Raw genomic sequence first — 57,671 nt, forward strand, 5'->3', positions numbered from 1 at the left:
GTTCGAGCACGCCGTGCACCAGCCGCGACGTCCCCAACAACACGAGGGCCAGGCCGACCAGCCGGACGTCCGGGAACGCCAGTTCGCCCACTCCCGCCGTCGGCGAGCCGAGGTGTGCGGCGCCGAGGACGGCGATTCCCAGTCCGATCCACCAGGACGGCCGATCGCCGCGGCGTGCCGCGAGCACGGCGATCAGCAGCCCGAGTCCGGCCCAGAGGCCGTCGAGGACGCGCACCAGCGGGTCGTTCGCTATAACGGAACTCAGCGCCGCGGGGAACGACGCTCCCCACACCGCGACACCGACGACAAGTACCGAGGCGCCGAGGACGGCGCTCCCCACCTGCCAGCCCCCGGTCGGTGGGCGCGGGGCCACCATCGCGATGCTCAACAGGACCACGACCAGCGTGTGGACCAGCAGTCGGACTGCACTCAGCGCCGGCACGGGCTCGACCAGTCCGAGGGTCGCCGCCGGCATGGCGAAGAGGCTGTAGCAGCCGAGCACCATGCTGAGCCAGCCGGTCCGACGATCGTTCTTAAGCCGAGCGGCCAGCACCGCGAGCATCCCCGCGATCGCGCATCCGGCCGCGGTGACCACAGCCGTCACCAAGTCAAAGCCGGTCGGCCAGCGGCCCCCCCACGGGGGGTACACGAGGACCGCGACGGCCAGCACCGTCCCGATAATCGTCACATCCCGCACCACATGCGTCCAGCGCGTCTTGAACAGTCGCGCGCGTACACGCTGTGATGGCATGCCACCTCACCCCGCTGTGGGTCCGGCCATGCCATAGAGGCGCCGCCGCGAGATCCTCTGGCGCGGCTACTAAAGGGACGATTCTCCGCCGCATGCGCCCTCTGGCTCACACGATGGGTGATTCAGTTCCCGCCTCGGCCACCGCGGCATGGTCCGGGCCGCTCCGAAAGTCTATTGTCCGCCCCTGCGGGCGGCATCGTCATTTTTGATGACGGCCGGCGAGTGAGGTGTCGGGCGATCAGAACGCGTACCGCACGAGCAGGCACGGCGCGTGCGCGGCGATGAGGTCCCGGATGGCCGGCATACCTGCTCGCTTAAGGTGTTCGGTGACGGTTGCCAGACCCGCGATTACGTCTTCGTTGAGGACGTGGCGAAGGCCAACCTAGCCGCTGGCGCCCGCAGATCCATCACCCACCACGAGTACAACATCGGCTCCGGCACGGAGGTCAGCGTGCTCGATCTGTTGGCGACCGTCACCGAAATGCTGGAGATCGATCCGATCGCCGCGGCGCCCGACTTCCTGCCGCCGCGCCCGGGTGAGGTGCGGCGGAGCTGCCTGGACGTGAGCCGAGCGCGCGATGACCTCGGCCTGCCGGCTCCGACTCCGCTACACATCGGGCTTGCTACAACAGCGGCGTGGATTCGAAGTGAGCGGCACCACCTGGACGAACGAGAAAACCTGCTCCGGGTCGATCGGGGGATCGACCGCGGTCAGCATGGCACCGCGATCGGCCAGCCGGCGAGCGAGCCGTAGACCACGCTCGACCCGCCGCAGCCTTCATACGGTCCGGTGGAGGTGATCCGGAGCGTCCGCGAACCGTCCGCTGCGAGATCGACCTCTGCGCATCACCGACCCGCAAGCACGAGTCGATCGGTCTGGAGCTGACGAAGTCGAAGTCGCGCTCCTCATCGGCACCGCCGCGGCTCGCGCCCAACGGTTGCATCCGTAGATTTTCGACGCCCGCCCGCAACGGTCGCGGCGGCCGCAGCTCCCAACTTTGCAAGGGGCCGGCGCCCAGCAGATTTGCATCCGCATGACCGCCCGCACCCGCCACCGCGAGTCCCGCCTCTCCGAGCTACTCGGCGAGCACGCCTGGCGCGGGTCGGGGCCCGCTGCCCGCGAGGCACTCTCCGCTGGAATCGTCCATCATTCGTGACGATGCTGCGACCCAACGCGCCGCCCGCTCCGGTCCACCGTCTCGGCCTGCTGCCGGAACAGCGCGACTGCCTCGAGCTGGGAACCGACCGCCAGCTTCGCGAGGATGGATCGAATCTGTGTCCGGACTGTCGGCATGCTCACGACGAAGTGCTCGGCGATCGCAGCCGCGCGCATGCCCTCGGTGAGCAGCTCCAGCACCTCCAGCTCACGCGGGCTCAGCCGCGAAAGCCGACGGGAGAGGTCCTGCTCCTGAGCCAGGTACCGACGATGCCGTTCGAGCCAGCCCTGATGCTCCGCGTCCGTCATCACGGGATCCCCGGACGCCGCGGTCTTCACTGTGCCGACCAGCACGTCGAGGGATCGTGACTTCGGTACGGAGCCAATGGCACCCGAGGCGATCGCCGCAGCGACACCGCGCCGATCAGTACCTCCGCTGACGACGAGGACCTTCCATCCGAGGGTCCTGAGGCGACTCACGAGGTCCGCACCGTTCACGTAATGGCCTTCGGCGTCCTGGCCGAGGTCCAGGTCGAGCAGAACGAGACCGGTTGGACCAACGGCCTCGCGCCCGAGGAAGTCGTGCACATCAGCGACCGGCAGCGTGTGTGCGTCGAAACCCTCGCGACGCAGTGCCATGGTCAGCGACGTGCTGAACAGCTCGTGGTCGTCGATGACAAGGACCGGGTAGCCGGACGCGGCGGGCCGCCTCCGCTCGAGCTGTGGCCCTAGTCCGGTCGCGTCGCTCACGACGCCGCCGAGGACAGTCTCGAGAGGAGCCGATCCGTCACGCCAGACGTCACCGGGCTTGGGAGTCGGATGACGACGGTGCACCCCGGACAGTCGGGAGTCGAGCGCCTGATCGAGATAGTTCCGCCGTCAGCGGCCAGCAGGTCGCGGCAGATGTGCAGGCCCAAACCGGAGCCCCTCGACCACCGATCACGGACACCGCGGTCGAACACCGCTGCCTCCTGACCGGCCGGAACGCCGGGACCGAAGTCACGGACACGGACGACGACGTGCCCTGACTCCTGAAGAGCGCTGATCCGCAGCGGACTGCCGGGAGCATGCTGTGCTGCGTTGTCGAGGAGGTTCGTGATCACTTCTGCCAGCATTTCGGACGACCCTTGGGTCCGTAAACCAGGCTCGATGTCCAATCGGACATCCATCCCCGAAGATCTGCGGAGGGCCACCAGCCCGGCGAACACCGGAGCCAGGGCATAACTCGACGTCGTCGATCCGTTTCGGCAGAAGTTCGTCGATGTCTGCAGAAGGTCGTCGAGCCGGCTGAGCTCGGAGGCCAGGGCCGAGCCAAGCGTCGTCGTTTCGGTGTCCGGCGCCTCCGCGCCCATGATCCTCGTCGCGCCAATGAGCCCGGCGAGGCCAGTGCGCAGCTCATGGTCGCGCTCGGCCGTGCGATCGAGTCGGATCTGCGCGAGCCGGAGCTCTTCCTCCTGCTGCTCGAAGTCCACGTCGCGACGCGCCAGCGCATCGTGGGCCAAGCGAGCCACGCCCCCGAGCACGAGAACCGTCGCCGCGAGCCGGACGGTGGAGAACGCGAGGCCAAGGTCGGTGACCGCTGACGATGCCAGGGCAACCAGGGCGCTGTGTGCCGCTCCGATGATCGCGATGCCGCCGAGGACGTACCACAACGCCCAGGCATGTCGCCGGGCCAACAGGGCGGACAGCATGATCGCGGCACCCACCCAGACCACGCCGACGGCAAGCCGCAGAGGCGGCCAGCCCGTCACTGTCACCAAGACGTTCGGGACGGCGAGCCCGATGAAGGCGGTTGCGGCGGTCACAGCGGTTGTACCGACGAGCAAGCCCGCCCCTCTCCAGCCCTCCACGGTCTGCGGAGCGACGGTCGCCACGATCAGCAGGGCTGCCACGGCGCAATGGGCGAGGAACTGGATGGCGCGGACCCATCCCGGCCAGGCGACTGCCAGGATGTTGATCGTGGCGGCCGGGACGGCCACCAGGCTGTAGATGCCGAGCACACCGCTCAGCCAGCCGCTGCGGGCATCGCCGGTCAACCGCGCGCAGATTCCCGCAAGTATCGCCGCCATCGCTGCCGCCGCCGCGGTGAAGATGGCCATGACGAGCATCACGACCTTCAACGCGACGGCGTCCCGCGCGTAGAAGCATCCTGCGACCAGGACGCCCAGCGCGAGAGTGCCGACGGCCACGTCGCGGACGACACGTCCTCCCGCCACGCTGGGTGCGACAAGCCTCGACCACTGTGGTGTGCGGCGCAACGTTCGCATGGTGACGCTCCCTTGATCTTCCGAGCGGCCGCGTCACGCCATCAGTCGTTCGAGTGGCCCGGCTGCGTTAGCCGGCTAGCCGCCTCTGTGTCAGTTTGACGTCAATTAGAACTCTTAGTGCGCGTGCAACTACAGAAGGTGCGTGGGCGGTGCTTTCCGACGTGAACGAGAACTTGACGCGGGTTCTGCTCTGCAGGCCTGGTAGTGCAGCTGTCTCGAATGCGCCAGCGGGTGCCGGCGACGGTCGCCGGACTCGTCCACGATCAGCACCGCGTCGGGCTCGCCCAGGTGGGTCGCGATGAACCCGCGTAGACCCGCGGCCACCCCGTCGGTGTCCCAGACCGCCCGGCCGAGCAGGTGCTGCATCGCGTTCGGGGGTGGCCTCACCCTCGTGCTCGGCGATGCTCCAGCACGACTTACGCGGCAGTTCCGCGAGCATCCCGCGCACGAACCCGGGGACGTGCCGCCGGGTCTCCTCCACCCGCGGGAACCGACCGGCGACCCGATCGAAAAGTTGACCTTCCAACGCCGGCCGCAGGCCGGCCTCTACGCTGTGGCCCGCGGCCACCGCGCGATCTTCTGATGTCCACACAACTGATGATCATCATGCGGTGGCCGTCCAACGTTCCCCACCCACCTCCACCAGCAAGATCACGAAGTCGGGCTCTAGTACCAGACCGAGTAGCCGACGTCGATCAGCTTCGTCGCGGAGCTGGCCTCGGACCTGGGCCGGTCGCGGAACGTCGCGATGAGGTCGGCGACGTTGCCGCCGATCAGCTCGTTGGTGGAGCGCATCGCTCTTGACCTGGCCCCGACCCGGCTTGGCACCTCGTGGTCGGCGATCTCGCAGGTCGGCGACCATCACGGCGTCGCGCTGGCCGAGCGACCGAGCGGTCCGCGGCGGCGTCGGATGGACCAGCACGCCGTGGTAGCGGGCGGCCCGATCGCCGTGCGCGCCTCGAGGTCGCGGCAGCGCCAGGCGTCCCGCCCGGCCGCGACGACTACCCCCGACCTCGGCATTGAGCACCGCAACGGGGTCATCGGCGCGCAGGCACAGAGCAGGGGCGTCGGCGGAGGCGCCGAGCGGACCACGTTCTGAGCGCGCCGATCGCCGCCATGACGACCGCGCCAGCCGCGGCGCGATCACCTCGCGAGCGGTGACGCCGGCCGCTGCCCCGGGACAGGTACAGGCCGATCAGGCCTACGGTGAGCGCAGAGGTCGAGATCACCCGACCGACGCCGAGCAGACCACCGACGCCCATAGCGCGGATCTCCAGCCACCCAGCCACGTGCGCCGGGGCTCCCTGATCAATTCGCAGCCGCGCTCATAATGGGCGCGGCGACCGTCGGCAGATCGGTGCGCCATGGCATCCAGGGCGTGCTCCCGGCCTGGTACATGGCCTCGAGCGCGATCCGCTCCTTCAGCGTGTCCGCAGGCTGCCAGAACCCGCTGTACGGGTACGCAGCCAGCCGGCCCTCCTTGGCCAGCACCGCGCAGGCGTCGGCCACGAGGTCGCAGTTCTCCGGCAGGTAGTCGAAGACCTCCGGACGCAGCACGAGGTACCCGCCGTTCTCCTGCAGCCGCATGTCCCGCAGCGCGGTGATCGCCCCGATGCGGTTGCCCTCGTCCACCTCCACCACGTGGAACGCGGCCTGCGGAGGCACCGCGAGCAGCTGCCCCACCGCGTCGGTGGCGGCGAACTGGTCGACCATCGCGTCGATGGGGGCGTCGGTGAGCACGTCGGCGTAGTTCGCGAGGAACATCTCCTCGCCCTCGAGCAGGCTCCTGACCCGGCGCAGCCGCTCGCCGATGGGGGACTCGAGGCCGGTGTCGACGAACGTGATCGACCAGTCGGCGATGTCGCTGGTGAGCAGCCGCACCTCGCCACCGTGGAGGACGAAATCGTTGGAGCCCGTCTCCTGGTAGTCGAGGAAGTACTGCTTGATGTGGTGCCCGCCGTACCCCAGGCACAGGATGAAGTCCTTGTGCCCGTAGTGGGCGTAGTAGCGCATGACGTGCCAGAGCAACGGCCGCGGCCCGACCTGCACCATCGGCTTCGGCGTGTCCGAGATGCCGTCACGCATCCGCATTCCGTAGCCGCCGCAGAAGAGCACGACCTTCACCGCTGTACCTCCCTGCTGCGCCCACCCGTTCCGAGCTTCTAGTCGGGCCGCCCACCAGGGCTGTTAACACTCGCCACTGCCGTAACGGCGTGCGGCGGAGGGCCGAGTCAGCCGCCGACCGCGTCGGTCCCGCCCCCAACGAGGAGACATCCGGTGAACCCTGCGTGCCGCCTGTGCGCCGCGCCGCTCACGCGCACCTTCGTCGACCTCGGGGCGTCCCCGCCGTGCGAGAGCTACCTGCGGCCCGACCAGCTCGACGCCCCGGAGACCTTCTACCCGCTCCACGTGCGGATCTGCGAACGTTGCCTACTCGTGCAGCTGCCGGCACTGGTCGCGGCGGAGGAGATCTTCACTGCCGACTACGCCTACTTCTCCTCGTACTCCGACAGCTGGGTGGCCCACGCCGGCCGCTTCGTCGAGGACATGGCGGCACGGCTGGAGCTCGGTGCGGGCAGCTTCGTCGTCGAGGCGGCGAGCAACGACGGCTACCTCCTCCAGCACGCCGTGGCCCGCGGGATCCGGGTTCTCGGCGTCGAGCCGTGCGGCGGTGTCGCGGACGCCGCACGGGCGCGTGGCGTGCCGACGGAGTCGGTGTTCCTCGGCGAGCGCACCGGCACGGACATCGCCGAGCGGCACGGCCCGGCCGATCTCGTGGTGGCCAACAACGTGCTCGCGCACGTGCCCGACCTGCTCGACTTCGTCCGCGGGCTGCGCGCGCTCGTCGCCGACGGCGGGACCGTGTCGCTGGAGTTCCCGCACCTGCTGCGCCTGATCGAGGGCCGGCAGTACGACACGATCTACCACGAGCACTACTCGTACTTCACCCTGCGCACGGCCTCCGCGGCCCTCGCCACGGCCGGGCTCACCGTCGTCGACGTCGAGGAGCTGTCCACCCATGGCGGCTCGCTGCGCGTGTTGGCGCGGCTCGGCGAGCACCGGCCGTCGGAGATGGTGGAGAAGGTGCTCGCCGATGAGCGGGCAGCGGGCCTGCACACCGTCGAGGGCCACGCCGGGTTCGCCCGCGACGTGTTCGAGGTCAGGACGAGCCTGCTGGAGTTCCTCCAGAGAGCGGCGCGCGAGGGCCGGTCGGTGGCCGGGTACGGCGCTCCGGGGAAGGGCAACACCCTGCTGAACCACTGCGGGGTCCGCGAGGACCTGCTGCCGTTCACCGTGGACCGCAACCCGCACAAGCACGGGATGCACCTGCCCGGCACGCACATCCCGGTGCGCCCGCCGGAGCGGCTCGCCGAGGTTCGGCCGGACTACATCCTGATCCTGCCCTGGAACCTGCGCGCCGAGATCGCGCAACAGCTCGCCTACACCCGCGAGTGGGGTGCTCGCCTCGTCGTCCCGATCCCCCGTCTGGAGTTCGTGTGATGAGACTCCCCCGGTCCGCCGCACTCAACGAGCGGCTGCACGCCGCGGTGCCCGGCGGCGCCCACACCTACGCCAAGGGCGACGACCAATACCCCGAAAACCTCGCACCCATCATCACCCACGGCCACGGCGCCCACGTCTGGGACGCCGACGGCAACGAATACATCGAATACGGCTCCGGCCTACGCGCCGTCACCCTCGGCCACGCCCACCCACGGGTGGTCAATGCCGTGCGGCGCGAACTCGACAAAGGCAGCAACTTCGTCCGCCCGTCGATCATCGAGGTCGAGGCCGCCGAACGCTTCCTCGACACGGTGCCCACCGCCGAGATGGTCAAGTTCACGAAGAACGGCTCCGACGCAACGACCGCCGCCGTCCGCCTCGCCCGCGCGGCCACCGGCCGCACCCCCATCGCCCTCTGCCGCGACCACCCCTTCTTCTCCACCGACGACTGGTTCATCGGCGGCACACCCATGTCCGCCGGCATTCCGCAGCAGGACGTCGTGTCGTTCCCCTACGGCGACCTGGCGGCCCTCGAAACCGTGCTCGACCAGCACGAGCCCGCGTGCGTGATCCTCGAGCCCGCCACGCAGACCGAACCCCCGCAGGGCTACCTCCAAGGCGTCCGCGAGCTCGCCACCCGCCACGGCGCCGTCCTCGTCTTCGACGAGATGATCACCGGGTTCCGCTGGAGCGAACACGGCGCCCAAGGCCTCTACGGCATCACCCCCGACCTCTCCACCTTCGGCAAAGCCATGGGCAACGGCTTCGCCGTCTCCGCCCTCGCCGGCACACGCGACATCATGGAACGCGGCGGCCTACACACCCACCACGAACGCGTCTTCCTCCTCTCCACCACCCACGGCGCCGAAACCCACTCCCTCGCCGCCGCCATCGCCGTCATCGACACCTACACCGAAGAAGGCACCACCGACCGGCTCCACGCACTCGGCGACCGCCTCGCCGCCGGCATCCGCGACGTCACCACCACCATGAACGTCGCCGACCACGTACAGGTCCGCGGCCGCGCCTCCAACCTCGTCTTCGCCACCCTCGACACCGACGGCAAACCCTCCCAGCCCTACCGCACCCTCTTCCTGCGCCAGCTGCTCGGCGGCGGAATCATCGGACCGTCCTTCGTCGTCAGCGCCGCCCTCACCGACGACGACATCGACCGCACCATCGAGGTCGTCGCCGACGCCTGTGGGGTGTACCGCAAGGCGCTCGACGCCGACGACCCCACGCCCTGGATGGGCGGGCGGCCCGTCAAACCAGTGTTCCGCCGCTATGTCTGACCCCTTGCCGCCAGCGTCCGGCCGCGTGTCGCCGGCCGCGTCCCGCGATGCGCGCCCCCGCCCCACTCGTAACAGTCGCACCACAGACGGCGAGTTGGTCGCCATGGATCCCGACGCGACAACTCCAACGGTCAGCGTCCTCACCGCAGCCCACGGCACCGCTTCCTACCTGGCGGAAATGATCGACTCGGTGCGAGCGCAGACCGACCCCGACTGGGAGCTCATCATCGTCGACGACGGCGATTCCGATGAGGTGGCCCGGATCGTCGATCACCGTTCCGACCCGCGGGTCCGCCTCGTCCGTGCCGAGTACCGCGGCCTGGGTCCTGCGGTCGACGTCGCCGCTGGGAGGGCCCGCGGGCGGTACTACGCGGTCGTACACGGCGACGATCGGCTCGAGCCGACGTTCTGTGAACGCACCCGAGCAGTGCTCGACGCCCATCCCGGGATCGACGTCGTCTGCATCGACGGCTATCCGTTCCTGGACGACGGCACCCGGCAGGAGCCGGGGTTTCGCGCACGCAGCGGAGGGACCATCGAACCGGGCTTCGACCACCGGGTCGACATCGTCGAGCTCGCCCGTGGCAGTGCGCTCTACTACACCGCACTGATCCGGGCCGAGGCCTGGAAGATCGGTGGCGGGTTCACGTGCGACACCCCGAAGGTCGAGGACCTCGCCATGTTCCTGCGCATGCTGGCCGCCGGATGCGACATCCGGGTGCTGCCCGAGCAGCTCGCAGGCTACCGGCTCCACGCGGACACCGCGGTCGGTGTGCGGTTCGACGAAGAGGAGTACGAGGACAGCGAGCTGCGTGCATACGCCGAGGTTCCCCGGCTGACCCAGGACCCCCGCGTGCTGCGCGAGGTGGACGCCCGCCTGCGCCGGCTCCGGTACCAACGGGCGATGCGCAAGGCTCGGACGGCACTCGGCGACAGCGACACAACCGCCGCCCGCCGGCACGTCCGGGACGCCCTGCAGCAGCGCCGAACCAGGAAGGCGTCGCTGATCTTCCTCGTACTGCGAACCGCTCCCGGCACGCTGCGCGCCACGCAGTCCGTCCGCAGCAGGGCCCGCGGGGTCGCGAAGCTCGTCAAGCAGCGCGCCGCTACGCCTGAAGGTTGAGCAGCAGCAGCCAGTCCTCTCCCCCCGCCGAATTCCGGCCGGGAGTGGCGAGCGTTCCGGATGGGTCGACGGCGACCTGCACCGGAGGCGCCGGCGCATCCGCCGCATCGACCCAGCGCGCCATCGGCGGCGTCGCGAGCTTCGACACGTCCACGGTCACCGTGCGCGCGGTCGGGACGTAGGCAACCAGCAGGCCACCGGCCCGGGCCGCGGTGACGTAGTCGCTGCCCATGATCCCGACCTCGACGTCGGCGCCGACCGGCTCACCGCGGCCGCCGACGAGGACCTCGGCCGACTCGTCCGGCGTGAGCGTCCACCAGTCGAACGACTCGAAGAACTCCCGCAGCCGGCCCAGCTGGGCCACAGCCGGGGTGTCCAGCCGCCCTTCCCAGCCGGGGAGGAGCTCCCAGTCGTCGGAGCCGTAGAAGTAGCCCGGCGAGCCCGACGTGAGCGCCCACGCCATCTGGCGGCGCAGCACGACGTCCCCGGTCACCGGCGTGCCGGGCAGGTTGTTCTCGCCCTCGTAGTTCGCCTCCGCCAGCAGGGCCGGCAGCCGGTCACGCCGGTAGGCGTCCAGCACGCCCCGGTACGTCGGTAGGTAGCTGTAGACGAAGTCGAAGTCGACGCGCGGCGCCCACTGCGGGCTGTCCGTGGAGATCGACGCCGGGTACCCGAGCTGGATGGAGAACGGTCGGACGTCGCCGGTCGACCGGATGCCCGAGAGCACCTGCTCGAACAGCTCGTCGTGCACGCGAGGCGAGTCGTTCCGGCCGGAGAGATCGCTCGGGAAGTGGTCGCCGCCGGTCATCCAGACGATGTTCGGGAAGCTCGCGTACCGGGTGGCAACCATCTCCCCGTAGCGGTAGGCCTCCTCACGCGTCGCGTTCCGGAAGACAGTGCTCACCGTCCAGCCGTCGATCGGATACAGGAACAGGGTGTTCCCGTGGGCGCACGCCGATCGGACGTACTCGTCGACCCGCTCCCAGTACGCCTCGTTCCACCGCGTGACCTCGCCGCCGTCGAAGGGCAGGAGTCCGTCGTAGGTGCGGCCGTCGTCGTCCGGCCCACCGTTCGCGCTCGCGCCGATCATCGAGATGATCGACGCGTTGAAGCCCCGCGCCTCGCGGTCGGCGAAGTACACCTCCGCCTGCTGCGGCGACCAGCGCACCATGCCCGCCCACGGGGAGTCGCCGAACACGAGGAGGGGGGCGCCGTGCTGGTCGGTGAAGTGCCGGCCGCTCGGATCGACCGCGCTGACGTACCTGTGCTCCTGCATCGTCGCCTCGTCGCATGCCGCCTGCGGTTGCGTGACGGTGGGTCCCTGCGCCGACGTGCACGCGGTGATCAGCGACAGACTGATGAGCACGAGCCCGCGACGCACCCGGATCAGCGTATCGACGGCTCGTCGACGAGGGAGAAGACCCGCTCGAACCCCACCTTGCCGAGCTGGATCTGTGCGCTCGCCCGCTCGCGCAACGGTGCCCGCACCTCCGGGGCCCGCTCCCACGCCGTTCGCGCCGCCGACGCAACCCGCTCCTCGAGAGCGGGATCGTCCAGCCGGACGACGTGCAGGCCGTGCCCGCCGAACATCGCGTCGAGGCCGTGGAGTTTCTCGTCGTAGTAGCGGGACGACGACAGCCCGACCACGGGGATGCCCTGGGACAGCGCGAATACCGCCAGGTGGTACGCGCCCGTCACGACAAGCCGGCATCGCCCGACCCGGCGCGCGACCTCCTGCGGGGTCACGAAGCGCCCCTGCACGGGCGCCACGTCGGGGTACGCGGCCACGAGCGGCAGGGTGGAGCGCCGGTCCTCCGAGCCCTGCTCCGAGACGACGAGCGGGACCAACCTCGCCGCGAACTCACCGGCCACCGCGCGCACGGCCCGGCCGACGGCCTCCTGGGACCGCACCGCGACCGGTGAGTAGCCGGCCACGCGCAGGCAGACACCGAGACCAGCGCCCAGCGCGTCCCGCCGCACCGTGTGCGCGAGCTCGATCGCGTCGTCGCCGGTGACGAGAACGCGCTCGGCGCGCACGCCGAGGCCGGCCAGCAGGCTGGGCCCCACCCGGTCCTCCCGCAGCGCGATGAGGTGCACGGCGGGCAGTACCTCGGCGGCCCTGGCCACCAGCGCGGGCTCGGTCAACGGGCCGAAGCCCTGCCCGACCATCGCCGTGGGAATGCCTCGATCGATGCCGTGCTGCAGGAGGTCGAGCGTGCGGTGGAACTGCCACGGATCGACGTCGTTCATGTAACCGCCGCCGATCGCGAGGACGAGCGAGGCGTCCCGCAACGCGGCCGCGACAGCCGGGCGGGTCGAGATGTCAGGCCCGCCGTCATCCGGCCCGGCCTCCTCCGCGGGCACGCCCTCCGGAGCCACCGACCGCTTCCGCAGCCGCTCGACGACGCGCCGCAGCTCCTCGCGCGCCCGCAACGATCCCAGGGAAGCGAACCCGGCGACACTCGGCCCGAGTCGCGACGCCGCGGCGGAGAGGGGCTCCGCGAGGAACCCGGGCAGCCGGCCGTCAGAGATCGGGTGCACGTCGGGGTGGTAGGCGCGCAGCAGAGCCGGCACGCTGGTCATGACGTGCAACGACGCGCCGGGCCAGCGGCTCCGGAGACGACGCAGCGTGACGGAGAGCATCGCCAGGTCGCCGATGTTGCGCATCCAGTGCTCACCGTTCTGGACGACGATCCGGAGGGGCTGCTCGTCCCGTCCGTCGCGCGCTCTTCTCGTCATCAGGCTCCTGCTCAGGCGCTGGAAGTACCGCGTGTGACTCGTTCGGCGACCCTGTCCGGTTACGTGCTAACGCGGTGGTCGTTCGCGGCGACCACTCCCCAGCACGACGATCGACGAAACCCCCGAGGGAGCAGGTGGACACACCGCAGCCCGGCAGCATGCAGCTGCGGAGGAAGCTCACCCGCGTCGCGACGGCCTCCGCGGGTTCACAGGCCATCACGCAAGGTGTGTCCCTGCTGCAGACCGTCGTTCTCGCGCGCCTGCTGACCCCGGCCGAGGTCGGCATCTTCGCGGCGGGGACCGTGCTCACCGCGCTTCTCGTCGAGTTCTCCGAGGGCGGCCTGCGCGCGGCGCTGGTGAACCGGCAGCGCGACGTCGAGGCCGCGGCCGAGACGGTGTTCTGGGCCACGCTCGTCAGCGGGGTGCTCATCAGCCTGGGAGCGGTCGCGGCCGCACCGGTCATCGGCCTCGTCTTCGACGACCCGACGGTGGGACTCGTCGCCGCCGCCTCCGCGGGAGGCCTGCTCCTCTACTCCCTGACGAACGTGCCGGAGGCCATCCTCCAGCGCGAGTTCAGCGTGTCACGCAACATCGTCCTCGCCCCGGCCGTCTCGCTCGCCTTCGCCGTCGTGTCGGTGGGCTGCGCCGTGCTGGGATTCGGCGTGTGGAGCCTCGTGATCGGCACCTATGCGTCCTCGGTGACGTTGCTGGTCGGGGTGTGGATGCTGGTCGGGTGGCGTCCTGGGCGAGCGAAGGCGTCGGTGCGGCTGTGGCGGCAGCTCGCTCGCTACGGATACCCGCTGTTGATCGACCGGATCTCCTCGCAGGTCCGGACCGCCACCGAGCCGGTTGTGATCGGCCGGCTCCTCGACACCGCGGCACTCGGCTTCTACCGCTATGGGCTGCGCATCGCCCGGCTGCCGGTCAACGTCATGATCGGCGTGGTGGCCTACGCCCTCTTCCCGGCCTTCTCCCACATCGCGGCGGATCCGGAACGGCTGCGCCAGACCTACCTGAAGGCCCTGCGCTGGGTCACCTTCTGCGCCGCGCCGGTGTCCGGCCTTATGCTCGCGATCGGCGAGCCGGCTGCCGTCGTGGTGTTGGGCGAGCCGTGGCGACAGGCCGGGGTCGTCCTCGTGGCCATGGCGGGGCTCGGGATCGGAAAGGCGTTCGCGTCGGTCAGCGAGGAGGCGATCAAGGGTCACGGCCGGACCGGGCTGATCAACTATGCGACCGCCGTGGAGTTCGCGCTCGGGCTGTTCCTGCTGGTCCTCATCGTACCGTTCGGCCTGCCCGGCGTCGGCCTGGCGATCTCCGCGACGGCACTCGTCGTCGGCGTCCTGTGCCTCGCGCTGGCGCGCTCGGCACTCGGCGTGCGGGCCGTGCAGATCGTCCGAGCCACGTTGCCCTCGGTGCTGTCCAGCCTCGCGGCCACTGCGTCGACGGCCGCACTCGAACGGCTCGTCCTCCACACCGACACCCGCCCGACGATCGTCGCCGTCGCCTTCCTCGCGCTCGACGGTCTCGCCTTCCTGCTGGTGTACATCGGGGTGCTCGCCGCCGTCGCGCCGTCGATGGCGGCCACGCTCGGCCGCGCCGCGAGGTCGCGGGTGATTCCCGGCCGGGGTCAGCGCGCGGAGGACTGACGGTCTTCCTCTTCCGGCTTGCGGGTTCGCAAGGCGGCCGCGCGCGCCATCAGCCGGGACGCCCCGCGGGAGAGGCGCAGCTTGAGTGGGCGGATCACCCGGAGCGCTCCGGGCGCGACGGTGACCCCGACGAGGACGGCCGCGCCACGCAGCGTGCGCTGCTGCGCGAAGGCCGCACGGGCCTCGGTGCGCGCACCGGGCACGTCGTCGTGCACGAACGCCCACCTGGCCCGCCGCAGCGCCTGCTCGTAGCGGAAGAGGCGGATCCTCCGGTCGAGCAGCAGGAGCGTCGCCGGATCGCCGGACGCGAGTGCGGCCTCGCTGTAGACCCGCTCGCACGCATCCTCGAACTCCTCCACGGCGCTCGGGTCGCGCGATGCCGAGTCGGCCCGTAGCCGATACCGCGTGAGCCGCTCGGGCAGCACCCTGACGTCACGGCCGGCGACGATCAGGCGCAGGTAGAGCGCGATGTCCTCGACGAGGTCGGTGCCGGGCGCGTACCCGCCCCCGGCCAGCCACGCCTCCCGCCGGAACCCCGCGAAGTACGGGATGACGTCGTGCTCCCCGATCATGTCGGCCAGCGTGAGCCGGTGCTCCAACCCGAGACGCTTGCGCAGGAACGAGCCGGCGAGGTCGTGCGTCTCGCCGTCCCGGAACACGCTGGCATCGCAGGAGAGCACGTCGATCTCGGGCTTGCGCTCCAGGACCTCCGCCATCCGCCGGCAGAACGCGGGCGTGAGCATGTCGTCGCTGTCGAGCGGCACCAGGTACCGCCCCGACGACGCCTCGACGGCCGCGGCGATCCCGCCGATCAGCCTGCTGTTCTGCTGGCGCACCAGCCGGATCCGGGGATCGTCCCGATAGCGCCCGACGATCTCCGCGATCTCGTCCGACGGACCGTTGTCGACGACGATCATCTCCCAGTCGGGCATCGTCTGGGCGACGACCGAGTCGATCGTCTCGGCGAGGTACGCCTCGCACCGGTATGCCGAGCACAGGATGCTGAAGGCAGGTTCGTCGGACACTCGCGCCCTACCAACCGATTCCGATGTACTTCTCGTCACCGCGGCGCGAGCTCGCGTCGGGCAGCCGCACGAGGTCGACGACCGGACGGTCGTCCACTCCCGCCAGCGCGTCCGCGATCTCCGGCGCCGATGAGCCGACGACGAAGACCTCGGCGTGCGCCACGACATCGGCAAGATCGTCGGTGAGCAGCCGGCCGATGTGCGGGAGGTGTTCCGTGATGTGGCGGCGGTTCGCGCCCGCGAGGCGCGACACCGACACGTTGGCGTCGTAGATGCGGACGTCGTACCCCTTGCCGATGAGCCGCTCGGCGAGCTCGACGAGCGGGCTCTCCCGCAGGTCATCCGTGCCCGCCTTGAACGACAGGCCCATGAGGGCGACGCGGCGGCGCCCGCACGCGACCACCAGCTCGACCGCGCGCCGCACGTGAGCCTCGTTCGCGGGAATCACGCCCGCGAGCAGCGGGATGTCCACGTTGCGGCGACGCGCCATGTCGACGAGGGCACGCAGGTCCTTGGGCAGGCAGGAACCCCCGAAGGCGAAGCCGGGCCGCAGGTATGCGGGGCTGATGTTGAGCTTGGTGTCGGCGAGAAAGATGTCCATCACCTGGTGGGAGTCCAGCCCCGCGGAGCGGCAGACGGCACCGATCTCGTTCCCGTACGCCACCTTCAGCGCATGGAAGGAGTTGTCGACGTACTTCGACATCTCGGCCACCGCGATCGGCACGCGGAACCGCGGCCCCGGCACGTTCGCATAAAGGCCCATCACGACGTCGCCGCTGCGCGGATCGAGCTCCCCCACCACAGTCTTGGGCGGCGACCCGAAATCACGGACGCTCGATCCCTCGCGCAGGTACTCGGGGTTGACACAGACTCCGAAGTCCACGCCCGCCCGCTTCCCGGAAGCGCGTTCCAGTGCGGGCACGAGGAGGCCCTCGCAGGTGCCGGGCGTCATCGTGCTGCGGAAGACCACCACGTGCCACCCCGGTTCCGCCGCGAGCGCCCCGCCGATCTCGGCGCACGCACGTTCCAGGAACGCCGTGGACAGGCTGCCGTCCGGTGCCGACGGGGTGCCGACGCACACCAGCGTGACGTCGGTGGCCGAGATCGCGGCTCGCACGTCGTCGGTGATCCAGAGCCGCCCGGACCGCACGACGTCGGCGACGATCTCGTCGATCCGCTCCTCGACGATCGGCGATCGCCCCGACCGCAGGAGCGCCGCCTTCTGCTCGTCCACGTCAACGCCGACGACCTCGTGCCCGCGGGCGGCGAAGCAGGCCGCCGACACACACCCGACATAGCCGAGGCCGATGACGGCGATGGCAGGGAGCGGCTCACCGGCTGGCAGGCTGGGTTGCACGTTGGTTGGCACGCTCCACCGCCTCCCTCGTGGTTCCGATCCGCCAGTCGTCGAACACGATCCGGCCGACCGAGTCGATGACGCGGTCGCGGTAGTAGCCGGTCTTCACGGAGCTGTTGGCCGAGCCGTCGGTGGGGTTGACGTACATCGTGCCGCCCGGTGGTGAGTACCTCGCCAGAACGGGCTGTCCGTCGCGCCACACCTCGACGAACCCGACGGCCGGATCCGGCGAGAACTTCACGTGCAGGAGCCAGTCGTACCACCGGTCCGTGGAGGCCTCACCGACCGGCTCGTTGAAGACCCGGGGGCCGTCGGGGTGGCCGTAGCCGCCACCGATGTGGAACTGGCTGTCCTCCACCGTGAGCTCCAGCGGCGGTGAGCCGTCGAAGTTCTGCTTGAACTGGGTGATCGTCTGGAACTCCGAGTAGCGAACCGGGAACCCGGCGACCAGGTACGTCGAGAACGCGAACCACAGGTCGTCCCCTTCGACCATCCCACGGAACTTCGGCTCGATCTCGTTCCGCGAGCCGCAACAGATACCGTCGTCGGCAGTGGTCGCTCCCACGATCGCCACCTCGACCGCGTACCGCCCGCTGCGCACCGGGTTCTCCACGACCTGGGGTTTGGGGCCGCCGACCAGGTTCCACGGCGTGTCCATGAACTGCGACATGTCCCCCGTCTCCGCGTCCCCGGACCACAGGAGCATCGAGGACGCCGGAACCTCTTGGGAGCCTCCCTGGGCGCTGCATCCGACCAGGAACGCCACGGCGAGCAGTGCCGGCCCGAGCCGGCGTTTCACGTGCGCACCAGGAGATCGCAGGAGACGGCGCCCGGGGTGCTCGGGTCCACCCGGACCACCGGCTGCGTCGAACCATTCGTCCATGTCACTTCCGCCCCGCCCGACCTGTCCCAGGCGATCGAGAGCCCTTCCAGCTTCTGCATGCGGTCGTTCGGGATGCTCAGCACCGTGGCGATCGCCACGGGGCACCGGGCGTCCTCGACGACCGTTCCGATGAGCCATGCCGGAGTCCGCGACTCGAACCGCTCCGACCACCAGCCGAGCCCGTCAGCACCGCCTCGCACCCGGTACGGCCTGCCGGGGGCGGTGCTCGTGCTCGCCACGTGCAGCACCGGCACCCCGGCGCGCAGGACGACCTGCACGTCCTGCCGATCGTCGACGTCGAGGGCGGGGTGCAGCGGCCAGGAGGTCCGGAAGCGGTGGCGCCCCCTGCCGTCCAGCAGGTCGAGCACGAGCGCCCAGTCCCGGTCCGGCCCTGCCACCAGGTACCGGAGGTGGCGAACCGGATCGTCGAGCCTGCGGTACCCGTCGTGCTCCGCCTCGACAATCCCACGTTCCAGGTCGACGGCACGCACCGTCGTCCGGGCGTGCCGCGTCCAGAGGAAGGGCCCGCCGGAGACCGACTGGTCCAGGTCGTCGACCGCGACCGTGGCGTGCGTCCGCGTGCCCCGGAACGCGCGGCGCCACGACGGCTCGGCGTAGTAGCTGCCGGTACCGGGATCGCCGACCACGTCGTGACCGGCGGCCGCGACCGTGACGGCGAGCGCGTCGGCGTGCCCGTGCGCGGCCAGCGACAGGTACCCGAGGGGTCCGACGTCCATCGTGATCCGCCGCCCCGGCCCGCGCAGCACGACGACACCGCCGTGTGGCGCGTACCAGTCCCCCGCGTTCGCGGCGGGCGGGGCCGGGCGCGAATCCGCGGTGGGGACGGTGAGCCACCGAGCGGCGAGGTCGTCCGGCGCGGCGTCGACCAGCGCGAGGTGGCGTCCGACCGTGGCGACCGGCTCCGGGTGCAGGCGCAGGGCGAATCCGCCGTCCTCGTCTCCGTAGCGGGGCAGCGGGTCGCCGCCGGCCGTGAGACCGGCGAGGAACCCGGCGCTGCGCCGCACGGCCGCGTCGATCGCGGGAAGCGGCCGGTCACCCCGCAGCCGCACGAGCGCGGCCGGCACGAGCAGCAGCTGCGCGCTGAAGATCAGGTACGACGAGGACTGCTCGGCGCCCGCCCCGTCGGGCAGGATCTGCCGATCGGCCTCGCGCTCGAGAGCGGCGAGGGCGTTGCGCTCCCAGCGCCGGGCACCTGGCAGCTCGGGGTGCAGGATCGCGACGGCCGCGGTCCCGGCCAGCTCACCGAGCACGTGGTTGTTGGCCGAGCTGAACCGGGAGCGGTCCGTCCAGCACATCTCCGCGCTCTCGGCGAGCATCGTCACGATGCGCCGGTACCGCCCCGCGGTCATCGCGGGCGCGTGCCGCAGGCCCTGGATCGCGATCGCGACCGACATCGCGCGCAGCCCGGCCTCGAATCCGCCGCGCCATGCGATGCCGCGACCGGTGGGGTTCTGGTCGAGCCAGCTGTCGAGTTGGTCGAGCGCCGCATCGGCATACCTGTTCTCGCCGGTGAAGAGCCATGCCTGGGCGAGCCACGGCAGGTGCTGGAGCCGGTTGAGCTCCCAGATCCACTTCGGGTCGCCGTAGGTCCGGTGGTTGATGCGGGCGGCCGGCTTGTGCGGCCAGCGGCGGCCGGTACGCGGGTCGACGTTCCAGTCGATGAGGTCGGGGAACCGGACGGGGTCCTGACCGAAGAAGGCGAAAGTGCCGTCGAGCACGGCGTCCGCCGACCGGACGACCTCGTCCACCTGGTCGGGCAGTTCCCGGGCGATCATGGCGGCCCGCGCCGCGTCGAGCACGACCGGCCGGCCGACGGCGCTACGGAAGCCCTCGAACGCCAGGTCCCGGCCCGACTCGGCGGGCTCCGCCGGCACTGACCGCGCGGGTGACACCAGTGCCCGTCCTGCTCCACGCGCCGCCGTCGCGATCCGCCAGGCGATCTCGCCGAGCCCCATCATCCGGGCCCGCGCCACGTACCAACCCAGCTTGCCCATGATCACCCTTCCCCGGGGGCCGTACGCGTCCTGGGCACGACCACCAGGGCGTAGAAGTCCTCGAGGTGCCGCTCCGCGATCTCCCACGACAGCTCGCCTGCGACCCTGACCCTCCCGAGCTCGCCCATCCGCGCCCGCCGGCCCGGGTCACCCAGCAGCTCGTCCACGAGCTTCGCGAACGCCTGTTCGTCGTCGGCGGGCGCGTAGACGGCAGCCCCGCCGGCCGTCACGCGCGTCTCGGTGAGGTCGAACGAGACGATCGGCCGCCCGATCGACATGTATTCGACGATCTTGTTCATCGAGGACACGTCGTTGAGCGGCGTCTTCGGGTCCGGGGCGAGGCACACGTCGGCCGTCGACAGGCAGCGCTGCACGAACTCGTCGGGCACCCGGCCGGTGAACTCCACGCAGTCGTCCAGGCCGAGCCGGGTGCACAACACCTTCATCTCGTCGAAGACGTCGCCGCTCCCCATGAAGATCGTGTGCAGGTCGTCACGCCCGAGGTCGTGGCGCAGGTGCGCCAGCGCCCGCAACGCGCAGTCGATGCCGTCCTGCGGCCCCATCACGCCCAGGTAGGCTGCGAGGTGGCGCCTACCCTTGCGGAGTGCGGGGTCGGCCGGCAACGGTGTGAAGCGCTCCAGGCTGGGCGCGCTGCGGACGACCTGCACCCGGCCGGGGTGTTTGCGCCCCCGGCCGATCGCCACCCGCCGGTAGCTCTCGTTCGTGCTGATGACCGCGTCGGCGAGGGCGAAGGTGAGCCGCTCGCAGATCAGCGCCACCCGCAGCAGCCACCGCCCCCCGTTCGGGAAGCGGGACCGGAACAGCTCGGGCACGAGATCGTGCTGATCGAAGACGAACCGCGCGCCGAGGAGCTTGAGCGGCAGAACCGCGGGCAGCAGCAGGTCCGGCGGGTTGCACGCGTGCACGACGTCGACGGGCCCCTCCCGGCGCACGCGCAACGCGAGGCGCAGCGTGTGCCACAACGCGGCGCCGTACTCGCGCACGTAACCGGCCGGCCCACCAGTGGCCGCCCGCAGCGGGTAGCGCAGGATCCGCACACGGTCGAGGACCACCTCCGGCTCCTCGTCGCGGCCCTTGCCCATCGGGCAGACGACCACGACGTCGTAGCCGGCGTCGACCAGCGCCAGGCACTCCTGCCAGACCCGCCGGTCGAAGGGCACCGAGAGGTTCTCGACGAGCACGAGAACCCGCGGGTTCCGGCGGTTCATCGGGCGAGCTCGGCGACAAGCCGCTGGTAGCCCTGCACGGTCCGCTCGATCGAGAACTCGCGCTCGGCGTGCGCCCGCCCTCGCTCGCCCATGGCGCGGCGGAGGGCGGGATCGACGATCAGGCGTTCCAGGCGCGCGGCCAGCGCGGGCTCGTCGCCGACCGGGACGATGAACCCCTCCTCCTCATCGGCGACGAGGTCGCGCAGCGCCCCGCAGTCGGTGGCGACCATCGGCACTCCCGCGGCCATCGACTCGAGCACGGCGAGCGGCGCACCCTCGTGCACCGAGGACAGGCATGAGATGTCGAATGCCGGGAGCAGTGCCGGAACATCGCTGCGCAGGCCGGTGAAATCGACGCGGTCGGCGATCCCGAGCTCGTCGACGAGGGCTCGCACCCGCGGAGCCTCCGGACCATCACCCACCACGACCAGCCGGAGCCGCGGATGCGTCGGGGCGAGCGCCGCGATGGTGCGCAGCAGCACGCCGTGCGCTTTCTGCGGCCTGAGCACGGCGACGATCCCCACCACAACATCGGCCCGGTCGAGGCCGAGCCGGGCCCGGGCCGCGATCCGGTCGGCGGGCGTCGGGGCCGGTCTCAGCACGATCCCGTTCGGGATCACCACCTCCCGCGTGCGGCGCCAGGGGAACCGGCCGACGCCCTCCTCCTCGTGGAGGTAACGCCCCTGGCTGGGCGCGAGGAGCACCAGCGCCTGCGTCAGGAACAGGGTCTCGACCACGCCCCGTGGCAGGACCCTCTTCCCGACCCCCATGAGATCCATGTCGTGGGCGGCCACGACGTTCGGCACCCGCGCGAGCCGGGCCGCGATCCGCCCGAGCAGCAGCCCCGCGCGGTGGTAGTGGGTGAGCAGGACGACGTCCGTGCCGCCGCTCCGGAAGGAGCGCACCAGCCGCAGGAGGGTTCTCGGGTCGAACCGACCGCTGCGCTCCAGGGACTCGACCGGCACGCCGGCCGCCTCGAACGCAGGCGCCAGCGCGCCCGGATGGCGGAAGCAGATCAGCCGCGGCTCGACGATGCGCCGGTCGACGTTGCGGCACAGCTCGAGCAGGAGGTTCTCCGCCCCACCAACGCTGACGTGGTCCTGGAGGATGGTGAGGCGGATCGGCCGTGCCGGTCGCTCCCGCCCTGCCGTACGCAGCAACGTCGCCCCGGCCACCCGGACCGATCGCTCGAGCGTAAACCTCTCGAGCACCCGTCGGCGCGCCGCGCGCCCCATCTCCGCGGTACGTCCGGGGTCGCGCATGATCTTGATCAGCGCGGTCGCCATGGCGCGGGGATCGCGGGGCGGCACGAGCTGCCCTGTGACGCCGTCGTCGACCATGTCCGGAAGCCCACCGACATCCGTGGCGACGACCGGGACGCCGCACGCCATCGCCTCGAGCACGGCCAGCGGGAAGCATTCCGTGTAGGAGCTCAGCAGCGCGACGTCCACCACCGCGAACAGCGACGCCACGTCCGACCGGGATCCGGCGAAGACGACGTTCCCGGCGATCCCGAGCTCGCCGGCCAGCTGCTCCAGCGGTTGCCGCAGAGGCCCGTCGCCGATCAGCACGAGCCTCGCGTCCGGGATCTCGTCGAGCACGAGTTTCATGGCACGCAGGGCGGTGCCGTGGTCCTTCTCCGGGCGCAGCACCGCGAGCATGCCGATCGTCGGGCCCTGCGCAGGGATGCCGAGCGCACTCGCCGTTCGCGCCGGCTCGCCCGGCCGGGCGGGCTGGAACAGGCTCGTGTCGACCCCGTTCTCGATGACCTCGATCTTGCTTTCGGGGAAGCCGAGCTGCTCGACAAGATAGGCGCGTTGCTCGTCGGCCACGCCGTAGTAGGCGCTGGTCAGCGGGCCGAGGACCTTGTAGACGGCCCGCCGGACCGCGCCGCGCGGCGTGATGTCGCCGGCGTTGTGCACCCACACGACCGTCCGCGCGACCCGGGTGAACGCGGCCGCGATCCGGCCGAGCGTGTCGGCGTTGTACCCGCGCGTGATCACGACGTCCGGATGCTCGTCGGTCATGATCCGGATCAGGCCGAAGAGGGCGTGCAGCCACCGGCGCCTGCTGTGGAGGGCACGCGCGGGCACGCCATGGCCGGCGAGCGTCGGGAAGAGCCCTCCCTCCTCGCCGATGCAGACCACCGAGACGTGGAACCGGGCCGGATCGAGCGCGGGAGCGAGCGTCACGACATGGCGCTCGGCCCCACCGGTACCCAGGTCGGGAACGATGAACAGGATTCTCAGCGGACCGGCTTCCCGGACCCTGCGACGCCATCCCGTCACGGCTCGGTCACCTCCCGGTAGAGCGCATCCAGCTGACGCCACACGACATCGGCGTCGAACGCGGTGAGCACCCGCTCCCGCGCCGCACCTCCCAGGCGTTCACGCAGGGCGCGATCGCCAAGCACCGCGCGCAGCGCGGCCCCGAGGGAGTCGACGTCGTCCGGCGGCACGAGCAGACCCGACCGGCCGTGCTCCACGAGCTCGGGGATGCCGCCCACGTCGCTCGCCACCACGCAGACGCCGCTGGCCATGGCCTCCAGGACGGCCATCGGCTGCCCCTCGTGCCGCGAGGGCAGCACGAAGACGTCGGCGGAGGCGAGCAGTGCCGCCGCCTCGGGCGCCGGCAGCCAGTCGCGCACCCGGACCGACCGCTCGATACCGAGCTTCATGCTCAACTTTCGGGCTTCGCCCACGTCACCGTCCCCGGCGAGCGTGAGGAGAGCGGGCACCGCCCCGTCCCACTCGGCGGCCAGCTTCGCCCAGGCCTCCAGCAGGCAGAACGCACCCTTGCGCTCGCCGACCGCGCCGAGGAACACGGCGTTCAGCTCGTCGCTCGTCCGAGGTGGCGGCGCCGGGGGCACCACGACGGAGTTCGGAACGACCTCGACCCGCGACCGCGGCGCGATGCGGCGGATGCGGGTGGCCCACCGCTCGCCCAGGGTCAGGACAGCCACGGCGTGGGTCAGCACGCCGCGCACCCCTCGGCGGAGCGGAGCCGGTAGCGCGGCGTGGAATTCGTCGAACCGAGATCCGTGTACGTGCACGATCACCGGAATCCCGAATGCGCGCGCGATCCAGAACAGGACCGCCTTGCGCACGAAGCTCCCGTGCGACGACATGTGCAGGTGGATGAGGTCAGGACGCGAAGTCAGGAGGGTCTGCACGTACCGCGGCACCGCCGAGGCGAAAGTGCCGATCTTGCGCGCCGCACCCCCGTCGCGATGGGTGGCGATGTGCCGGATCTGCCAGCGCGTCCACAGCGGGGTGTCGCGGATCGTCCGCACGTAGCTCGCGATGCCGCCGCGGGTACTCGTGCTCGTCGACACCCAGAGCACCCGCCCGGGCGTCATGTCGAGGCTCCGGCGGGCTCGCGGGCCTTCCCGGCCTGCTCGTCCCGTTGCCGGATCGACGCGCCCACGGCCGCCCCGGCGATCAGGAAGACCAACAGGTTGACGAAGTCGTTGTAGCGCATGTCGACAGTGGCGCCGCTGCCCACCCACACGACGACGGAGACGACGGCGAGCACGGCGATCGTCCGCCCGTCCACGCCGGCACGCGGCAACCGGCGGAACGCCCGGACGATCTGGTACGCCACCATCGCGAGAACCACGAGCCACAGCGCGAGCCCGATGAGCCCGAGTTCCACAGCGATGCCGAGCTCGTTCTCGTGGGAGGAGTACCCGTATCCGCGCGTCCAGTTGATGTCGGTGGCCCACTGCTGGTGGTGGTGGGTGTTGACCTGCGCGAACCGGCCGATTCCCCAGCCGACGATCGGTTCCTCGCGGATGGCCCAGAACGAGGTCTGGATCATGTTGAGCCGGTCCTGGACCTCCGACGGCGAGCCGAGTCCACCCTCGGCCCGGTCCGCGCTCGCAATCGTCGCCCACTCCGCCACGACGAACATCCCGGCACCGATCAACGAACCGGCGAACACCGATCGCGAGTTGGGCGCGATGAAGGCGCAGAGCACGAGTGCCAGCCCGAACACGATGAGCACGGCCCGCGTGTGGGTAAGGTAGATTCCGACCGCGCAGAGGGGCGCCACGAGGCCGGCCAGCACCCGCTGCCAGCCTTTCAGCGAACGGTCCTTCGCGAGAAATACGGCGGCGATGAATCCCATCGACATGACGAGCCCGTTGACGACCGGCTGGTCGAAAACACCGACCGCGCGCTCCGGCCAGCTCGGCTTGTCAACGATGTATTTCGGCCACACCAACGCCCGCGGGCCCGTGAACTGCAGGATGCTGACCAATGCCGAATATGCCGCGAACCCCAGGACGCCGAAGAGGAGAACGCGGATCCGGGACGCGCTCTGGAACAGCGCCCTCCCGACCACGTAGCCCGCGAACGGGAAAACGGTGCCCATCATGATGAACCGGTAGATGACGATCGGTTCTCCGGTGAGGGGCATTGCTGCCGGATACACGTGCGGCCACACCGCCGAAACGACGTTCCAGAGCAGGTAGGCGAGCATGACCGCTTCCAGCGGCCCGAAGTGGAGGCGGATCGTGCCGCGCAGGGTGGCGATGGCCACCGCCACGACGAGGGCGGCGAACAGCAGGGTCATCGGCTCGGCCGGCAGGCCACTCACGTGGATCGCCAGCCGGAAGAACGAGGCGAGCAACAGCAGCAGAGCCGTTGCCACCGGCGCGAGGAAGACCACCACGCCGGCCGCGCCTCCCATCGCGACGATCAGCACGCCCCGCGGGCCCTCGATCGGCCCCTCGCGCATCGCGCCCGCGATCAGGACCAGCCCGAGCCCCACGGCCGCGGCGAGCCGCCACAGGTCGGCGCGGCCCGGCGCCAGGCCCCGGACCGGAACCGGAACGGTCACGGACTGCGCTGACCGGTCCCGAGCGGGGAGAAGTGCACTCAGCCCTGCCACTGCCCGTCCCTCGACCCGGCCCGGTCGCCGAGCTCACCCGGTTCACCGGGCGTAGCGGCGACCATCGCGTCGTGCGGGAACGGGCTGGGCCGGTGCTGCGGCCCGACACCGTTGCCGTCATGGCTGTCGGCGTCGTCATGCTCCTCGGCACCGTCGTGTCCCGCGGCGGCGTCGAATCCCGCGGCGGCGTCGTGTCCCGCGGCGCGCTCATCAGGCTCGGCGCTGTGGCCGGCATCGACGCCGTTCCCGTTGACATCGACCGCGCCGTCGTGGCCGTCGTCGCGGCCGCGGTCGACGTAACCGCTGGCGTAGCTGCCGTCGTCGGCACCGCGGGCGGGGCTTCCGCCGTCGTGCCCGGCTGCCGCCACGAGGACAGGTGCGGGCCTGACGTCGACCGGAGCGGGCAGGGCCGGCTCGGAGGAGAGCCGTCCACCCGAGCGGTCGATCACGATTCCCGCGATCCGCGCCCCCACCGCTTCCAGCAGGACGACGGCCTCCCGCAGGTCGTCGGCACGCGTGTTTCTCCCGTCCACGACCAGGACGACCCGTTGCGCGGCTGCACAGATCGACTGGCCCTCCGGAGCGTCGAGGACCGGCGGTGCCTCGACCACCACGAGGCCTGCCGTCGTCGATGCCTCCTCGAGCGCCCAGGTGAGATGCCGCGGCTCGGCGACGGCGTAGGGGTCGATGTCGGCCACGCGGCCCGGGGGGAGAACCCGCACACCGTCCCCGAGGGGGATCGTGGTGGCGAGCACGGTCACCTGGCCCTGGAGGACGTCGGCGAACCCGGCCACGTGCTCGTACCCGGTCACGGGAACCCGGAAGTCGGCCATCACGTGCAGTGCTCCGCCACGCCGCGCGGCCCAGGCGGCCGCGAGCTCGTGAGCGAGCGCCGACGCGCCGTCGCCCCTGCGCACGCCGGCGACCGCGACCACCGGTGTCGAACCGTCCTCGGACGCGGACAGCCCGTTGAGGAGGTGCTGCAGTCGCTCGCGCCGTCCGGCACGGCGTCGCCCGAGCTCGGCCAGCACGGGACGGCCTGCCGCGTCCTGCACGTCACCGGTGGTGTGCACCCGCCGGTCGAGAACCGCCATGACGAGGGCGATCAGGACGCCGAGGATCGCGCCCCCCACCACACCGCTGACGATGTCGATCATCGGACTGGGAGTGGAGCTGGACACACCCGGCTCGGGCTGGAGCTGCTTCAGGTGGTTGGTGTTGTCCGCGAGGAACTCCGTGAGCCGGCCCTGCAGCGACCTGATCTGGTCGAGCATCACGTTCTTCTCGACGTCGGTGCGCTGGAGGGAGTTGAGCTCCTGGACGTGGCCGTCGATCTCGGCCTGGAGGTCGTTGACGGCCTGCCGGCGTTCGGCGACGAGTGCCTCACGAACGTCGTCGCGGAACACCTCCGCCGCGGAAGCCGCCGCATCGCGCGCCGCGCCCTCGGAGGGACCCGATGCCTGAATGTAGAGGATCGGGCTCGATGCCCCGGTCTTCGCCGAAAGCGACACGTCGTCCGGAATGCCCGCCTGGGCGCGCAGCAGCTGCTGATAGCTGTCCTGGTTGAAGTAGTCGACGTATCCGAGGGCGAGGACGCCGTCCTGGTCCGGGGATCGTTCCTGCGACTGGCTCGTGAGCGCGGTCGTCGCGGTCCACGTGGTCGTAGCGGTCGAGACCGACCACAGCGCCGCGAGGGCACCACCGGCAGTCGCCAGAACGACAACCAAGACCCACCATTTGGCGATGCGCAGGGTGTACTTCCGGAGTGGGCTCATCTGCTGCCTTTGCTGGGATACGGAAACGTCCCGAGCCTCTGCTCCGGAGACCGGGGTGGTTGCACGGAAGTACTCGCCCGGCGAAGCCGGACCATTACGGGCCGACGGCGGTTCGTCCTCCGGCGCAGCCGCTCAGCGGGCATCACCGCCGTCGAGCACGGCCCCGAATGCCCCCGAGAAGGACGAGCGAGCCGCCGAACAACCGAACTGCATCGAGCGTTTCCGGGTTCGTTCCTGCCGGGCTCCGTGTTACGCGGGCCCAGCACGTCGGTGACACCCCGGCCCGCCCTGCCCTGTCAGTACGCTCCGCCACCCCGGACCACCGCCCGCGCCGTCAGCAGGAGGATCCGGACGTCCAGGGCGAGAGTCCAGTTCTCGACGTACCGGAGGTCCAGCCGCAGCGACTCCTCCCAGGACAGGTCGCTGCGCCCGCTCACCTGCCACAGCCCGGTCATGCCCGGTTTGACGAGCAACCGCCGCCGGGCCTCGGGCGCGTAACCGGCCACCTCCGCCGGCAGCGGAGGGCGCGGACCCACGAGCGACATCGACCCGCCGAGGACGTTGAACAGCTGTGGGAGCTCATCGAGGGAGAACCGCCGAAGGATGCGTCCGACGCGCGTGACCCGTGGGTCGCTGCGCATCTTGAACAGCGGTCCCGCCCCGTCGTTGTGCGCGAGCAGCTGGGCGCGCAGCACCTCGCCGTTCGGGACCATCGACCGGAATTTGATCATCTTGAACTCGCTCCCGCCGACGCCGACGCGGACCTGCCGGAAGAACACCGGGCCGCCGTCGCATGCCACCACGACCGCCAGCGCGATCAGCAGAGGCGCCGTGATCACCACCAGCAGCAGGGCGGAGACACGGTCGATCATCCCCTTGAGCAGGCGAGCGGCACCGGTGAACGTCGGATGGGTCAGGCGCAGCAGGGGTAGGCCGTCGAGGGATGCGACATGCAGGCGTGGACCGGCCACCTCCATCAGGCCCGGCTCGACCACCAGCTCGGTCTGGGTGTCCTCGAGGTCCCATGCCAGCTGCTGCAGCCGCTGCGGCGTGAAGCCGGTCGCCTGCGCCACGCTGACGGCGTCGAACCGTCCACTCCGGGTGAGCGCCGCGACGGCATCGAGATCACCGATCACCGGCACACCGGCGAGCAGCCACCCGCCGTCGGGACCACGGCCCGTCGGGGTGCAGGCCGCGGCGACGACCCAGCCCTCGTGGGGGGCCCGGCGCGTCTGGGCGACGAGCGTCTCGACAGCCGCTTCGGTACCGACGGCCAGCAGGGATGCCATCGCCGCGCCCTCCCGGCGCCGGCGGTGCAACTCCCATCGCAGGCCGAGCCGCCCGGCCGTGGCGAGCGCGCCCGCGATCGGGAGCACCCCGAACACCCACGGCCGGCCGGCCGGCAGCTGGCTCGCGAGGCTGACGAGTGCGACGACGACCGCCGCGCCGACGAATCCCCGCAGCAGGCGGCTGAACTCGGCGGACCCGTGGCCGAGCACCAGCGGATCCCACGCCCTCGCGACCCCGAGCGCGGCCACGGTGAGGACGAACACCAACGCCCCGATCGCCAGAACGACGACAGGCGGGGCGGTACCCCACTGCGAGTACAGCACTGCCGAGACGACCACTGCCAGGAGATCCGAGGCGATGGCGGCCCGGCGGAACCATCTCAGCCATCGTGGACGTCTGTGTTCCGCCTGTCGCGGCTGCTGACCGCGTTCCGGGACGATCGCTCGCCGCACCGGCCGTTCGACGTCCCGCCCGATGTCCACGGCGTCACTGCTCACGCGGTGCCTCCCCTGCGAATCCCCCAGCCGAACGATCGGGTCGATCTCGCCCCACCAGGCGTTAACAGGCGATCCGGGCGATGCGACCACTTCGGGGCGGGCAGTTGCCGGCAAAGTCGATCGGAGCAATATCCACATGATGCAGGCCCCGGGCAGCCGGCTCCTCGTCCTCGGGTGGCACAACGTCGAAGGCACGTGGTGTTTCCCGGCCCGTCCCGAGGCCGGGCTGCGTGGCCTCGCCCGGCAGCTGCGCATCCTGCGGAGTGTGGCGAACGTCGTACCGCTCGCCGCGGCGCTGACCGATCTCGCGGCCGGCCGTCCGTTGCCGCCGCGCGCGGTGGCGATCACGTTCGATGACGGTTACCGCGACAACCTCACGCTCGCTGCGCCGTTGTTGCGCGAACTCGAGTTGCCCGCCACGTGTTTCCTCGTACCCGGCTTCCTCGGGCGTACCACCCGCGCGTGGTGGGAGGAGCTGGCCTCGGCCGTGGCGACCGCGCGAGCCCCGAAGATCACCTGGAAGGGGCGGACGTATCGCCTCGGCACCCCGACAGAGCGGGCTGCCGCCGCCCGCGCCCTGTCCGACCGGCTGAAAGGGTACGACCGCGCGGCCCGCGAGACTGCCGTCGACGAGCTGACCGGTCTGCTCGATCCGGCGCACGGCTACTCCGTCGATGAACACTTCATGGACTGGGACGAGGCACGCCGGCTGAGCGAGCACCTGGAGATCGGATCCCACTCATCGCACCACGCGATCCTCTCCCGGGAGAGCGTCGAGCAGCAGGTGGCCGACCTGGCCTCGGCCCGCACGCAACTGCAGGAACGGCTCGCCGTCGACGCACCCGTACTGGCGTACCCGAACGGGACGGCCGCCGACTACACGGCGAACACCGTGTCCGCGGCAGGCAGGGCGGGGTACTCGCACGCGGTCACGACACGCCGCGGGCTCAACGGGGCATCCACTCCGCGGTACGAGGTGCGCCGCACCGTGATGTCGCCCGACCGCGGGGTCGCCGATCTCCGCAAGCTCGTGCGGGACACGCTGGCGCACGCCGTCACCGGGAAGTGACGGGACCCGGAATCGTGCGCCGATCGCAGTTCGAGCCGACCCGCCCCTCCGAGCTCGGCACCGACGACATCGAGGGCTGGCGGGAGCTGCAGCGCGCCGACCCGGCTCTTGCCAACCCGTTCCTCGCACCCGAGTACGCGATCGCGGTGAGCACGGCGCGCCCGCAGGCTCGGGTCGCAGTCCTCGAGGACGGCTTCTTCGCGTTCGAGGACGACGGATCGGGCATCGGCCTGCCATTGGGCGCCGGCCTGTCCGACCAGCAGGCGGTGATCGGGCGGTCCGTCGTGCACGCCCGTGAGCTCGCGGCCCGATGCGGACTACACGCCTTGTGGTTCGAGCACGTACCCGAGCGGCTGCTGCCTGCCGGCGTGAGGCGAGTGGTCCGCTACCCCTCGCCGGTGATCGACCTGAGTGGCGGCTACGCGGCGTTCTTCGAGGGCCGACGCCGGGCGTCGAAGGGCCTCGTGGCCACGATGCTGCGCAAACGGCGGAAGATGGAGCGTGAGATCGGGCCGGTCCGGTTCGTCTTCGCGTCGGACGACCGGACGGTCCTGAGCGACGTCATGCGGTGGAAGTCGGAGCGGTACGCCGAGCTCGGTGCATGGGACCGGTTCGCCGACCCCGCCACCGTCGCCCTCATCGACGAGCTGCACACCACGACGGCGCCGGGATGCTCGGGCACGCTGTCGGTTCTGTACGCGGGAGACCGCGTGGCCGCCGCGCACTTCGGGTTGCGCTCCGAACGGGTGCTGACCAGCTGGTTCCCGACCTACAATCCGGACCTCGGCGGGTACTCGCCCGGGCTTCTCCTGCACTTCCTGATGGCTGAGGCCGCTGCCGAGCACGGGATCGTCGCGTTCGATCTCGGCGCGGGAGAGTTCGGGTACAAGAACGTGCTGAGCACCACGGACGAGGTCCTCACCCGAGGCTGGGCATTCCGCGCGACGGCGGTCGGGATCGGACGCCGGGCTGCGACGGCTCCTGCACACGGGATCCGCACGCTCACAGCGCGCGCACCACGAGCGCGCGCGGCGCTGAAGGGTCTGCGCGACCGGGTGAGGGCCATGTGATGCACGGCCCGCCTCCCTACCGTCCTAGACGTGCGACGGCACGGACGGGTGAGATGCGAACGCCCCGCTCCGTCCTCACCCTGCTGTGGGCCTCGGCCACGCTCCTCGGCTTCGCGGTCGCGGCGACCACTCGGATCGGCGCTATCGTGCTCACCATCTACGGCAGCCACGGCGTGCATCTCGGCGATCTCGCCGGGTTCGGCGTCGCGTACGGCGCTGCCGCCCTGCTCACCCGTCGCGTGCTGACGCGCGGCCGCTCTCGTCCGGACGGCCGATAGCGGCCGCCATACGCCGGAACCCGAGGCGTTGATCGGTAACGGGACCCGCTCGCCTGCCGAAAGCCCGAATGGAGCTCCCCAGCCCCCGGCCGTCACGGCCGCCCCTGACGTCGAGGGGTCACGACCTTGCCCAGAACCCAGTGGCGCAACACCGCCCGCACCCCCAGCGCCCTGATCCCGATCGGCCGCACGCTCGCCGTCGACCTGCTCGTGCTCGCCGCCCTGTTCACCGGGGCCGTGCTGCTGGGGGTCCTGATCCACGGCCGGCACGCGGTGGCGCACGAGGCGGTGGGGGTGCTGGCGCTCGCGGCCGGGCTCGCCGCGGCCATCCTCCTCGCCGCCGTCGCCGCGCTCACCGGCAGCGCGCGCACCGGCCGGATCGCCGGCGCCATCGCCCTCTACGCGGGTGTGGCGCTCCTCGTGGAGGCCACCGGGCTCGAGGACCCGATGAACATCTGGGTGCTGGCGGGCACCGTTGCGGTCCTCGGCGCGCTCGGGCTGCTCGTGCTCGGCGTGCGCGGCCCGGTCACGGGGCGGGCCGGGCGGTGGGCGGCGGGCGCCGTCGGCGGGCTGACCATGGCGGTCGTCGCGGCCATCGCCGCGGTCGCCGTCGCGCTGCCGGGGCGGATGCCGCCGGGCTGGGTCGTGGCCACGCTCGACGTCGTCGCGTGGTCGGGTGCCGGGGCGGCCGGGATCATCGCGCTGGGGGCGGGCGCCCGGTCCGGGCGGGCCCTGGTCCGCCGCACCGGGATCGCCTTCGCCACCCTGTCCGCCGCGCACGCCGTGCGCATCGTCGCGGGGAGGCCACCCGGCTCCGACCGCGGCGCGATCGACGCCGCGCTCGAGCTCACCGCCGTGGCGATGCTGCTCGTCGCCGCGGTCGCCTTCTTCGTCGCCGTCCTGCGCGGCCTGCGCACACCGACGGCGCCCACCCCCGCCCCGGCCCGCACCCACGACCGGACCGACGACCGCGAGGACGCCGCCGCGCCGAGCCTGCTCGGCGCCGCCACCGTCGGCCCCGTCACCGACGCGATCCGGATCCTCACCCCCGCCCTCGTGGCCGGCGACACCGCCGACGGCCACGACCGGGCAGGCGGTCCGCCACGACGCTGGAGCCGGGCGAACCCGCACCGCCGCGGCCGCCCGGACCGCGGCCGCCCACCCGGCCGCCGCGCCCGCGACTGACCCGGCTCAGAATGTGTGAGAAGCGCGGAGCGGGCCGCCCGGGGCGGCCAGGACCCGCTGGATCACCGACGTCTGCGGCCCACATGCGGGCTTGTCACACACATTCTCAGGCCGCGCGCTCCCCCAGCCACGGCTCCCAGGACGGCAACGGCTCGACCGCCAGCACCAGGATCCCGCCCGCCGCGCGGTCGGGCGCCCGGGGCGCCACGGCGAGCGTCCAGCCGAGCTCCTCGATCAGCCGGTCGGCCTTCCGGGAGTTGCAGGTGCGGCAGGCCGCGACGCAGTTGTCCCAGGTGTGGGCGCCGCCCCTGCTCCGGGGTACGACGTGGTCGATCGTGTCGGCCCGCTTGCCGCAGTAGGCGCAGCGCCGCCCGTCCCGCCGGAGCACGCCGGCGCGGGTCATCGGGACGGCGTGCCGATAGGGCACGCGCACGTAGCGGGAGAGCCGCATCACCGACGGCGCGGGGATGGTGAGGTTCTCGGAGTGGAAGGCGACGCCGCCGAGGGTTTCCTCGACGCACTCGGCCTTGCCCGTGAGCATCAGGACGACGGCGCGCTTCGCGGTGACGACGGCGAGCGGCTCGAAGGTGGCGTTGAGAAGCAGGACCCGGGACCCCGTCGGGATCGCGCTCGGGTGCTGCGCGATCCCCGGTGCCTCCCCTGGATCGGGGTCGGCGCCGATGGGGTCCGGTTGTCGGTGCTTCACGCGACCACCTCCCTGCCGCAGATGAGACCACAGGAGAGCGGATTACGCACGTGTGATATGTCGCCCAGCGCGCCGGAACGCGCCCCGTTCGCGGTCAGCGGGCGACGTCGGCGAGGAGCTCGCTCTCGATGACGACCCGCATGCGGGCGAGCACGTCCATCATCGTGTCGACGAGCTGCTGCGCCTCCTTGGCCGAGCGGGCGGAGGCGATCTCGCGGCGGGCGTCGCCCATGAAGCTGGTGAGCAGCGCGACGAGCACCCGGTTGACCGGGCTGTTGCTCGCGCCGAGCAGCCGGAAGTTGTCCTTCACCCACGCCTTGCTGCTCTGCCGCAGCAGCTTCTGGAAGCCGGGCGGGGTGTCGCCGTCGTGCACGAGCTTGACCATGTCGCGGTTGGCCCACGTGGCCCCGAGGTACGCGCGCGATCCGGCCTCGAACAGCGCGAACGGGTCGGTGGTGCCCTCGGCGCGGGCCGCGGCGACCGCACGCGCCGCCACCTCGTGCTGCTCGTCGCGGTACCTCTCCCACAGGGCGGTGAACAGCTCGCCCTTGCCGCCGAAGTGGTGGTAGAGGCTGCCGACGCTGGAGCCGGCCCGCTCGACGACCTCCGAGACGCTCGCCTCCGCGAAGCCGCGCTGGGCGAACACGACCCGTGCAGCGTCCAGGAACTGTGCGCGCGTCTGCTCGGTGGTGCTCCACTGCCGGCCTGCACTGCGGCCGCTGCGGACTGTCACGGCGCCTCCCTCGGGACCCTGGCTCCACTCGGGCGCCGGTCGCGCGAGCCTACGTGGCCAGGGTACGGGCGGGACGGAACACCGGGACCGCGGTCTCCTCGTGGTCCTCCCAACCCACCTCGACCCGCATCCCCACGTGGACGGCTGCGGGGTCGGCGTCGACCTCCGCCATCATGCGGAACCCCTCGTCGAGATCGACGTAGGCGACGACGTAGGGGGCGCGGGACCGGAAGTACGGGTGCCCGTGCCTGCGCACCACCGTGAACGTGTAGACGACGCCGCGGCCCGCCGACTCGTGGACCGTCCCGCCCTCGGTGCGGCGCGGGAAGAACACGACCTCACCGTCCGAGGCGGTGCCGTAGGTGAGCCGGTGCTCGCCGCAGGCCCGCCAGAACTCGGCGGTGTCGGCCTCGGTGAGCACGGGCAGCGGTCGCGTGGGCTCTTCGGACACCTCTCAGCCCCTCTCCAGGACGACGGTGGCGGCGGCGTGGCGGGTGCCGAGCAGCCCGCCGTTGCCGTGCGCGACGGCGGTGCGGGCGCCCTCGACCTGCGCGGTGGACTCCCCGCGCAGCTGCCGGGTGGCCTCGATGAGCAGGAAGATCCCGCGCATTCCCGGGTGGTTGGACGAGAGCCCGCCGCCGTCGGTGTTGAGCGCGGGCGCGCCGGGCCGATCGAACCGCAGGCGCCCACCCTCGACATACGGCCCGCCCTCGCCCTTCTTGGCGAAGCCGAGGTCCTCGAGCAGCGCGAGCACGGTGATCGTGAACGAGTCGTAGATCATCGCGATGTCGACGTCCTCGGGGCGCACCCCGGCCTCGGCGAAGGCGGGCGGCCCGGAGAGCGCCGCGGCGCTGGTGGTGATGTCCCGGCCGTTGCCGGGGTAGCCGACCGCCTCGCCGGAACCGGTGATCCAGACCGGCGCCGTGCGGCAGTCGCGGGCGACGTCGGCCGCGGCGATCACCACCGCGCCGCCGCCGTCGGAGACCAGGCAGCAGTCGAGCACGTGCAGCGGGTCGGCGACGAGCCGCGAGCCGAGCACGTCCTCGACCGTGATCTCACCGGTGTTCCTGATCCCGAGCGCGGCCAGCCCGGCGACGGCGTCCGGGTTGCGGACGGCGTGCGCGCGCGTCGTGACCGCGACCTCGGCGAGCTGCTCGGGCGTCGTGCCGTACTCGTGCATGTGCCGCCGCGCGACGAGCGCGTAGTTGCCGATGAGCGGCAGGCCGTAGGGCACCTCCATGTTGTTCCCGGGTGCCGGGTCGGCGGCGGGACGGGCGCCGGTGCCGATGGCGCGCGATTCGCTCTTCGCGGTGGACCCGTACGTCAGCAGCGCGACGCGCGCCCGGCCCGCGGCGATGTCGCGGGCGGCGTGCGCGGCGTGGAACTCGTAGGAGCTGCCGCCCACGGCGGTGGTGTCGACGAGCCGCGGCGAGATCCCCAGGTACTCGGGCACCGCGATGCCGGCCATCGGCCCGGTCTCCCCCGCGTCGTAGACCGCGTCGACGTCGGCGAGGGTGAGCCCGGCGTCGGCGAGTGCGGCCGCCGCGCTCTCGGCCTTGATCTGCCACTTGGACAGCCCGTCGACCCGCCGGGACGGGTGCTCGTGGATGCCGACGATCGCCGCGGCACGTCCTGCCATCCCCAACCTCCTAGTGGAACCGGACGCGGCCGCGGTCGATGACCACGGTGCCGTCGTCGGTGGCGGTGCGGAAGAGCGCGGCACCGTCGCCGTCGCCCCAGATCGAGACCACGAGCTCCTGGCCCGGCAGCACCGGCTTCGTGAAGCGACCGGACATCGCGTCGAACCGGTCCGGGTCGGAGCCGCCCGAATCCGAGCTGCAGAGCGCGTGCAGCAGGGCCCTGCCGGTGAAGCCGTAGGTGCACAGCCCGTGCAGGATCGGCCGGTCGAACCCGCCGCGGGCGGCGAACGCGGGATCGGAGTGCAGCGGGTTGCGGTCGCCGGAGAGCCGGTAGAGCAGGGCCTGCTCGGGCCGGGTGCGGTAGCGCACCTGCTCGTCGGGCGCCCGTTCCGGCAGCCGCCAGTCGTCGCTCGCCGGGCCCGAGCGGCCGAACCCGCCTTCGCCGCGGATGAACACCCCGCTGCGGCTGGTGACGAGGAGCTTCCCGGTCTCGGCGTCGGTGGCCGTGTTCTCGGTGCTGACGAGGGCGCCGCTGCCCTTGTCGGCGATGCCGGTGACGGTGGAGACCACCTGCACCCGCCCGTCGACGGGCAGCGGCGCGTGCAGCTCGAACGCCTGCTCTGCGTGCACGAGCCTGGCCGGGTCGAAGTCGCCGAGGCGCCGGCCGGTGCGGGCCTGGGCGGCCAGCACGGCGAACGTGGGCAGCACCCGCAGCTCGACGCCCGCGGTGTTCTCCGTGGTGAAGGCGAGCTCCTCGGTGGGATCGGCCGCCCCGGCGCCGACGCCGAGGGCGTAGACGATCACGTCGCCGGCCCGCCACGTCCGCTCGACCGGGTCGGACGCGACCCCGACGAGGCTGTGGTCCAGCGCCATCGCCGGCCTCCCCCTTCACCTGATTTGGAACGTGATTCTAGGACAGAGTTGCCGCAGCGGCGGTCCCGTGTCAAGGCGTTGACATGCTCCGCCGGCTGCGCCCATAGTCGAATGCGGTTCTAGGATGCCGATCCAGATCCGCTCCCGGGAGGGGACGCGATGACGCGATCAGGGACGCTCGACGCTGCAGAACCGGCGGACCTCGACACCGCACGCAGGCGGCTCGCCACCCCGGAACGGCTGCGGGAGTTCTTCCGGCCTCGCAGCGTCGCCCTCGTCGGCGCTTCCGACAGCTCCGGCTGGGGCCGGTTCATCGTCGACAGCCTGCGCACGGCCGGCTTCACCGGCGCGCTGCGCATGGTCCACCCGTCCCGGCCCACCGCCTTCGACCTGCCCACCGTGCCGAACCTGCGCGCGCTCGACGAGCCGGTGGACCTCGCGTACGTGCTGGCGCCCACGCGCGCTGTGGAGGGCGTGCTGGAGGACGCGGCCGCGGCCGGGATCCGCAACGCGATCGTGCTGGCGTCGGGCTACGGCGACGGCGGCGGCGAGGCGGGCCGCGCGCTGGAGCGCAGGCTCGTCGAGCGGGCGGTGGAGCTGGACATCACGCTGCTCGGCCCCAACTGCCTCGGCTTCGTCAACGCCGCGGGCTCGGTGGCGCCGTTCGGGCTGGGGATCGTGCCGCCGCTGCGCCGAGGACCGGTGGGCATCGTGCTGCAGAGCGGGGCACTGACCAGCAACGTCCTCGCGTTCGCCCGCGCCCACCAGGTGGGCATCAGCCTGCTCACGTCCATGGGCAACGAAGCCGTGATCACCACCGCGGACGTGGTGGAGCACCTCGTCGCCGACGACGACTGCCGGGTGATCGGGCTCTTCCTCGAGTCCGTGCGCGACGCGCCCCGCTTCACCGCGCTGGCCGCGGCCGCGCTGGAGGCGGGCAAACCGATCGTGGCGCTGAAGGTCGGGCGCACCGAGGCCGGGCAGCGCACCGCGCTCGCGCACACCGGCGCGGTGGCGGGCGACGACGCCGTGGTCGACGCGGCGTTCCGGCAGTACGGCGTGATCCGGGTGGGCAGCCTGGAGGAACTGCTCGTGACGGCCGGGCTCCTCGGTTCGGGTCAGGTGCCCCGGGGCAGGCGGATGGGCGTGGTCACCGCGTCCGGCGGCGCGTGCGACATCATCGCCGACCGCAGCACCGACGAGGGCGTGGCGATCCCCGGGTTCGCCGAGGCCACCACCGAGCGGCTGCGGGCGGTGCTGCCGCCGTTCGCGGCCGCGCAGAACCCGCTCGACGTCACCGGCGTGATCCTCGCCGACCGCGGTTCGGCGCAGGCCGGCCTCGGTGACGTCGCACTGGATGCGGTGGTCGACGACCCCGGCATCGACTTCGTCTTCAACATGGTGGCGCTGCCGGCCGTCGAACCGCCCGACCCGTCGCTGATCGAGCGGCGGGTGGCCGCGATCGCCGCGAGCCGCGACCGCTCCCCCGTTCCGGTCGTCAACTTCACCGCCACGTGCACCGACCTCTCGCCCTACGCCCAGTCACTGCTCGACCGCCACGGCCTGCACGCGCTGGGCGGGATCGAGTTCGGCCTGAAGGCGGTCGGGCACGCCCTGCGCTGGCAGGAGACCCGCCGGGAGCCACCGGCCGTCCGCGCCGCCGGCCCGGCGCCGACCCCGCCCGGGCTGCCGGCCGGGTCGTGGTCGGAGGCCCGCGGGCGCGACCTGCTCGCCGGGAGCGGCGTGCCGCTCGTGCCCGCCGAGCTGGTGGGCGACGCCGATGCCGCCGTGGCCGCCGCCGAGCGGTTCGGCGGGGCGGTGGCGCTCAAGATCTGCTCGGCGGCCATCACGCACAAGAGCGACATCGGTGGGGTGGCGCTCGGCGTCTCCGGGGCCGACGACGTGCGCGCGGCGTTCGCGCGGGTGCTCGCGGCGGGCCGCGCCGCGACGGCCGACGTCGACGGCGTGCTGGTGAGCCCGATGCGCCCGCCCGCCACCGAGCTCTTCGTCGGCGTGACCGTGGACCCGTCGTTCGGCCCGGTGCTCGCCGTCGGCTTGGGCGGGGTGTTCATCGAGGTGCTGCACGACGTCGCGCTGCGGCTGCTGCCGGTGGACGCCGCGCAGGTGCACCGCATGCTCGGCGAGCTGCGCGGCGCCGCCGTGCTCGGCGGGGCCCGCGGCACCCGCCCCGCCGACCTGGACCGGGTGGCCGAGGTCGTCACGCGGGTCGCCGGCGCCGCGGCAGGCCTCGGCACGGCCCTGCAGACGCTGGAGATCAACCCGCTACGCGTCGACGGCTCGTGCGTCGAGGCGCTCGACGTGCTCGTCGTGACGTCCTGATCAGGAGGGAACGGATGGAACTCGATCTCGGGCCGGAGGCGGCGGCCTTCCGCGCGGAGGTCCGCGACTGGATCTCCCGCAACGCCCCCGCAGGCCTCGCCGACCTGGTGGACTGGACGTCACCGCCGATGACCGGCGGCGACCGCGCGGCGTTCGAGCGCGCGGAGGCCGACCCGCGGTACGCGGAGTGGACGCAGATCCTGCTCGACGCGGGCTGGATCTGCCCGCAGTGGCCGGCGGAGCACGGCGGCCGGGGGCTCACCCCGGTGGAGAACGCGATCTACAGCGAGGAGCTGGTGCGGGCCGGGCTGCCGCGCATCCGGCGCGGGTTCGGCGAGAGCATGGTCGGCCCGTCGATCATGGTGCACGGCACGGAGGAGCAGCAGAAGCACTTCCTACCGCGGGTCATCACCGCGGAGGACGTCTACTGCCAGGGCTTCTCCGAGCCCGAGCAGGGCTCCGACCTCGGCGGCGTGCAGACCCGCGCGACGGTGGTCGGCGACGAGGTCGTGGTGACCGGGCAGAAGGTGTGGACGTCCGGGTTCTACCGGGCGAACATGATCTTCGTCCTGTGCCGCACCGACCCCGAGGCCCCCAAGCACAAGGGCTTGTCCTACGTGCTGCTGCCGATGCGCGACAACAACATCGACGCGCGCCCGCTCAAGCAGCTCACCGGCTCCGCCGAGTTCGGCGAGGAGTTCATCGACGGCGCACGGGCGCCGCTGTTCAACGTCATCGGGGGGTTGAACAACGGCTGGCGGGTCGCGATGACCACGCTCGGGCACGAGCGCGGCGGCGGCGCCACGATCGCGCACCTGCGCTACCGCCGGCAGTTCGAGGCGCTCGTGGAGCTGGCGCGGGAGAAGGGCCGCGACCGCGACCCGGGCGTCCGCCAGGAGCTGGCGTGGTGCCACACCCATGTCGAGATCATGCGCTACCAGGGGATGCGGCTGATGGCGCAGCTGGCAGAGGGCCGCGAGCCCGGGCCGGAGGCGTCGATCTCGAAGCTGTTCTGGAGCGAGTACGAGCGGCGCGTCGGCGAGATCGCCGCCGAGCTGCTCGGCGCGGAGGCACTGGTGCGGCCGGAGGGCGACGGCTACCGGACCAGCCACTGGCAGGGCGTCTTCCTCGCCAGCCGGGCCGGCACGATCTTCTCCGGCACCAGCGAGATCCAGCGCAACATCATCGCGGAGCGGGCACTGGGGCTGCCCCGCGAGCCAGTGGCGGGAGGTGTGCGATGAGCGAGCAGGCGGGCTCGGGCCACGTGCAGGGAAGTGGCGTTTCACACCGGCTGGACGGGCGGGTCGCCGTCGTCACCGGGGCCGGGCGCGGGATCGGGGCGGGGATCGCCCGGCTGCTCGCCGCCGAGGGCGCCGCGGTGGTCGTCAACGACCTGGGCGTGGAGCTGGACGGCAGCGGCGCCGACACCGGCCCCGCCGCGCGGATGGCCGACGAGATCACCGCGGCCGGCGGCACGGCCGTGTCCGACGGCGGGGACGTCTCCGACCCGGAGGTCGGCGAGCGGCTCGTGCGCACCGCCGTGGAGAAGTTCGGCTCGCTGGACGTCGTGGTCAACGTCGCCGGGATCCTGCGCGACCGCATGATCTTCAACCTCACCGAGCAGGAGTGGGACGACGTCATCCGCGTGCACCTCAAGGGCCACTTCTCCACGATCAAGCCGGCCGCGGGGTACTGGCGCGAGCAGCGCAACCCGGACGGGCACTACCGGTTGGTCAACTTCACGTCGGTGTCCGGGCTCTTCGGCGCGCCCGGCCAGCCCAACTACGCCGCCGCGAAGATGGGCATCGTCGGCCTGACCTACTCCTGCGCCAACGCGCTCGCCAAGTACGGCGTCACCGCCAACGCGATCTCGCCGGGCGCGGCCACCCGGATGACCGCCTCCATCCCCACCGACCGCAGGCGCACCGCCTCGGACGCCGACGAGAACTCGCCGGACAACATCGCGCCGATCGTCGCGTACCTGGCCGGCACGGCGTCGGACTGGCTCACCGGCCAGGTGATCGGCGCCCGCGGCTACGAGGTGCAGCTGTTCAACAAGCCGACCCCGATCAGGCACGTCGTCTCGGACGGCCCCTGGGAGCCCGACCGGCTCGCCCAGCTCGTCGAGCGCATCTTCAAGCCCGCCGTCAGCTAGGAGGCACGGACATGCAGCTGGTGTTCGACACCGAGCAGGAGGACCTGCGCCGCGCCGTGCGCCGGTTCCTGGAGAACGAGGTGCCGCTGTCGGCGGTGCGCACCCTCATGGACACCCCCGACGCCCACGACCCCGCGATCTGGCGCCGGATGGCCGAGGAGCTGGGCCTGCAGGGTCTGCTCGTGCCCGAGGAGCACGGCGGCAGCGGCGCCGGGTTCGTCGAGCTCGCGGTGGTGAGCGAGGAGATGGGCCGGGCCGTGCTGCCCGGGCCGTTCCTGTCCACGGCCGTGCTCGCCGTGTCGGCGGTGCTGGACGCCGGCGACGACGAGGCGGCCAAGGACCTGCTGCCGGGCATCGCCGACGGCTCGACGATCGCCACGCTCGCCGTCACCGAGGCAGCCGGGCGCTGGGAGCTGGAGGCGACGGAGGCGACCGCACAGGCGTCCGGGCAGGGCTGGGCGCTGCACGGCGTCAAGGACTTCGTGCCGGACGGCGTGCTGGCCGGCCTGCTGCTCGTGGTGGCCCGCACCGACGCCGGGCTCTCGCTCTTCGCCGTCGACGGCACCGCGGCAGGCGTCACGCGCACCGCGCGGCCCACGCTGGACCAGACCCGCCCGCTCGCCCGCATCGAGCTCGACGGCGCGCCCGCCCGGCTCGTCGGCACCGACGGTGCCGCGGGCGACACCGTGGCGCGCACCCTGGAGAAGGCCGCGGTGGCGCTGGCGCTGGAACAGGTGGGCGGGGCGCAGGCCGCGCTGGACATGGCCGTGGCCTACGCGAAGCAGCGCGTGCAGTTCGGCCGCGTGATCGGGTCGTTCCAGGCGATCAAGCACAAGGCCGCCGACGTGATGCTGAAGGTCGAGTCGGCGCGCGCGGCCGCGTACTACGGGGCGTGGGCGGTTGCCGCGGCCTCCGACGAGGTGCCGGCGGTCGCGAGCCTCGCCAAGGCCTACTGCTCCGACGCCTACTTCGCCGCGGCCGCCGAGAACATCCAGATCCACGGCGGCATCGGGTTCACCTGGGAGCACGACGCCCACCTCCACCTCAAGCGCGCCGAGGCCACGCGGCTCTGGCTGGGCGACCCGTCGTGGCACCGCGCGCGGCTGGCGGATGCCATCGGGGTGTGACCAGGGCGGCCGGCCTCCGGTCGGATGAGCGCGACCGCATCCGCTACGCGTGGCGGTTGCTGTCCGTGGTCTGCCTCGCGTCGTTGATGACCGGGATCAACGTCAGCTCGCTCAACATCGCCCTGCCGGCCATCGTCGACGGCCTCGACGCCGGCCCGGTGGCGGCGAGCTGGATCCTGCTGTCGTTCCAGCTCACGCACGTCACGCTGATGATCTTCTTCGGCCGGCTGGCGGACGTGCTGGGCAGGCGCACGATGTACCTCACCGGCGTCGCGGTGTTCTCGGCGGCGAGCCTCCTGGCCGGGGCGGCGCCGGACGTGGGGCTGCTCATCGCGTGCCGGGTGGCGCAGGCGACGGGCGCGGCGATGCTCATCGCCAACAGCGCGGCGCTCGTGACGGCCGCGTTCCCGCGGCGGCTGCTCGGCCAGGGGCTGGGCTTCTACATGGCGTCGTTCTCGCTGGCGCAGATGCTCGGTCCGACCGTCGGCGGGCTGGTCACCACCGAGCTCGGCTGGCGCTGGACGCTCCTGCTCAACGTGCCGGTCGGCGTGGTGTGCCTGCTCTGGGGGCTGCGGGTGATGGAGCGGGTACCGCGCTCGGGCGAGCCGCTGCGGCTGGACCCGGCGGGCAACGTGCTGGTGGTGCTCGGGCTGGGCGGGCTGCTCGTCGCGCTCTCGCAGGGCGGCACCACCGGCTGGACCGACCCGGTGGTGATCGCGGGCGTCGTCGCGTTCGTCGTGGCGCTGCCGGTGTTCCTGATCGTGGAGCTGCGGGTGCCGTTCCCGGTGGTGGACGTGCACCTGTTCCGCGAGCCGGTGGTGGGCGTCGGGGTGCTCGCCGGGTTCCTCGGCACGATGTCGCGCTTCGCGGTGGTGCTGCTCATGGGCCTGTACTTCCAGGCCGTGCAGGGCGACACCCCGAGCGAGGCCGGCCTGAAGGTGCTCCCGCTCGCGGTGGCCTCGATCGTCTCCTCGCCGGGCGCGGGCACGGTGCTGCGGTGGGTGCGCGCCCGGACGATGGCGGCCGCCGCGTCGTCCGTGTCGCTCGCCGGGCTCGTGCTGCTGCTCGTGGTGATCGACGTGGACACGCCCTACCCCCTGCTCATCACCGCGGTGGTGGTGATCGGTCTCGGTTCGGGCGCGTTCATCCCGGCCAACAGCACGGCGATGCTGCAGGACGTGCCGCCCGATCGCCTCGGCATCACCAACGCCGTGCGGCTGATGGCGCAGAGCTCCGGGGTGGTGGTCAGCACCGCCGTGACGCTCACGCTGATCAGCCTCCCGCTGCCCGCTGCCCTGCGCGGCCACGTGCTCGACGGCTCGATCGCGCGGGTCGAGCCCGCGGCACTCGACGGCCTGATCACCGGCTTCCGGTGGGCGTTCGGGCTGATGGCGGTGATGGCGGCACTCTGCGTGCTCACGTCGCTGGTGGGGCGGCGCACCACCCGCGACGTCCCGGGACCCGCGACGGCCGTGACCGACGTCGAGGGATGAGGAGAGGAGAACGCCCATGGGAGCACTCGACGGACGGGTCGCGCTCGTCACCGGCGCAAGCCGGGGCATCGGCGCGGCCATCGCACGCCGGCTGGCCGCCGAGGGTGCGGCCGTCGCGGTGTCGGCGCGCACCACGGCCGCCGACGAGTCGCGCTTCGCCGGCACGATCGCGGAGACGGCCGCCGCCGTCGAGGCGGCGGGCGGGCGGGCGCTGGCCGTGCGCGCCGACCTGTCCCGCCCGGCCGACCGCGCCGCGCTGGTGGAGCGGGTGGAGGCCGGGCTCGGGCCCGTCGACGTGCTGGTGAACAACGCCGCGGTCACCTGGTTCACGCCGGTCACCGAGTTCTCCGACAAGCGCTTCGCGCTGATGTTCGAGGTGCAGGTGACCGCGCCGTTCGACCTCGCCCGCCGGGTGCTGCCGGGCATGCGCGCGCGGGGCGGCGGCGCGATCCTCAACGTCTCCTCGCGGGCGGCGATCCACCCGCCGGTCACCCGCGCGGGCCGCGGGGGCACGGTCTACGGGATGTGCAAGGCCGCCGTGGAGCGGTTCAGCACGGGCCTCGCCGCCGAGGTGCACGCCGACGGCGTCGCGGTCAACGCCCTGTCGCCCAACCGCGTCGTGCCCACCCCCGGCACCCTCCACCACGGCCTCACCAGGGAGGACGACCCGGACGCCGAGCCACCGGAGGTGATGGCCGAGGCGGCGCTCGCGCTCTGCCGGCCGCGCGACCCGCTGCTCACCGGCCGGATCGCCTACTCCCAGGACCTGCTCACCGAGCTCGGCATCGCCGTCCCGGCATGAGACCGGGCTGGGTGCGGGTCGACTGCCACGTGCACACCGTCGCGTCCGGCGACTCGGTCCTCGGCATGGCGGAGCTGGCCGAGCGGGCGGTCGCGCACGGCATCGACGTCGTGTTCGTGACCGACCACCACGAGATCGCCGCCGCGGTGTCCGCGCGCGAGCGCGACCTGGGCGTGCGGATCGAGGTGGGCGAGGAGATCCGGACGCCGGACGGCGAGGTGCTCGGGCTGTTCCTCACCGAGCGGATCCCGTACGTGCTGCCGCTGCCGGAGGTGGTGGCCCGGATCCGCGCCCAGGGCGGGCTCGTCGGTCTCCCGCACGCCTTCGACCCGGTGCGCGCCGGCACCGGCCCCGTGGCGGACGGCCTCTGCGCGGCGGGCCACGTCGACTTCGTGGAGGCGTTCAACGCCAAGGTCGGGGACGCGGAGCACAACGCCGCCGCCGCGGCGTTGGCCGCCCGGCACAGCCTGCCCGCCACCGCGGGCTCGGACGCGCACGACGGGCCCGGCGTGGGCGCCGCGTACGTCGAGATGCCGGCCTTCGACGGCCCCGCCGACTTCCTCGGCAAGCTCGCCGGCGGGCGCATCGTCGGCGAGCTCCGCCCGCACGCGCGGCGGTTCGCGAGCCTTGACACGCGGCGTGACGTACCGCACGATCGAGAGCGATTCTAGAGCAGGATTCTAAGAGCAGGATTCCCACGGTCTTGGCCGCTCGCAGCGCTGCGAGCGCATCCGCGCCCCAACGAGGAGGCTGCGTGCCCACCACCGTCCCCCCGCTGCTGCAGATCGAGGACCTCCACGTCGAGTTCGACACCCCGGACGGCACGGTCGAGGCGGTCTCGGGGGTGGGGTTCACGGTCGGGGCGCAGGAGACCGTCGCCGTGGTCGGCGAGTCCGGCTCGGGCAAGACCGTCACCGCGCTCGCCGTGCTCCAGCTGCTCGACGGCGGGCGGATCAGCCGCGGCCGGGTGCTCTGGGACGGCACCGACCTCACCGGGCTGGACCGGCGCGCGCTGCGCCGGATCCGGGGCAACGAGATCGCGATGATCTTCCAGGACCCGATGACGTCGCTCGACCCGCTCTACAGCGTGGGCCACCAGATCGTCGAGGGCCTGCGGCTGCACCGCCGGATCGACAAGCGCGCCGCGCGCGAGCGGGCCGTGGAGCTGCTGGAACAGGTGGGGATGCCCGACCCGCGCCGCAGGCTCGACTCCTACCCCCACCAGCTCTCCGGCGGGCAACGGCAGCGGGTGATGATCGCGATCGCGCTGGCCTGCTCGCCCCGGCTGCTCATCGCCGACGAGCCCACCACCGCGCTCGACGTCACGATCGAGGCGCAGATCCTCGAGCTCCTGCGCGAGCTGCAGGTCGAGTACCGCAGCGCGATGCTGCTGGTCACCCACGACATGGGCGTGGTGGCCGAGACGGCCGACCGGGTGGTGGTGTTCTACGCGGGGCAGGTCGTCGAGCAGGGCCCGACGGCGGACGTGCTGCGCGACCCGCAGCACCCGTACACCGCGGCGCTCCTGGCCGCGGTGCCCACACCCGAGACCGACCGCGCCGAGCGGCTCGCGGCGATCCCGGGCTCCGTCCCGCCGCTGCGGGCGATGCCGTCGGGTTGCCGGTTCCACACCCGCTGCGCGCTGGCCTGGGATGCGTGCGCCCGTGAGGAACCGCCGCTGCACGCCCTGCCGGGCGGACGGTCGGCCCGGTGCCTGCTGCACGGCTCGGGAACGGCGCGGAAGACCCTCGACAGCGCATCGACGAGGGGGGCCTGATGTCCTCGCCCGCGGTCTCGCCCGTACCGGATCACGCTCCCGCGACAGGCGGCCTGCTGGAGGTCACCGATCTCGTCAAGCACTTCCCGATCACCCGCGGCCTGCTGCGGCGCACCGTCGGGCACGTCCGGGCCGTCGACGGCGTGTCCTTCCGGATCGCGCCCGGGGAGACCGTCGGCCTGGTCGGCGAGTCCGGGTCCGGCAAGTCCACGGTCGCGCGGCTGGTCCTGCGGCTGCTGGAGCCCACCAGCGGGAGCATCCGCTTCGACGGCCGCGAGATCGCCGGGCTGTCCGCGCGCGATCTGGTGCCGCTGCGGCGCCGGATGTCGATCGTGTTCCAGGACCCGGTGAGCTCGTTCGACCCGCGCATGACGGTCTGCTCGGTGATCACCGAACCGCTGGAGGCACAGGGCATCTCGTCCGGTCGGGCGGCGCGGCGGCGCGCGGGCGAGCTGCTGGAGCTGGTCGGACTCTCGGCGGGCGACCTCGACCGCTACCCGCACCAGTTCTCCGGCGGGCAGGCCCAGCGCATCGGCATCGCGAGGGCGCTCGCCACCGACCCTCGGCTGCTCGTCTGCGACGAGGCGGTGAGCGCGCTGGACGTCTCCGTGCAGGCGCAGGTGCTCAACCTGTTGCGCAGCCTGCAGGGCGAGCTGGGGCTGTCGTACCTGTTCATCGCGCACGACCTGAACGTCGTGCGCTACGTCTCCGACCGGGTCTGCGTCATGTACCTCGGGCGCATCGTCGAGCAGGGCCCGGCCGACCAGCTGCTCGCCGACCCGCGCCACCCGTACACCCAGAGCCTCGCCGCCGCGATCGCGGCCGACCCGCGCAGCCCGGTGCGGCGCCGCCGCGGCGTCGTCCGCGGCGAGACGCCGAGCCCGAGCGAGCCGCCGCCCGGCTGCCACTTCCACCCGCGCTGCCCGCACGCGTTCGACCCGTGCGCCTCCGTCGTCCCGGCGTCCGTCGCGGCCGGCCCCGGCCGCACGGCGTCCTGCCACCTCGTCGGGGAGGCCCGCGGTGCTTGAGTACGTCGTCCGCCGCGGGCTCTACGGGGTGCTCGTCGTCGCGCTCGTCACCGTCTTCGTGTTCCTGACGCTCCGGCTGATCCCCGGCGACGTCGTGCGCCTGCAGCTCGCCGACGCCCCCGGTGTGGGCCCGGAGCAGATCGCCCGGCGCGCCGCGCAGCTCGGCCTCGACCAGCCGCTGCTCACCCAGCTGTGGGTGTTCGTCACCGACGCGCTGCGCGGCGACTTCGGCACCTCGTTCCAGAGCGGCGAGCCGGTCACCGCGATCATCGCCGAGCGGCTGCCCACCACGCTGCAGCTCGGGGTCATGGCGCTGGTCGTGAGCGTCGTGCTCGGCGTGCCGCTCGGGCTGCTCTCGGCCGTGCGCCAGAACAGCTGGCTCGACCAGGGGCTGCGCGCGGTCTCGGTGGCGGGCCTGTCGATCCCGAACTTCTGGCTGGGCCTGCTGCTCGTCACCTACCTCGCGCTGTGGTTCTCCTGGTCGCCACCGCTGGTGTACCGCACGCCCGCCGAGGACCTCGGCTCCAACCTCGTGCACATGGCACTGCCCGCGTTCGCGCTCGGCGTGGCCGGCATGGCGGCGATCGCGCGCATGCTGCGCTCGTCCCTGCTGGAGGTCATGCGCTCGCCGTTCATCCGCACGGTGCGCGCCAAGGGCGCGCCGGAGCACACCGTGCTCGTCACCCACGCCGTGCGCAACTCGCTGGTGCCGGTCTTCAGCCTCATCGGCCTGCAGGTCGGGCACATCCTCGGTGGCACGGTCATCCTCGAGTCGATCTTCGCGATCCCCGGGATGGGGATGCTGATCTTCGAGTCCGTGCAGCTGCGCGACTACCCCGTGGTGCTCGGCTGCGTCGTCGTGTACGGCGCGGTGTTCATCCTGGTCAACCTCGTGGTCGACGTGCTGTACGGCGTCATCGACCCGCGCATCCGCTACGCCTGAGGGGAGTCGGCATGAGTGAGGTCACGGCGTCGGTACCGCTGCCGGCCCGTCGCCCCGCCGGCGGGCGCAGGGCGATGCGGCTGCTGCGCCGCCAGCCGCTGGGGGTCGTCGCGGGCGTCGTGGTCGTGCTGCTCGTGGTGGCAGCGGCGCTCGCGCCCGTCATCGCGCCGTTCGACCCCACCACCCAGCACCGCGAGGACTTCCTGCAGATCCCCGGCGGCCCGTTCCTGATGGGCACCGACGACCTCGGCCGCGACATCTTCAGCCGGGTGCTCTACGGCGCTCGGACGTCGTTGCTCGTCGCGGTGTGCACGCTGGCCGTCGGCGGCGTACTCGGCGTGGCGATCGGGGTGGTCTCGGGCTACTTCGCGGGCGGCTGGCTCGACACGCTGCTGCAGCGCGTGATGGACACGCTGATGGCGATCCCCGGCATCGTGCTGCTGCTGTTCGTGGCGGCGCTGCTCGGGCCGAGCATCCGCAACACGGTGATCGCGCTGAGCCTGCTGGTGGTGCCCTCGTTCAACCGGGTGGCCCGCGGCGAGATGCTGCGCATCCGCGAGGAGCTCTACGTCGAGTCGGCGCGCGCCGCGGGCTGCGGCACGTGGCGCATCCTGCGCCGGCACGGGCTGCCCAACCTGCTGGCGCCGATCCTCGTGGTCACCAGCCTCATGTTCGCGATCGTCATCATCGCGGAGTCCGCGTTGAGCTTCCTCGGGATCGGCACGCCGCCGCCCACGCCGTCGTGGGGCGCCATGCTGAGCGACGGCTCCCGCTACATGGAGATCGCCCCGTGGATGGTCGTGTTCCCCGGGGGCGCGCTCACCGTCGCCGTGCTCGCGTTCAACCTGCTCGGCGACGCGCTGCGCGACGTCTTCGACCCGAAGCAGTCCCGCTGAGAAATCGGGGGTCCTCCATGCGCTCGTTCCGGCTCGTCATCGCGCTCGTGCTCGTGGCCCTGGCCGGCGCAGCCTGCTTCAGCGCCCCGGGAGGCGGGGGCTCCGGCGGCAACCTCGACGCCCGGCACCCCCAGCAGGACGCCGGCCCCCCGCAGCCCGGCGGCACGTTCCGCTACGCCCTGCCCTCGGACGCGCGCTCGCTCGACCCGCACAGCCAGTCCTCGTTCAACACGCACATCGCGATCGGCTCCACGTACTCGAAGCTCGTCGACTTCAAGACGGGGCCCGACATCCCGTACGGCGCCCCGGTGCTCGAGGGTGACCTCGCCGAGAGCTGGGAGCCCTCCCCCGACGGGCGCACCTGGACCTTCCACCTGCGTCACGGCGTGCGGTTCCACGACGTGGCGCCGGTGAACGGGCGCGAGTTCACCTCGCAGGACGTGCTGTGCACGCTCCAGCGGATCCGCGAGCTGCCCGGCCACCAGGCCAGCCAGATCGCGATGGTGCAGGACGTCACCGCGCCCGACCCGTACACGGTGGTCTTCCGCCTCACCGAGCCCTACGCGGAGTTCGACACGAACCTGGCGGGCCACTTCATGTGGATGCTGCCGTGCGAGGGCACGCGCGGGGAGTTCGACCTGGCCACCACCGCGATCGGCACCGGGCCGTACGTGCTGGAGCGCTGGGAGCGCGACCGCGAGCGGGTGCTGACCGCCCACCCGGACTACTACGTCGAGGGCCAGCCCTACATCGACCGCATCGAGATCTCGATCGTGCCCGACCAGGCCGCCGCGATCGCCGCGTTCCGCACCGGGCAGACCGACTACCTCAGCCCGTTGTCGCTGGACAAGCAGCAGGCCGACCGCATCCTGTCCGAGGACCCGCAGGCCGTGCTGTTCCGCGAGCAGGGGCTGACCCAGACCCGGGTCTACATGAACCAGGAGCGCGCGCCGTTCGACGACGTGCGCGTGCGCCGGGCCGTCGCGCTCGCGATCGACCGGCAGGGGATGATCGACTCCATCCGGGCGGGCGGGAGCCCGACCGCCGCCGTCACGCCGACGCTGTTCGGCGGTCTTCCGTCCGAAGAGGCCGCGCGGTTGCAGCCGCACGACCCGGAGCAGGCCCGGCGCCTGCTCGCCGAGGCCGGCCTCCCGCAGGGCTTCTCCACCAAGATGATCATCACCGACGGCTACGGCGAGAACGTCGTGCGCGAGGCGCAGTGGGTGCAGCAGGACCTCGCCGAGGTCGGCATCCAGGTCGAGCTGGTGGTGCAGGACTACGCCACCTACTTCACCGAGAGCTTCGCCGGCAAGAACTACGACATGGGCTACGGGCTGCAGACCCCGATGCTGTCGGCCGACGAGTACCTCACCGGCGAGTGGACCTCCGACGGCCCCCGCAACTGGTACGGCATCGCCGACCCCGCGCTCGACGAGATGATCGCCCGGCAGCGCGGCGAGCTGGACCGCGCCGCCCGCGAAGAGCAGCTGCACGACATCCAGCGCTACATCATGGAGAACGTCTCCAACCCGATCCCGCTCTACGTCTACGACGGGCTGTCGATCTACGCGCCGTACCTGCACGACGTGTACCCGCACCCCGACTACGGCACGAGGCACCAGGCGAGGATGTGGCTCGGCCCGGAGGCGCCGGGACGCGAGTGACACGACGAACGGCACTCTCGTCGGCAGGAACCGACGAGAGTGCCGTTCGTTCAGCGCGGGAGCGCTCAGCGGAGGCCGAGCTTGGCCGAGCAGGCGGGCCAGGCGTTCCAGCCCTGGGCGTCCAGGACGCGCTCGGCGACGGCGATCTGCTCGGCGCGGCTGGCGTTGTGCGCGTTGCCCTGGCCGCCGAAGGCCTTCCAGGTCGACGGCGTGAACTGCAGGCCGCCGGAGAAGCCGTTGCCGGTGTTCGCCGACCAGTTGCCGCTGCTCTCGCACTGGGCGAGCTGATCCCAGACGCCGGACGGGGCGGCGTCGGCGGTACCGGCCATGGCGAGCGGGGCGCCGACCGCGATCGCTCCGGCCACGGCGAGCCGGAGAAGGTGCTTGGACGTGGACATACGGGAGCGCAAAGCCATTCTTTCGGTTTTCTCCTTGACGGGGGGCGAATGCCTCGGGGGGGCATCGTTTGCCTCGGGGGGGCATCGTCGACCCACTCAGCGGGGCGACGGCAACGACCGTACGTGCAGGCCGGCCGCATTCGTCAAACACAACGGCGCGGTGAGCAGAATCACGTAATGCTTCCCCGTCGAAAGTAATCACTGCAGATCTGCAGCGCACACCGAAAATCGATCAGTGCGGAGATCGACAATTATCTTCCGATATCAGCCCGTGATAGAGACGCGCTTCACACGACGATCATGCGCTCGTGTGAGCGGTGGCACCGGTCTCTCGCCGTGGGGTGCGCCCTCAGCGGGTGATCGCGGCCAGGGCCAGGCTCACGTCGGCCACCAGGTCCTCGGGGTCCTCGCAGCCCGCCGAGAAGCGCAGCAGGCCGGGCGCCACGTCGTCGCCCCAGCGCTGCCTGCGGTCGACGGTGGTGCGCAGGCCGCCGAAGCTCGTGGCCGAGCCGACCAGCCGGGACGCCGCGAGGAACTCCCCCACCGCCACCTCGGAGGCCAGGGTGAACCGCAGCACGCCGTTCCAGCGGCGCATCTGCCGGGACGCGACGGCGTGCGCGGGGTCGGCCGGGTCGCCGGGCCAGCGCACGTCCGTCACCGCGGGGTGCGCGCGCAGCAGCGGGACGAGCGCCGCTGCGTTCCGCGCCTGGCGGTCCAGCCGCAGGTCGAGGGTGGCGAGGCCGCGGTGGGCGAGCCAGGCCTCCATCGGACCGGGCACCGCACCGCCGCGCGAACGCGCCTCCCGCAAGCGCGCGACCAGGCCGGGATCGCGTGCGCTGACGTGACCGAGCACCACGTCACCGTGGCCGGCGAGCGCCTTCGTGTCGGAGGCGATCACCAGGTCGGCGCCGAGCTCCAGGGGGCGCTGCCCGAGCGGCGTCGCGGTCGTGTTGTCGACGGCGAGCAGCGCACCCACCCCGTGAGCGGCCGCCGCAGCGGCGGTGATGTCGGCGACGTCGAGGCCGGGGTTCGACGGGGTCTCGAGCAGGACGAGCGCCGCCCCGTCGAGCGGCGGGAGCGGCGCGGCCGTCGGCGTCTCCCGGACCTCGACGCCCAGCGGCGCCAGCTCACCGTGCGCGAGGGAACGGGCGAGGTAGTAGCCGTCGGAGGGCAGCACGAGCGCGCCGTCGCGGCCGGTCAGCCGCAGCACGGCGGCGACGGCGGCCATCCCGGACGCGAAGACCACGCACTCGCCGCCGTCGAGCTCGCCGATCGCGGTCTCGAGCGCCCGCCAGGTGGGGTTGTCGGAACGGCCGTAGAAGTCGGCAGGGGTGGGGTCGGACGGGAGCCCGAGGTGGAAGGTCGAGGAGAGCACCGGCCCCGGGTGCGTCGGCGCCCCTGGTCGTCCTGCCTCGTGTCCCCCGTGTACGCACCGGGTGCCGTCACCGATCACGTCAGCACCCTACGGTCGTGAGTGGACACGAGTGCTGGAGCACTCGTGTCCACTCACGGGTCGTCATTCGGGGCGGGGGGCCCGGCTGATCAGCTCCTTGCCCATCTCCGCCGCCGAGAGGCCCTCGTGGCAGACCCGGCGGACGGCGTCGGCGATGGGGAGCTCCACGCCCAGGCGGTCGCCCAGCGCGCAGATCGACTTGCACGACTTGACGCCCTCGGCCACCTGACCGTGGTTGGCGGCCTCGGCCTGCGCGAGCGACTCGCCGCGCCCGAGGTGCTCGCCGAAGGTCCGGTTGCGCGACAGCGGGGACGAGCAGGTGGCCACGAGGTCACCGAGCCCGGCGAGGCCCGCGAACGTCAGCGGGTCGGCGCCCAGTGCGGTGCCCAGCCGCGCGGTCTCGGCGAGCCCCCGCGTGATCAGCGACGCCCTGGTGTTGTCGCCGAGGCCCATCCCGGCGGCGATACCGCAGGCCAGCGCGATGACGTTCTTGCCGGCGCCGCCCAGCTCGCAGCCGATGACGTCGGTGTTGGTGTAGGAGCGGAAGTAGCCGGTGGTGCACGCCTGCTGCAGCGCGACCGCCCGGTCGTGGTCGGCGCAGGCGATCACGGTGGCGGTGGGCTCCTCGGCGGCGATCTCCCGGGCGAGGTTCGGGCCGGACACCACCGCCACCTGCTCCGCCGGCACGCCCGCGACCTCGGCGATCACCTCGCTCATCCGCAGCAGCGTGCCCAGCTCGACGCCCTTCGCGAGGCTCACCAGCGTGCGTCCCGGCGGCAACAGGTCGCGCCAGCTCGCGAGGTTGGCCCGCAGGGTCTGCGACGGTACGGCGAAGACGACCGCGTCGGCCCCGTCGAGGGCCTCGGCGGGGTCGGCCGTGGCCGTCAGCAGCGCCGGCAGGGCCACCCCCGGGAGGTAGTCCGGGTTGGCGTGGCGCTCGTTCACCGCGGCGGCCACCTCGGGACGGCGGGCCCACAGCCGCACGTCCCGGCCGGCATCGGCCATCACCTTGGCGAACGTCGTGCCCCACGACCCGGCACCGAGCACCGCGACGCGACGCACCGTCACGAGGCCGTCCTCCGGTAGAACTCCTCGGGTGCCGGCTCGCCCCGCACCTCCGCCAGCAGCTCCCGCACCTTCACCATCAACAGGTCCGTGACCTCGCGCAGCAGCACCGCGTCCACGGGCCGGTTCCGGTAGGCCGACAGGTCCACGGGCGGCCCGCAGCGCACCACGACGCGCTTGCGCGGCAGCGGCCGGAACTTGTGGTTGTACTTGTCGAGCACGTCGCGGGTGCCCCAGTGGACGGCGGGCAGCACCGGGACGTCGGCGGTGAGCGCGAGCCTGGCGACGCCGGTGCGCGCGGCCATCGGCCAGCCGTCCGGGTCGCGGGTGATCGTGCCCTCCGGGTAGATCACGACCACCTTGCCCGCCTGCAGTGCCTTCGTGCCCTCGCGCAGGCTCTGCTGGGCATCGGCGGAGTCACGGTAGACGGCGATCTGCTGGCTGCCCCGCAGCACCGTCCGCAGCACCGGGACGTTCCACAGGCTGTGCTTCGCCAGGAACCGCGGCACCCGGCGGGCGGTGTGCACGAACAGCGCGCTGTAGATCGGGTCGAGGTGCGAGATGTGGTTGGCGACGAAGAGCGCACCACCGCTTGCCGGCATGTGCTCGCGGCCCTCGTAGCGGGCTCGCGAGAACAGCCAGCCCAGCGGGTAGACGAACACCGCCGCGAAGGCGATCCAGAACCCGCCCTTCTCACGCTTGACCACGACGCAGAGTGTTCCTGGCTCGGTCCCCGAGGTCCACCACCGGGTCAGGCACGATGGAGAGGTGACCCCAACCGACCGGGCGACCGTCGACCTCGTCGTCCCCGTCAAGCCGCTCACCAAGGCGAAGTCCCGGCTCCGCGGTGCCGCGGACGGCGGCATCGGCTCCCCCCGCGCACACGCCCGGCTGGCGATGGCGCTGCTGCGCGACACGATCGACGCGGTCCGCGCCACCACGGCCGTCCGGCGCCTGCTGGTGGTCAGCTCGGACCCGGTCGTGGCCGCCGAGCTGGGTGTCTTCGGGATCGAGGTGGCGCCGGACGGCCCGGTTGCCGGGCTCAACCCGGCGTACGAGCGCGGCGCCGCCGTGCTGCGCGAGCAGGACCCGGCCACGGCCGTCGGCGCGCTGCAGGCCGACCTCCCCGCCCTGCGCCCCGCCGAGCTCGGCGAGGCGGTCGCCGCCGCGCTCGCCCTGTTCGACGCCGGGGCGCGGCGGGCGTTCGTCGCCGACACCGAGGGCACCGGCACCACGTTCCTGCTCGCCGCACCCGGCGTCGCGCTCGACCCGAGGTTCGGCGTGGGCTCCGCCCGCGAGCACGAGCGCTCCGGCGCCCACCCACTCGCCGGTCCGTGGCCCGGCCTGCGCCGCGACGTCGACACCGCGGCCGACCTCGGGGAGGCCGCCGCCCTGGGGCTGGGCGAGCACACGAGCGCCGCGCTCACCCCGATCCCGGGCTGCTGACCGAGGCGATGACGCCGTCCGGCCGGACGAGCACGCGGCGCCCGGCGTACACGGCGTCCCAGCGTGCCCGGTGGCCGGGGAGCACGTCCGCGCGGCTGACCTCACCGTCCGCGACGAGGGTGTGGGCCGTCGGGTCGAACAGGTCGAGGAGGCTCCGCCCGTCGGTGAGGCCGACGTGCGGCGCCCGGGTGCCGGGCTCGCCACTCGGGGCGGCGGGGTCCTCGACCGGTGCGCCGGCCGCGGGCGGGTAACGGAACCCGAGCACCAGGGCGGTCGCGTCGACCTGGTCCGGTGGCGCGGGCCGGCCAGGGGTCTTGCGGGACCGCAGCAGCGCCTGGGCCACGGTGAGCTCGGCGATCGGGAGCCGTTCGGACTGGTAGGTGTCGAGGAGGCCGGCCGGCTCCGCACCGCGGCAGGCGGCGGCCAGCTTCCAGGCGAGGTTGTGCGCGTCGGCCACACCGGTGTTCCCGCCGAACCCGCCGTAGGGCGGCATGACGTGCGCGGCGTCGCCGATGAGGAACAACCGTCCGTGTCGGAAGCGGTCCGCGACCCAGGCACCCGTCGTCCAGGTCTGCACGCTCTCGATCGCCGGGCGGAGATCCGGCAGGCCGGTGGCGGCGCGCACGACGTCCCGCAGGTGTCCCGGCAGGGCGGCGCCGTCCCAGCCCGGGCGCAGGTGCGTGCCGAGCTGCCACGTCCGGTCCGCCGGGCTACCGCGGGCGAACAGGAACGCCTCCGCGGACCGGCACAGGATCGCGTCGACGTGCCGCCCGCGGAGCGCGCGCCCGAGGTCGGCCCGGAAGAGCGCGCTGACCGCCGTACCCGCCACGGGCTCACCGTGCATCCCGATCCCGAGCTGCCGACGCAGCGCGCTGCGGGCGCCGTCGGCCGCGATCGCGTACCGCGCGCGCACCGTGGCGGCCCCACCCTTGCCGCACAGGCGCGCCGACACGCCGTCGCCGCCGACGACGAGGCCCTCGACCGCGGTGGCGAGGCGCAGGTCGGCGCCGAGCTCGGCTGCCCGGCGCAGCAGGATCGGCTCGATCCGCTGCTGATCGCACGAGTACGGCCGGCACGGGCTGACGTCATCGGCCGCCGACGTCTCCTCCGGCGGCGGCGCCACCCACGTGGCGTGCTCGCCGGCCAGCGTGTCGGCCACCACGAACCCCGCGTTCGGCTCGCCCGCCTCGAGGACGTCGCGTTCGACGCCCAGCGCGCGGTAGATCTCCATCGACCGGACGTTCACCAACCGCGCCTTCGGGTGCAGCGACGTGGTCGGGCGGCGTTCGGCGACGACCACGCGGGTGCCGTGCAACGCCAGCAGGGCCGCGGCGGCGAGCCCGGCCAGACCGCCGCCGGCGACCAGCACGTCGGCCTCGACGTCCGCCATCACGTCCGCCATCAAGGCCGCCACGGGTTGCGCGTCCGCGTCCGGGCGGGGGTTTCCGCGACATCGTCCGCGAGCGAGGTCACCAGGCGCGACAGCTGCGCGGCGAACGTCGCCACCTCCTCGTCCGACCATCCCCCGAGGTGCCGGGCGAACCGCCGGGTCAGCTCGGCCCGGAACCGCGCGCGCTCGCGGCGCCCGTCTTCGGTGAGTTCGATCACGTAGGAGCGGCCGTCCGCCGCGTCACCGACCCGGCGCACGAGGCCGTCAGCGGCCAGCTCCCCGACCACCCGCGTGATCGACTGCGGTGGCACGCCCAGCTCGGCGGCCGCCGCCGACGGGCGCACGGGCTGCTGGGCGGCCAGGTTCAGCAGCCCCAGCGCCACCGGTCCCGGCTCCGCGGCAGCGGCGCGCTGCTGGATCCGGGCCGCCCGGTGGAGATCGCGGACGATCCCCCAGACCCTATCACTTCCTTCCACGAAGGAACTATATCGGGTTCTCCACCGACAGTTCACCTCCTTGTCCGCCACTGTCACGAACACATCACGGCCCGCGTGAGGAACAATCGCTGCGTGGGTGACGACGCGCGCAGGACCCAGACGAACGGCTCGGGCGAGGTGCCCACGTCCCGGCGCACCCGCACGAGGCGCACGGCCCCACGACCGTCCACGCGGCGGGTCAGCCCGGCCGGCAGCGCCACC

At 72.3% G+C, this 57,671-nt stretch carries 50 protein-coding genes and 1 pseudogene (2 of these 51 cut by a window edge); 23 read left to right on the forward strand and 28 right to left on the reverse strand.

Annotation, left to right across the window (positions count from 1 at the left end; translation table 11 throughout):
- A protein-coding gene (locus ABEA81_RS01540; RefSeq protein WP_345602692.1) for a sensor histidine kinase crosses the window boundary here: on the reverse strand, window positions 1-604 show its start. The gene continues 734 nt to the left of window position 1, outside the view; 604 of the gene's 1,338 nt are visible here — the first part of the coding sequence; the start codon lies at window positions 602-604; its stop codon lies off the left edge, out of view.
- A 418-nt stretch (window positions 605-1,022) separates the two neighbouring features.
- Here ABEA81_RS01540 and ABEA81_RS01545 point away from each other — a divergent pair, with 418 nt between their 5' ends.
- A complete protein-coding gene (locus ABEA81_RS01545; protein ID WP_345602693.1) occupies window positions 1,023-1,505 on the forward strand; it encodes an NAD-dependent epimerase/dehydratase family protein in 483 nt (160 codons plus the stop codon).
- A 393-nt stretch (window positions 1,506-1,898) separates the two neighbouring features.
- On the opposite strand, the gene ABEA81_RS01550 is transcribed toward ABEA81_RS01545, so the two are convergent.
- The 4 genes from ABEA81_RS01550 to ABEA81_RS01565 all read right to left on the reverse strand — a co-directional run bounded on the left by ABEA81_RS01550 (window position 1,899) and on the right by ABEA81_RS01565 (window position 6,298).
- Window positions 1,899-2,657, reverse strand: coding sequence for a LuxR C-terminal-related transcriptional regulator (locus ABEA81_RS01550; protein ID WP_345602694.1), 759 nt, complete (start codon window positions 2,655-2,657; stop codon window positions 1,899-1,901).
- Window positions 2,654-4,096 (reverse strand): sensor histidine kinase, encoded by a 1,443-nt coding sequence (locus ABEA81_RS01555; RefSeq protein ID WP_345602695.1) that lies wholly within the window; start codon window positions 4,094-4,096, stop codon window positions 2,654-2,656. The genes ABEA81_RS01550 and ABEA81_RS01555 overlap by 4 nt, the downstream gene beginning before the upstream one ends.
- Window positions 4,097-4,840: 744 nt before the next feature.
- Window positions 4,841-4,969, reverse strand: a complete 129-nt coding sequence (locus ABEA81_RS01560) for a hypothetical protein (RefSeq protein WP_345602697.1) — start codon at window positions 4,967-4,969, stop codon at window positions 4,841-4,843.
- Window positions 4,970-5,482: 513 nt separating this feature from the next.
- Window positions 5,483-6,298 (reverse strand): glycosyltransferase family protein, encoded by an 816-nt coding sequence (locus ABEA81_RS01565; RefSeq protein ID WP_345602699.1) that lies wholly within the window; start codon window positions 6,296-6,298, stop codon window positions 5,483-5,485.
- 153 nt (window positions 6,299-6,451) lie between these two features.
- Here ABEA81_RS01565 and ABEA81_RS01570 point away from each other — a divergent pair, with 153 nt between their 5' ends.
- Genes ABEA81_RS01570 through ABEA81_RS01580 form a run of 3 tightly spaced genes read left to right on the forward strand, consistent with a single transcriptional unit; the run spans window position 6,452 to window position 10,093 of the window.
- Window positions 6,452-7,675, forward strand: a complete 1,224-nt coding sequence (locus ABEA81_RS01570; protein WP_345602700.1) for a class I SAM-dependent methyltransferase — start codon at window positions 6,452-6,454, stop codon at window positions 7,673-7,675.
- Complete coding sequence (locus tag ABEA81_RS01575) at window positions 7,675-8,970, forward strand: glutamate-1-semialdehyde 2,1-aminomutase (RefSeq protein ID WP_345602701.1); 1,296 nt, start codon at window positions 7,675-7,677, stop codon at window positions 8,968-8,970. Before ABEA81_RS01570 ends, ABEA81_RS01575 begins: the two co-directional genes overlap by 1 nt.
- A 25-nt stretch (window positions 8,971-8,995) precedes the next feature.
- Window positions 8,996-10,093 (forward strand): glycosyltransferase family 2 protein, encoded by a 1,098-nt coding sequence (locus tag ABEA81_RS01580; protein ID WP_345602702.1) that lies wholly within the window; start codon window positions 8,996-8,998, stop codon window positions 10,091-10,093.
- Here ABEA81_RS01580 and ABEA81_RS01585 read toward each other — a convergent pair.
- Window positions 10,077-11,474: an apiosidase-like domain-containing protein gene (locus ABEA81_RS01585; protein WP_345602703.1), complete on the reverse strand. Its 1,398-nt coding sequence runs from the start codon at window positions 11,472-11,474 to the stop codon at window positions 10,077-10,079. The two genes, ABEA81_RS01580 and ABEA81_RS01585, sit on opposite strands and share 17 nt — an antisense overlap.
- A 5-nt stretch (window positions 11,475-11,479) precedes the next feature.
- Entirely contained in the window at window positions 11,480-12,832 is a 1,353-nt protein-coding gene (locus ABEA81_RS01590) for a polysaccharide pyruvyl transferase family protein (protein WP_345602704.1), read from the reverse strand.
- A 134-nt stretch (window positions 12,833-12,966) separates the two neighbouring features.
- Between ABEA81_RS01590 and ABEA81_RS01595 the strand changes: the two genes are divergently transcribed.
- Window positions 12,967-14,478 (forward strand): lipopolysaccharide biosynthesis protein, encoded by a 1,512-nt coding sequence (locus ABEA81_RS01595; protein ID WP_345602706.1) that lies wholly within the window; start codon window positions 12,967-12,969, stop codon window positions 14,476-14,478.
- Here the strand turns inward: ABEA81_RS01595 and ABEA81_RS01600 are convergent.
- The 10 genes from ABEA81_RS01600 to ABEA81_RS01645 form a co-directional block, all read right to left on the reverse strand.
- Window positions 14,460-15,503: a glycosyltransferase family 2 protein gene (locus tag ABEA81_RS01600; protein ID WP_345602708.1), complete on the reverse strand. Its 1,044-nt coding sequence runs from the start codon at window positions 15,501-15,503 to the stop codon at window positions 14,460-14,462. The genes ABEA81_RS01595 and ABEA81_RS01600 overlap by 19 nt on opposite strands.
- Window positions 15,504-15,510: 7 nt before the next feature.
- Window positions 15,511-16,872, reverse strand: a complete 1,362-nt coding sequence (locus tag ABEA81_RS01605) for a nucleotide sugar dehydrogenase (RefSeq protein WP_345602709.1) — start codon at window positions 16,870-16,872, stop codon at window positions 15,511-15,513.
- A complete protein-coding gene (locus tag ABEA81_RS01610; protein ID WP_345602710.1) occupies window positions 16,835-17,659 on the reverse strand; it encodes a polysaccharide lyase in 825 nt (274 codons plus the stop codon). Before ABEA81_RS01610 ends, ABEA81_RS01605 begins: the two co-directional genes overlap by 38 nt.
- Window positions 17,656-19,758: an alginate lyase family protein gene (locus ABEA81_RS01615; RefSeq protein ID WP_345602711.1), complete on the reverse strand. Its 2,103-nt coding sequence runs from the start codon at window positions 19,756-19,758 to the stop codon at window positions 17,656-17,658. Before ABEA81_RS01615 ends, ABEA81_RS01610 begins: the two co-directional genes overlap by 4 nt.
- A 2-nt stretch (window positions 19,759-19,760) precedes the next feature.
- On the reverse strand, window positions 19,761-20,987 hold the full coding sequence (locus ABEA81_RS01620) for a glycosyltransferase family 4 protein (RefSeq protein ID WP_345602712.1): 1,227 nt from the start codon (window positions 20,985-20,987) through the stop codon (window positions 19,761-19,763).
- Window positions 20,984-23,317, reverse strand: coding sequence for a glycosyltransferase (locus tag ABEA81_RS01625; RefSeq protein WP_345602713.1), 2,334 nt, complete (start codon window positions 23,315-23,317; stop codon window positions 20,984-20,986). Before ABEA81_RS01625 ends, ABEA81_RS01620 begins: the two co-directional genes overlap by 4 nt.
- Window positions 23,272-24,345 (reverse strand): glycosyltransferase family 4 protein, encoded by a 1,074-nt coding sequence (locus ABEA81_RS01630; RefSeq protein WP_345602715.1) that lies wholly within the window; start codon window positions 24,343-24,345, stop codon window positions 23,272-23,274. Before ABEA81_RS01630 ends, ABEA81_RS01625 begins: the two co-directional genes overlap by 46 nt.
- Window positions 24,342-25,829: an O-antigen ligase family protein gene (locus ABEA81_RS01635; RefSeq protein WP_345602716.1), complete on the reverse strand. Its 1,488-nt coding sequence runs from the start codon at window positions 25,827-25,829 to the stop codon at window positions 24,342-24,344. The genes ABEA81_RS01630 and ABEA81_RS01635 overlap by 4 nt, the downstream gene beginning before the upstream one ends.
- 38 nt (window positions 25,830-25,867) lie before the next feature.
- Entirely contained in the window at window positions 25,868-27,607 is a 1,740-nt protein-coding gene (locus ABEA81_RS01640) for a hypothetical protein (RefSeq protein WP_345602718.1), read from the reverse strand.
- A gap of 344 nt (window positions 27,608-27,951) precedes the next feature.
- Window positions 27,952-29,283 (reverse strand): sugar transferase, encoded by a 1,332-nt coding sequence (locus ABEA81_RS01645; protein ID WP_345602719.1) that lies wholly within the window; start codon window positions 29,281-29,283, stop codon window positions 27,952-27,954.
- 136 nt (window positions 29,284-29,419) lie between these two features.
- Here ABEA81_RS01645 and ABEA81_RS01650 point away from each other — a divergent pair, with 136 nt between their 5' ends.
- The 4 genes from ABEA81_RS01650 (at window position 29,420) to ABEA81_RS01665 (ending at window position 33,044) form a co-directional block, all read left to right on the forward strand.
- Window positions 29,420-30,511, forward strand: coding sequence for a polysaccharide deacetylase family protein (locus tag ABEA81_RS01650; protein ID WP_345602721.1), 1,092 nt, complete (start codon window positions 29,420-29,422; stop codon window positions 30,509-30,511).
- A gap of 14 nt (window positions 30,512-30,525) precedes the next feature.
- A complete protein-coding gene (locus tag ABEA81_RS01655) occupies window positions 30,526-31,581 on the forward strand; it encodes a GNAT family N-acetyltransferase (protein ID WP_345602723.1) in 1,056 nt (351 codons plus the stop codon).
- A gap of 53 nt (window positions 31,582-31,634) precedes the next feature.
- Entirely contained in the window at window positions 31,635-31,859 is a 225-nt protein-coding gene (locus ABEA81_RS01660) for a hypothetical protein (protein WP_345602724.1), read from the forward strand.
- 126 nt (window positions 31,860-31,985) lie between these two features.
- Window positions 31,986-33,044, forward strand: a complete 1,059-nt coding sequence (locus tag ABEA81_RS01665) for a hypothetical protein (RefSeq protein WP_345602726.1) — start codon at window positions 31,986-31,988, stop codon at window positions 33,042-33,044.
- A gap of 106 nt (window positions 33,045-33,150) precedes the next feature.
- Here ABEA81_RS01665 and ABEA81_RS01670 read toward each other — a convergent pair whose 3' ends face one another.
- The 5 genes from ABEA81_RS01670 to ABEA81_RS01690 all read right to left on the reverse strand — a co-directional run bounded on the left by ABEA81_RS01670 (window position 33,151) and on the right by ABEA81_RS01690 (window position 36,996).
- The gene (locus ABEA81_RS01670; RefSeq protein ID WP_425570415.1) at window positions 33,151-33,750 is read right to left on the reverse strand and encodes an HNH endonuclease; all 600 of its coding nucleotides are present in this window, start codon (window positions 33,748-33,750) and stop codon (window positions 33,151-33,153) included.
- Between the two features lie 94 nt (window positions 33,751-33,844).
- Window positions 33,845-34,483 (reverse strand): TetR/AcrR family transcriptional regulator, encoded by a 639-nt coding sequence (locus tag ABEA81_RS01675; protein ID WP_345602727.1) that lies wholly within the window; start codon window positions 34,481-34,483, stop codon window positions 33,845-33,847.
- 49 nt (window positions 34,484-34,532) lie between these two features.
- Entirely contained in the window at window positions 34,533-34,934 is a 402-nt protein-coding gene (locus ABEA81_RS01680; RefSeq protein ID WP_345602728.1) for a Zn-ribbon domain-containing OB-fold protein, read from the reverse strand.
- A gap of 3 nt (window positions 34,935-34,937) precedes the next feature.
- Complete coding sequence (locus tag ABEA81_RS01685) at window positions 34,938-36,122, reverse strand: thiolase C-terminal domain-containing protein (RefSeq protein WP_345602730.1); 1,185 nt, start codon at window positions 36,120-36,122, stop codon at window positions 34,938-34,940.
- A 10-nt stretch (window positions 36,123-36,132) separates the two neighbouring features.
- The gene (locus tag ABEA81_RS01690; protein ID WP_345602731.1) at window positions 36,133-36,996 is read right to left on the reverse strand and encodes a MaoC/PaaZ C-terminal domain-containing protein; all 864 of its coding nucleotides are present in this window, start codon (window positions 36,994-36,996) and stop codon (window positions 36,133-36,135) included.
- Window positions 36,997-37,155: 159 nt separating this feature from the next.
- On the opposite strand from ABEA81_RS01690, the gene ABEA81_RS01695 reads away from it, so the two are divergent.
- The 12 genes from ABEA81_RS01695 to ABEA81_RS01750 all read left to right on the forward strand — a co-directional run bounded on the left by ABEA81_RS01695 (window position 37,156) and on the right by ABEA81_RS01750 (window position 51,221).
- Complete coding sequence (locus tag ABEA81_RS01695) at window positions 37,156-39,336, forward strand: acetate--CoA ligase family protein (RefSeq protein ID WP_345602732.1); 2,181 nt, start codon at window positions 37,156-37,158, stop codon at window positions 39,334-39,336.
- A 14-nt stretch (window positions 39,337-39,350) separates the two neighbouring features.
- Window positions 39,351-40,577, forward strand: coding sequence for an acyl-CoA dehydrogenase family protein (locus ABEA81_RS01700; protein ID WP_345602734.1), 1,227 nt, complete (start codon window positions 39,351-39,353; stop codon window positions 40,575-40,577).
- Window positions 40,574-41,491, forward strand: coding sequence for an SDR family NAD(P)-dependent oxidoreductase (locus tag ABEA81_RS01705; protein ID WP_345602736.1), 918 nt, complete (start codon window positions 40,574-40,576; stop codon window positions 41,489-41,491). The genes ABEA81_RS01700 and ABEA81_RS01705 overlap by 4 nt, the downstream gene beginning before the upstream one ends.
- An 11-nt stretch (window positions 41,492-41,502) precedes the next feature.
- A complete protein-coding gene (locus ABEA81_RS01710; RefSeq protein WP_345602737.1) occupies window positions 41,503-42,618 on the forward strand; it encodes an acyl-CoA dehydrogenase family protein in 1,116 nt (371 codons plus the stop codon).
- A complete protein-coding gene (locus ABEA81_RS01715) occupies window positions 42,615-44,111 on the forward strand; it encodes an MFS transporter (RefSeq protein WP_345602738.1) in 1,497 nt (498 codons plus the stop codon). Before ABEA81_RS01710 ends, ABEA81_RS01715 begins: the two co-directional genes overlap by 4 nt.
- Before the next feature lie 16 nt (window positions 44,112-44,127).
- Window positions 44,128-44,913: an SDR family NAD(P)-dependent oxidoreductase gene (locus ABEA81_RS01720; protein ID WP_345602739.1), complete on the forward strand. Its 786-nt coding sequence runs from the start codon at window positions 44,128-44,130 to the stop codon at window positions 44,911-44,913.
- Window positions 44,910-45,584, forward strand: coding sequence for a PHP-associated domain-containing protein (locus ABEA81_RS01725; protein ID WP_345602740.1), 675 nt, complete (start codon window positions 44,910-44,912; stop codon window positions 45,582-45,584). Before ABEA81_RS01720 ends, ABEA81_RS01725 begins: the two co-directional genes overlap by 4 nt.
- Before the next feature lie 83 nt (window positions 45,585-45,667).
- Window positions 45,668-46,690: an ABC transporter ATP-binding protein gene (locus ABEA81_RS01730; protein ID WP_345602741.1), complete on the forward strand. Its 1,023-nt coding sequence runs from the start codon at window positions 45,668-45,670 to the stop codon at window positions 46,688-46,690.
- Window positions 46,690-47,718, forward strand: coding sequence for an ABC transporter ATP-binding protein (locus ABEA81_RS01735; protein ID WP_345602742.1), 1,029 nt, complete (start codon window positions 46,690-46,692; stop codon window positions 47,716-47,718). The genes ABEA81_RS01730 and ABEA81_RS01735 overlap by 1 nt, the downstream gene beginning before the upstream one ends.
- A complete protein-coding gene (locus tag ABEA81_RS01740) occupies window positions 47,711-48,661 on the forward strand; it encodes an ABC transporter permease (protein ID WP_345602743.1) in 951 nt (316 codons plus the stop codon). Before ABEA81_RS01735 ends, ABEA81_RS01740 begins: the two co-directional genes overlap by 8 nt.
- 11 nt (window positions 48,662-48,672) lie before the next feature.
- Entirely contained in the window at window positions 48,673-49,557 is an 885-nt protein-coding gene (locus ABEA81_RS01745) for an ABC transporter permease (protein ID WP_345602744.1), read from the forward strand.
- Window positions 49,558-49,574: 17 nt separating this feature from the next.
- Window positions 49,575-51,221, forward strand: a complete 1,647-nt coding sequence (locus ABEA81_RS01750; protein ID WP_345602745.1) for an ABC transporter substrate-binding protein — start codon at window positions 49,575-49,577, stop codon at window positions 51,219-51,221.
- Window positions 51,222-51,295: 74 nt separating this feature from the next.
- Here the strand turns inward: ABEA81_RS01750 and ABEA81_RS01755 are convergent.
- The 4 genes and pseudogenes from ABEA81_RS01755 to ABEA81_RS01770 form a co-directional block, all read right to left on the reverse strand.
- Window positions 51,296-51,637, reverse strand: a pseudogene (locus tag ABEA81_RS01755) (transglycosylase family protein); the annotation flags it as partial.
- Between the two features lie 331 nt (window positions 51,638-51,968).
- Window positions 51,969-53,072 carry a cystathionine gamma-lyase gene (locus tag ABEA81_RS01760; protein WP_345602746.1) on the reverse strand — a complete coding sequence of 368 codons (1,104 nt, stop codon included), beginning with the start codon at window positions 53,070-53,072 and terminating at the stop codon, window positions 51,969-51,971.
- Between the two features lie 63 nt (window positions 53,073-53,135).
- Window positions 53,136-54,134 (reverse strand): NAD(P)H-dependent glycerol-3-phosphate dehydrogenase, encoded by a 999-nt coding sequence (locus tag ABEA81_RS01765; protein ID WP_425570418.1) that lies wholly within the window; start codon window positions 54,132-54,134, stop codon window positions 53,136-53,138.
- A 2-nt stretch (window positions 54,135-54,136) separates the two neighbouring features.
- Window positions 54,137-54,844, reverse strand: coding sequence for a lysophospholipid acyltransferase family protein (locus tag ABEA81_RS01770; protein ID WP_345602749.1), 708 nt, complete (start codon window positions 54,842-54,844; stop codon window positions 54,137-54,139).
- A gap of 61 nt (window positions 54,845-54,905) precedes the next feature.
- Between ABEA81_RS01770 and cofC the strand changes: the two genes are divergently transcribed.
- A complete protein-coding gene (cofC, locus tag ABEA81_RS01775; protein ID WP_345602750.1) occupies window positions 54,906-55,583 on the forward strand; it encodes a 2-phospho-L-lactate guanylyltransferase in 678 nt (225 codons plus the stop codon).
- Here the strand turns inward: cofC and ABEA81_RS01780 are convergent.
- Both ABEA81_RS01780 and ABEA81_RS01785 read right to left on the reverse strand, forming a co-directional pair.
- A complete protein-coding gene (locus ABEA81_RS01780) occupies window positions 55,561-56,997 on the reverse strand; it encodes an FAD-dependent monooxygenase (RefSeq protein WP_345602751.1) in 1,437 nt (478 codons plus the stop codon). The genes cofC and ABEA81_RS01780 overlap by 23 nt on opposite strands.
- A complete protein-coding gene (locus tag ABEA81_RS01785; protein WP_345602752.1) occupies window positions 56,985-57,449 on the reverse strand; it encodes a MarR family winged helix-turn-helix transcriptional regulator in 465 nt (154 codons plus the stop codon). Before ABEA81_RS01785 ends, ABEA81_RS01780 begins: the two co-directional genes overlap by 13 nt.
- Before the next feature lie 93 nt (window positions 57,450-57,542).
- On the opposite strand from ABEA81_RS01785, the gene ABEA81_RS01790 reads away from it, so the two are divergent.
- Window positions 57,543-57,671, forward strand: the start of a protein-coding gene (locus tag ABEA81_RS01790; protein ID WP_345602753.1) for an RNA degradosome polyphosphate kinase. Its footprint extends 2,214 nt past the window's final position; the window shows 129 of its 2,343 coding nt (coding positions 1-129); it begins with the start codon at window positions 57,543-57,545; its stop codon lies off the right edge, out of view.

It is taken from the genome of Pseudonocardia adelaidensis (assembly GCF_039543345.1).
In the GTDB taxonomy this organism is placed as follows: Bacteria; Actinomycetota; Actinomycetes; order Mycobacteriales; family Pseudonocardiaceae; genus Pseudonocardia; species Pseudonocardia adelaidensis.

Excerpts from the sequence above, each read along its gene's own strand:
- ABEA81_RS01720 (WP_345602739.1), top strand. The coding sequence starts at position 44,128 with ATGGGAGCACTCGACGGACGGGTCGCGCTCGTCACCGGCGCAAGCCGG.
- ABEA81_RS01710 (WP_345602737.1), top strand. The coding sequence starts at position 41,503 with ATGCAGCTGGTGTTCGACACCGAGCAGGAGGACCTGCGCCGCGCCGTG.
- ABEA81_RS01650 (WP_345602721.1), top strand. The coding sequence starts at position 29,420 with ATGTCCACGGCGTCACTGCTCACGCGGTGCCTCCCCTGCGAATCCCCC.
- ABEA81_RS01745 (WP_345602744.1), top strand. The coding sequence starts at position 48,673 with ATGAGTGAGGTCACGGCGTCGGTACCGCTGCCGGCCCGTCGCCCCGCC.
- ABEA81_RS01685 (WP_345602730.1), bottom strand. The coding sequence starts at position 36,122 with ATGGCAGGACGTGCCGCGGCGATCGTCGGCATCCACGAGCACCCGTCC.
- ABEA81_RS01705 (WP_345602736.1), top strand. The coding sequence starts at position 40,574 with ATGAGCGAGCAGGCGGGCTCGGGCCACGTGCAGGGAAGTGGCGTTTCA.
- ABEA81_RS01695 (WP_345602732.1), top strand. The coding sequence starts at position 37,156 with ATGACGCGATCAGGGACGCTCGACGCTGCAGAACCGGCGGACCTCGAC.
- ABEA81_RS01560 (WP_345602697.1), bottom strand. The coding sequence starts at position 4,969 with ATGCGCTCCACCAACGAGCTGATCGGCGGCAACGTCGCCGACCTCATC.
- ABEA81_RS01620 (WP_345602712.1), bottom strand. The coding sequence starts at position 20,987 with ATGAACCGCCGGAACCCGCGGGTTCTCGTGCTCGTCGAGAACCTCTCG.
- ABEA81_RS01590 (WP_345602704.1), bottom strand. The coding sequence starts at position 12,832 with ATGACGAGAAGAGCGCGCGACGGACGGGACGAGCAGCCCCTCCGGATC.
- ABEA81_RS01750 (WP_345602745.1), top strand. The coding sequence starts at position 49,575 with ATGCGCTCGTTCCGGCTCGTCATCGCGCTCGTGCTCGTGGCCCTGGCC.
- ABEA81_RS01700 (WP_345602734.1), top strand. The coding sequence starts at position 39,351 with ATGGAACTCGATCTCGGGCCGGAGGCGGCGGCCTTCCGCGCGGAGGTC.
- ABEA81_RS01735 (WP_345602742.1), top strand. The coding sequence starts at position 46,690 with ATGTCCTCGCCCGCGGTCTCGCCCGTACCGGATCACGCTCCCGCGACA.
- ABEA81_RS01575 (WP_345602701.1), top strand. The coding sequence starts at position 7,675 with ATGAGACTCCCCCGGTCCGCCGCACTCAACGAGCGGCTGCACGCCGCG.
- ABEA81_RS01725 (WP_345602740.1), top strand. The coding sequence starts at position 44,910 with ATGAGACCGGGCTGGGTGCGGGTCGACTGCCACGTGCACACCGTCGCG.
- ABEA81_RS01690 (WP_345602731.1), bottom strand. The coding sequence starts at position 36,996 with ATGGCGCTGGACCACAGCCTCGTCGGGGTCGCGTCCGACCCGGTCGAG.
- ABEA81_RS01615 (WP_345602711.1), bottom strand. The coding sequence starts at position 19,758 with ATGGGCAAGCTGGGTTGGTACGTGGCGCGGGCCCGGATGATGGGGCTC.
- ABEA81_RS01630 (WP_345602715.1), bottom strand. The coding sequence starts at position 24,345 with ATGACGCCCGGGCGGGTGCTCTGGGTGTCGACGAGCACGAGTACCCGC.
- ABEA81_RS01660 (WP_345602724.1), top strand. The coding sequence starts at position 31,635 with ATGCGAACGCCCCGCTCCGTCCTCACCCTGCTGTGGGCCTCGGCCACG.